The 55,557-nt window shown below is 44.2% G+C and carries 48 protein-coding genes; 22 read left to right on the top strand and 26 right to left on the bottom strand.

Going from position 1 to position 55,557, the window contains the following annotated elements; translation table 11 throughout:
• Positions 1–72: 72 nt before the first annotated feature.
• Positions 73–393 (bottom strand): hypothetical protein, encoded by a 321-nt coding sequence (locus tag J5X94_RS13465; protein ID WP_210541587.1) that lies wholly within the window; start codon positions 391–393, stop codon positions 73–75.
• A 28-nt stretch (positions 394–421) separates the two neighbouring features.
• Positions 422–703: a PAAR domain-containing protein gene (locus J5X94_RS13460; RefSeq protein WP_210541586.1), complete on the bottom strand. Its 282-nt coding sequence runs from the start codon at positions 701–703 to the stop codon at positions 422–424.
• A gap of 551 nt (positions 704–1,254) precedes the next feature.
• Between J5X94_RS13460 and J5X94_RS13455 the strand changes: the two genes are divergently transcribed.
• The gene (locus J5X94_RS13455; RefSeq protein ID WP_210541585.1) at positions 1,255–2,358 is read left to right on the top strand and encodes an alkene reductase; all 1,104 of its coding nucleotides are present in this window, start codon (positions 1,255–1,257) and stop codon (positions 2,356–2,358) included.
• Positions 2,359–2,507: 149 nt separating this feature from the next.
• On the opposite strand, the gene J5X94_RS13450 is transcribed toward J5X94_RS13455, so the two are convergent.
• Both J5X94_RS13450 and J5X94_RS13445 read right to left on the bottom strand, forming a co-directional pair.
• A complete protein-coding gene (locus tag J5X94_RS13450; protein WP_210541584.1) occupies positions 2,508–3,524 on the bottom strand; it encodes a pirin family protein in 1,017 nt (338 codons plus the stop codon).
• A 168-nt stretch (positions 3,525–3,692) separates the two neighbouring features.
• Positions 3,693–5,006, bottom strand: a complete 1,314-nt coding sequence (locus J5X94_RS13445; protein WP_210541583.1) for an NAD(P)/FAD-dependent oxidoreductase — start codon at positions 5,004–5,006, stop codon at positions 3,693–3,695.
• 363 nt (positions 5,007–5,369) lie between these two features.
• On the opposite strand from J5X94_RS13445, the gene J5X94_RS13440 reads away from it, so the two are divergent.
• The 9 genes from J5X94_RS13440 (at position 5,370) to pgsA (ending at position 17,626) form a co-directional block, all read left to right on the top strand.
• Positions 5,370–6,248: a branched-chain amino acid ABC transporter permease gene (locus J5X94_RS13440; RefSeq protein WP_210541582.1), complete on the top strand. Its 879-nt coding sequence runs from the start codon at positions 5,370–5,372 to the stop codon at positions 6,246–6,248.
• Between the two features lie 49 nt (positions 6,249–6,297).
• A complete protein-coding gene (locus J5X94_RS13435; RefSeq protein WP_189583192.1) occupies positions 6,298–7,395 on the top strand; it encodes a branched-chain amino acid ABC transporter permease in 1,098 nt (365 codons plus the stop codon).
• Complete coding sequence (locus J5X94_RS13430; protein ID WP_210541581.1) at positions 7,392–8,159, top strand: ABC transporter ATP-binding protein; 768 nt, start codon at positions 7,392–7,394, stop codon at positions 8,157–8,159. The genes J5X94_RS13435 and J5X94_RS13430 overlap by 4 nt, the downstream gene beginning before the upstream one ends.
• A 47-nt stretch (positions 8,160–8,206) precedes the next feature.
• Positions 8,207–9,001, top strand: coding sequence for an ABC transporter ATP-binding protein (locus J5X94_RS13425; protein WP_210541590.1), 795 nt, complete (start codon positions 8,207–8,209; stop codon positions 8,999–9,001).
• A gap of 5 nt (positions 9,002–9,006) precedes the next feature.
• Positions 9,007–10,986, top strand: a complete 1,980-nt coding sequence (locus J5X94_RS13420) for an AMP-dependent synthetase/ligase (RefSeq protein WP_210541580.1) — start codon at positions 9,007–9,009, stop codon at positions 10,984–10,986.
• Positions 10,987–11,132: 146 nt separating this feature from the next.
• On the top strand, positions 11,133–12,362 hold the full coding sequence (locus J5X94_RS13415; protein WP_210541579.1) for an ABC transporter substrate-binding protein: 1,230 nt from the start codon (positions 11,133–11,135) through the stop codon (positions 12,360–12,362).
• A gap of 391 nt (positions 12,363–12,753) precedes the next feature.
• The gene (acs, locus tag J5X94_RS13410; RefSeq protein ID WP_210541578.1) at positions 12,754–14,724 is read left to right on the top strand and encodes an acetate--CoA ligase; all 1,971 of its coding nucleotides are present in this window, start codon (positions 12,754–12,756) and stop codon (positions 14,722–14,724) included.
• 313 nt (positions 14,725–15,037) lie between these two features.
• Entirely contained in the window at positions 15,038–16,210 is a 1,173-nt protein-coding gene (locus tag J5X94_RS13405) for an NAD(P)/FAD-dependent oxidoreductase (protein WP_210541577.1), read from the top strand.
• Between the two features lie 735 nt (positions 16,211–16,945).
• Positions 16,946–17,626: a CDP-diacylglycerol--glycerol-3-phosphate 3-phosphatidyltransferase gene (gene pgsA / locus J5X94_RS13400; RefSeq protein WP_189583172.1), complete on the top strand. Its 681-nt coding sequence runs from the start codon at positions 16,946–16,948 to the stop codon at positions 17,624–17,626.
• A 107-nt stretch (positions 17,627–17,733) separates the two neighbouring features.
• On the opposite strand, the gene J5X94_RS13395 is transcribed toward pgsA, so the two are convergent.
• Positions 17,734–18,228 carry a pyridoxamine 5'-phosphate oxidase family protein gene (locus J5X94_RS13395; protein WP_189583168.1) on the bottom strand — a complete coding sequence of 165 codons (495 nt, stop codon included), beginning with the start codon at positions 18,226–18,228 and terminating at the stop codon, positions 17,734–17,736.
• 452 nt (positions 18,229–18,680) lie between these two features.
• Between J5X94_RS13395 and purL the strand changes: the two genes are divergently transcribed.
• The gene (gene purL / locus J5X94_RS13390; protein WP_210541576.1) at positions 18,681–22,679 is read left to right on the top strand and encodes a phosphoribosylformylglycinamidine synthase; all 3,999 of its coding nucleotides are present in this window, start codon (positions 18,681–18,683) and stop codon (positions 22,677–22,679) included.
• A 141-nt stretch (positions 22,680–22,820) separates the two neighbouring features.
• Here purL and J5X94_RS13385 read toward each other — a convergent pair whose 3' ends face one another.
• From J5X94_RS13385 to J5X94_RS13325, 13 genes are all read right to left on the bottom strand, one after another.
• Positions 22,821–23,756 carry a hypothetical protein gene (locus J5X94_RS13385; protein WP_210541575.1) on the bottom strand — a complete coding sequence of 312 codons (936 nt, stop codon included), beginning with the start codon at positions 23,754–23,756 and terminating at the stop codon, positions 22,821–22,823.
• An 18-nt stretch (positions 23,757–23,774) separates the two neighbouring features.
• A complete protein-coding gene (locus J5X94_RS13380; RefSeq protein ID WP_210541574.1) occupies positions 23,775–24,863 on the bottom strand; it encodes an XRE family transcriptional regulator in 1,089 nt (362 codons plus the stop codon).
• Positions 24,844–25,551 (bottom strand): hypothetical protein, encoded by a 708-nt coding sequence (locus J5X94_RS13375; RefSeq protein ID WP_210541573.1) that lies wholly within the window; start codon positions 25,549–25,551, stop codon positions 24,844–24,846. Before J5X94_RS13375 ends, J5X94_RS13380 begins: the two co-directional genes overlap by 20 nt.
• A 349-nt stretch (positions 25,552–25,900) precedes the next feature.
• Positions 25,901–26,926: an L-threonine 3-dehydrogenase gene (gene tdh, locus J5X94_RS13370; protein ID WP_210541572.1), complete on the bottom strand. Its 1,026-nt coding sequence runs from the start codon at positions 26,924–26,926 to the stop codon at positions 25,901–25,903.
• 77 nt (positions 26,927–27,003) lie between these two features.
• The gene (kbl, locus tag J5X94_RS13365; RefSeq protein WP_210541571.1) at positions 27,004–28,194 is read right to left on the bottom strand and encodes a glycine C-acetyltransferase; all 1,191 of its coding nucleotides are present in this window, start codon (positions 28,192–28,194) and stop codon (positions 27,004–27,006) included.
• A gap of 234 nt (positions 28,195–28,428) precedes the next feature.
• Positions 28,429–29,157 carry a pyridoxine 5'-phosphate synthase gene (locus tag J5X94_RS13360; protein ID WP_210541570.1) on the bottom strand — a complete coding sequence of 243 codons (729 nt, stop codon included), beginning with the start codon at positions 29,155–29,157 and terminating at the stop codon, positions 28,429–28,431.
• A 44-nt stretch (positions 29,158–29,201) separates the two neighbouring features.
• Positions 29,202–30,077, bottom strand: a complete 876-nt coding sequence (locus tag J5X94_RS13355; protein ID WP_210541569.1) for an N-acetylmuramoyl-L-alanine amidase — start codon at positions 30,075–30,077, stop codon at positions 29,202–29,204.
• 70 nt (positions 30,078–30,147) lie between these two features.
• The gene (locus tag J5X94_RS13350) at positions 30,148–30,639 is read right to left on the bottom strand and encodes a hypothetical protein (protein ID WP_210541568.1); all 492 of its coding nucleotides are present in this window, start codon (positions 30,637–30,639) and stop codon (positions 30,148–30,150) included.
• 25 nt (positions 30,640–30,664) lie between these two features.
• Positions 30,665–31,432 (bottom strand): MOSC domain-containing protein, encoded by a 768-nt coding sequence (locus J5X94_RS13345; protein WP_210541589.1) that lies wholly within the window; start codon positions 31,430–31,432, stop codon positions 30,665–30,667.
• A 226-nt stretch (positions 31,433–31,658) separates the two neighbouring features.
• Positions 31,659–32,072 (bottom strand): ribosome silencing factor, encoded by a 414-nt coding sequence (rsfS, locus tag J5X94_RS13340; protein WP_010195955.1) that lies wholly within the window; start codon positions 32,070–32,072, stop codon positions 31,659–31,661.
• Positions 32,073–32,201: 129 nt separating this feature from the next.
• Positions 32,202–33,131: a nicotinate-nicotinamide nucleotide adenylyltransferase gene (locus J5X94_RS13335; RefSeq protein WP_210541567.1), complete on the bottom strand. Its 930-nt coding sequence runs from the start codon at positions 33,129–33,131 to the stop codon at positions 32,202–32,204.
• Between the two features lie 350 nt (positions 33,132–33,481).
• Positions 33,482–35,629 (bottom strand): phosphate acetyltransferase, encoded by a 2,148-nt coding sequence (pta, locus tag J5X94_RS13330; protein ID WP_210541566.1) that lies wholly within the window; start codon positions 35,627–35,629, stop codon positions 33,482–33,484.
• A gap of 132 nt (positions 35,630–35,761) precedes the next feature.
• A complete protein-coding gene (locus tag J5X94_RS13325; protein ID WP_210541565.1) occupies positions 35,762–36,994 on the bottom strand; it encodes an acetate/propionate family kinase in 1,233 nt (410 codons plus the stop codon).
• Positions 36,995–37,856: 862 nt separating this feature from the next.
• Here J5X94_RS13325 and lptM point away from each other — a divergent pair.
• The 4 genes from lptM to J5X94_RS13305 all read left to right on the top strand — a co-directional run bounded on the left by lptM (position 37,857) and on the right by J5X94_RS13305 (position 41,754).
• Positions 37,857–38,171, top strand: coding sequence for an LPS translocon maturation chaperone LptM (gene lptM / locus J5X94_RS13320; protein WP_210541564.1), 315 nt, complete (start codon positions 37,857–37,859; stop codon positions 38,169–38,171).
• 94 nt (positions 38,172–38,265) lie between these two features.
• Entirely contained in the window at positions 38,266–39,642 is a 1,377-nt protein-coding gene (lysA, locus tag J5X94_RS13315) for a diaminopimelate decarboxylase (RefSeq protein ID WP_228293272.1), read from the top strand.
• Between the two features lie 201 nt (positions 39,643–39,843).
• Positions 39,844–40,731 carry a diaminopimelate epimerase gene (gene dapF, locus J5X94_RS13310; protein ID WP_210541563.1) on the top strand — a complete coding sequence of 296 codons (888 nt, stop codon included), beginning with the start codon at positions 39,844–39,846 and terminating at the stop codon, positions 40,729–40,731.
• 6 nt (positions 40,732–40,737) lie between these two features.
• Positions 40,738–41,754: a tyrosine recombinase XerC gene (locus tag J5X94_RS13305; protein ID WP_210541562.1), complete on the top strand. Its 1,017-nt coding sequence runs from the start codon at positions 40,738–40,740 to the stop codon at positions 41,752–41,754.
• Positions 41,755–41,813: 59 nt separating this feature from the next.
• Here J5X94_RS13305 and J5X94_RS13300 read toward each other — a convergent pair whose 3' ends face one another.
• On the bottom strand, positions 41,814–42,728 hold the full coding sequence (locus J5X94_RS13300) for a nitrilase-related carbon-nitrogen hydrolase (protein WP_210541561.1): 915 nt from the start codon (positions 42,726–42,728) through the stop codon (positions 41,814–41,816).
• Between the two features lie 404 nt (positions 42,729–43,132).
• On the opposite strand from J5X94_RS13300, the gene rpoN reads away from it, so the two are divergent.
• Both rpoN and hpf read left to right on the top strand, forming a co-directional pair.
• Positions 43,133–44,830, top strand: coding sequence for an RNA polymerase factor sigma-54 (rpoN, locus tag J5X94_RS13295; protein WP_210541560.1), 1,698 nt, complete (start codon positions 43,133–43,135; stop codon positions 44,828–44,830).
• A 361-nt stretch (positions 44,831–45,191) separates the two neighbouring features.
• The gene (hpf, locus tag J5X94_RS13290) at positions 45,192–45,572 is read left to right on the top strand and encodes a ribosome hibernation-promoting factor, HPF/YfiA family (RefSeq protein WP_189583122.1); all 381 of its coding nucleotides are present in this window, start codon (positions 45,192–45,194) and stop codon (positions 45,570–45,572) included.
• A 365-nt stretch (positions 45,573–45,937) separates the two neighbouring features.
• Here hpf and thiS read toward each other — a convergent pair whose 3' ends face one another.
• The 4 genes from thiS to J5X94_RS13270 all read right to left on the bottom strand — a co-directional run bounded on the left by thiS (position 45,938) and on the right by J5X94_RS13270 (position 48,386).
• Positions 45,938–46,138, bottom strand: coding sequence for a sulfur carrier protein ThiS (thiS, locus tag J5X94_RS13285; RefSeq protein WP_010195929.1), 201 nt, complete (start codon positions 46,136–46,138; stop codon positions 45,938–45,940).
• Positions 46,139–46,373: 235 nt separating this feature from the next.
• A complete protein-coding gene (locus tag J5X94_RS13280; RefSeq protein ID WP_210541559.1) occupies positions 46,374–46,748 on the bottom strand; it encodes a DUF423 domain-containing protein in 375 nt (124 codons plus the stop codon).
• Between the two features lie 65 nt (positions 46,749–46,813).
• On the bottom strand, positions 46,814–47,677 hold the full coding sequence (gene rpoH / locus J5X94_RS13275) for an RNA polymerase sigma factor RpoH (RefSeq protein WP_201574459.1): 864 nt from the start codon (positions 47,675–47,677) through the stop codon (positions 46,814–46,816).
• A gap of 241 nt (positions 47,678–47,918) precedes the next feature.
• The gene (locus tag J5X94_RS13270) at positions 47,919–48,386 is read right to left on the bottom strand and encodes a sulfurtransferase TusA family protein (protein ID WP_210541558.1); all 468 of its coding nucleotides are present in this window, start codon (positions 48,384–48,386) and stop codon (positions 47,919–47,921) included.
• A 636-nt stretch (positions 48,387–49,022) separates the two neighbouring features.
• Between J5X94_RS13270 and J5X94_RS13265 the strand changes: the two genes are divergently transcribed.
• Positions 49,023–50,582 (top strand): M48 family metalloprotease, encoded by a 1,560-nt coding sequence (locus J5X94_RS13265; RefSeq protein ID WP_228293271.1) that lies wholly within the window; start codon positions 49,023–49,025, stop codon positions 50,580–50,582.
• A gap of 76 nt (positions 50,583–50,658) precedes the next feature.
• Here the strand turns inward: J5X94_RS13265 and J5X94_RS13260 are convergent, their stop codons facing one another.
• Both J5X94_RS13260 and rpsU read right to left on the bottom strand, forming a co-directional pair.
• Entirely contained in the window at positions 50,659–51,108 is a 450-nt protein-coding gene (locus J5X94_RS13260) for a GatB/YqeY domain-containing protein (RefSeq protein ID WP_194620723.1), read from the bottom strand.
• 255 nt (positions 51,109–51,363) lie between these two features.
• Positions 51,364–51,579 carry a 30S ribosomal protein S21 gene (gene rpsU / locus J5X94_RS13255; RefSeq protein ID WP_010195908.1) on the bottom strand — a complete coding sequence of 72 codons (216 nt, stop codon included), beginning with the start codon at positions 51,577–51,579 and terminating at the stop codon, positions 51,364–51,366.
• A 701-nt stretch (positions 51,580–52,280) separates the two neighbouring features.
• Here rpsU and J5X94_RS13250 point away from each other — a divergent pair.
• From J5X94_RS13250 to crcB, 4 genes are all read left to right on the top strand, one after another.
• The gene (locus J5X94_RS13250; RefSeq protein ID WP_210541556.1) at positions 52,281–52,655 is read left to right on the top strand and encodes a hypothetical protein; all 375 of its coding nucleotides are present in this window, start codon (positions 52,281–52,283) and stop codon (positions 52,653–52,655) included.
• Positions 52,656–52,777: 122 nt separating this feature from the next.
• Complete coding sequence (locus tag J5X94_RS13245; protein WP_210541555.1) at positions 52,778–53,293, top strand: c-type cytochrome; 516 nt, start codon at positions 52,778–52,780, stop codon at positions 53,291–53,293.
• A gap of 251 nt (positions 53,294–53,544) precedes the next feature.
• Positions 53,545–54,603 (top strand): tRNA (adenosine(37)-N6)-threonylcarbamoyltransferase complex transferase subunit TsaD, encoded by a 1,059-nt coding sequence (gene tsaD / locus J5X94_RS13240; RefSeq protein ID WP_210541554.1) that lies wholly within the window; start codon positions 53,545–53,547, stop codon positions 54,601–54,603.
• A gap of 55 nt (positions 54,604–54,658) precedes the next feature.
• Positions 54,659–55,030, top strand: a complete 372-nt coding sequence (crcB, locus tag J5X94_RS13235; protein WP_010195891.1) for a fluoride efflux transporter CrcB — start codon at positions 54,659–54,661, stop codon at positions 55,028–55,030.
• A gap of 189 nt (positions 55,031–55,219) precedes the next feature.
• On the opposite strand, the gene J5X94_RS13230 is transcribed toward crcB, so the two are convergent.
• Positions 55,220–55,375 carry a hypothetical protein gene (locus tag J5X94_RS13230; protein WP_210541553.1) on the bottom strand — a complete coding sequence of 52 codons (156 nt, stop codon included), beginning with the start codon at positions 55,373–55,375 and terminating at the stop codon, positions 55,220–55,222.
• Between the last annotated feature and the right edge of the window lie 182 nt (positions 55,376–55,557).

The following is a 55,557-nucleotide window of genomic DNA, read 5'->3' as shown; positions in this document are numbered from 1 at the left end:
CAAGGATGGATGGAGAATAATCTGCCTAAACTGTTTCATGATATGGGTTGTATCTCTTTTATTATGAACTGACTATAACTTCATTTCTCTCGATTTTTCAATATCCTTTACATCGCCAAATGCCTGCTTGAATTCTTGTTGGTCATCTGAATTCCACCTTGTAAGGGTATTTTTAGTGTTATTAAGCATTCTGTTTTGCTCAATCACTGCCTCTTGAATAGCTTTTTTTTCAGTTCCCGTATATTCCGCTGCTGAACTGGTTTCACTAAATATAGCCAATTGTGAACTCACTTCAGTTCCATTGTCAAAATGGCTAGAATAAACCACATTTGAATTATCAGAAGCCGTCAAACTTGCAAACAAACTATCAGGCTCAGATTTTGCAAACACCAAAGGCGCAGCCTGCGCAATACTGCCTACATCAAAGCCAGATTCCGCAAACGCCAGACTCCGCAAACGCCAGCTGAATCGCAATCAGCTTAGCGCCGCAGCTAGTGACATCGCCGCCGCGCGCAATGGGTGCACCATCCACAATAAACGACGGATCACCCGTAAGAATAGTCGTGACCTTTTTGCATTTTTTACAAACAACTTTATCGCCTTTACGCGAGATAGGGATGCCGTTATGAGTGGTGTGCGGTGAACCAGAGATGACCGTCCCACCGTGTGAGGTTTTTGCGCCGACTGTGATATAGGCTGCCATAGTGCTACCTTGCTTAAATACCCAACGTTTAGACGCTTATCGCGAATCTGTTATTTGCCTTACATTATAGAGGCCTAAAGCGTTAAAAATCAAACTTAAGTTCGTCAAAACATGTCGTCTATATGCAAATTTAGGCACTGCTTAGCGTAAAAGCGATTGACCGTACTAAAGATTCAACCATTTCAATTGTTCTCAATATCTAGCAAAAATCTAACCTTCCAACTCACCAATCAAGTATTCCTTGATACTTTTAATAAGGTGGGCTTGGAAGTCTATTGAGTAAGGCGTTGATAGTTAAGATTAGCTTTATCAAACAACAGGATTGATAAATTATCATTGAATATAAAGTCTTATTCCCCATAATGTAGTCGAACTGCTCACAAGATACTTTGTGTATCGATTGCATGATTCAATCGCAAGCATGGATACATTTTATGAACTCAATAACTCATAAACTTTTCATAGCGTTGAGCGGATTGATTTATAGTAACGGGCATCTACAACAACGATCATCATTTGTAATAACAAACCAATTAGATATAAGGCATATCATGGCACACGACAACTTATTTGAACCACTCGATATGGGTACTCAAACCCTAAAAAACCGCATTATCATGGCACCATTGACGCGCTTGCGCTCTGTCGAGCCAGGTGATGTTCCGACAGCATTAGCAAGCGAATACTATTCACAGCGTAGTGGCGCTGGGCTTGTCATCACTGAGGCGACTCAGGTTTCTTTTCAAGCAAAAGGCTATGCTGGCGCGCCGGGTATTCATACCCAAGATCAAATTACAGCATGGAAAACCATCGTTGATAATGTTCATGCCAAAGACGGAAAAATCGTCGCACAGATATGGCATACCGGTCTGGTTTCTCATGAAAGCGTGCAGCCTGATGGCAAAGCGCCAATTTCTGCGTCAGATGTTCATGTTGGTATCCGTACCTCATTGCGCGATAGCAACAATCAAGCCATCCGTGTTGAAGCAACGACACCACGCCCAGCCACACTTGATGAAATTAAACAAGTCATTGCTGATTTTGCACAAGCAACCAAAAATGCTCAAGAAGCAGGTTTTGATGGTGTAGAGATTCATGGGGCTCATGGTTATCTATTGCATCAGTTTTGGGTTGAGCAAACCAACCAGCGTGATGATGAGTATGGTGGTAGTCGCGAAAACCGTGCTCGCTTGACGCTTGACGTTATCGATGCTTGTGTAGACGCTTGGGATGCCGACCATGTGGGCATTCGTATTTCGCCACTTGGTACTTTTAATAATGTCGAAGCTGGCTATAATGAAGATGAAAACATCTGGATGATCGAGCAGATTAATGACCGTGGTTTGATGTATTTACATCTGTCAGAGCCTGATTGGGCAGGTGGCACGCCTTATAATGATGAATTCCGTAAGCACATCCGCCAAGCTTTTAATCAGACTATTATCGCGGCTGGTGGTTATACTGCTGAAAAAGCAGAGAGAAACATCAAAGCAGGTTATATCGATGCGGTCGCCTTTGGTCGTGACTATATCGCCAACCCTGATCTGGCCGAACGTATCCGCGAAGGCGCTGCGCTAAACGAGCAGCATCCAGAAAGCTTCTACGGCGGCGGTACTGAAGGCTACACCGATTATCCATTTCTAAACCAAGCATAATGGACTGTCAGCTCGCGTAAATGCTAAGCCGATAATATCCATTAAAAAGCCACCTTACTATCAATAGTGAGGTGGCTTTTTTATTGTCAATAATTTGAACGTTTACTGTGTTCATTTCTTATGGCTTTTATACTATTCAACAGACCCTATTATTTACCAAAATTACCTGTTTGATAATCGCGAAAAGTTTGTTTTAGTTCGGCCTGAGTATTCATGACAAACGGCCCATAACTGGCGATAGGTTCGCCAATGGGCTCGCCACTTAAGATCAATAGTCGAACTGGCGCTACCGTTTTTTCAGTATCAGATGTTGCTGGATAAGTCAGCTGAATAGTATCAGTAGCATCGGTAATAAATGAGGCAGACTGCTCCGTTTGTGAATCTATAGCTTGAGAGTTTATAGCTTGTGAGTTTATAGTGCTTTTGGTAGGTGCTACAAACTGAATCAGTTGACCCGCTGAGATAGGGGTGTCATTGACGAGTAGCTCGCCTTCTTGTACCAATAATAAAACATTATGGCTGTTTGACACCTGTAGCGCCGTCGATCCTGCTGCATGCAGCTCGATATCCCATAAATTAATGGGTGTAAAGGTATCGGCTGCTCCAGTTATAGCTTGCCACTCACCAGCGATAATAGCCACTTTACCAATGGTTGTTTGAGCAGCTTCACTATCATCTAGCAATTCAACAATCGGTATATCAGTCCGTCTGATGGACTGATATTTTGGCTCAGTCAGCTTGTGGGCGCTTGGTAGGTTTAACCACATTTGCACCATACTAAAGACGCCACCGCGCTGTCCAAAACCTTGCGAATGGAACTCTTCATGCAAGATACCGCGCCCTGCAGTCATCCATTGCACATCACCTTCGAAGATGATGCCGTTACCGCCAGTTGAGTCCCTGTGACTGATTTCACCAGAGTAAGCGATGGTCACGGTCTCGAAGCCTTTGTGTGGATGCTGTCCGACACCGTGAGGCTGCGCTTCATAATTGGGGTTTGGGGCAAAGGTCGTGGGCTTGCCATAATCCAATAATAAAAATGGGTCAGTGTGGCTATAATTAAAACTGGGATCCTCCTCAAGATGATTGACTAAGGTTTTCACATAAAAACCGTCACCGACCCAATGCGGTACTTTGTCACCATGAATATGTTTAATTGCACGCATTGTTCACCTCGCAAGCCCGTGTTTATATTTACTATTATAATGATGGTCATCACAGTCAATCGTATATACAACAGATTGACATGTCCCCAGACGATAACTGTCTATTTGGGGTCTATTTAGGGTTTATTTTTAAACTTATCAATAGACCCTATATAAAATCCACTTCTATTAAACCACTTCGCCGCAGACAAAGCCACTGGCCCACGCCCACTGGAAGTTGTAGCCACCGAGCCAACCTGTGACATCCAATACTTCTCCGATAAAGTATAGGCCGTCCTGAAAGTTGCTTTGCATGGTTTTTGACGAGACTTCATTTGTTTTGACACCGCCGCGCGTCACTTCCGCGGTACGATATCCTTCGGTGCCAGACGGCTTAAGCTGCCAGCCATTGAGCGTCGTACCAAGTTCAGTCAGACGCTCGTCCTTAATATTGGCCAGCTCTGTGTCTTTGATATCATCCCACAAGTGCGTTTGTAGCGCTGCCAATAGCTTCTTGGGTAATGCACTATCGGTATAATCAGCCAAAACGGTACGAATGAGCTGTCTGGGATGCGATTTTTTATGCGCCAAAAGTAGCATTGTCATATCGATATTTGGTAGTAAATTAATGCTAATGGTTTCGCCAATTTGCCAGTAGTTTGAAAGCTGTAGCATAGCAGGACCTGAGAGTCCGCGATGGGTAAACAACACAGGCAGTCTAAAGGAGATGCGCTCATTACTGGCAATCACTGGCAGACTAATACCTGCCAAAGCACGGATAAGCTCGCCCGTTTTATCGGTGAAAGTAAAAGGCACGAGACTGGCATCGGTTGCGACAAGCGTATGCCCGAACTGCTGCGCCAATTCATAACCCAAGCCACTAGCGCCCATCGTTGGGATAGAAAGCCCGCCAGTCGCCACCACTAAAGATTCACAGCGGTAGCCTGTTTGCGGCAGCTTGGTTTGATTGCCCGATTCTTTTCTCTCTTGCTTTTCTTTTTTGCTGAGTTGCTTGGTTGTCAGTAATTCAAATCGGGCATTTTTATCATTTTCGATGGCTTGAACGCTTTCAACCTGCGCATTCAGCTTCACTTGCACACCTACCGCGCTACATTCATCCAGCAGCATGGTCAAAATATCTTGTGCAGAGTCATCACAGAACAGCTGACCATGCTCACGTTCGTGGTAAGCAATTTTGTGCGCCTCCACCATACCAATAAATTCCCAACTCGGATAACGACTCAAGGCTGACTTACAGAAATGTTGATTGGCACCAATGAAGTGCTCAGGCTCTACAAAGTAATTGGTAAAGTTACAGCGTCCACCACCCGACATGAGGATTTTTTTGCCAGCTTTATTGGCATGGTCTAATACCAGCACGCGGCGACCACGGCGACCCGCAGTGAGCGCACAGTATAACCCTGAAGCGCCTGCACCGATGATGATGACATCGTATTGGCTGTTTGACTTAACGGGTGCCGCTTGGTTTTGCATTTGGCTCATGATAATGACTTATAGGGTAGGTTAAGATAATAGGTTTGGATAAACGATATAAAGTATCTCAATTATACCATGGCAATAATGGAAGTGTTTTTAGGTGAGTAATATAGATAGCTTTAGTCTGCTTGCTATAAATCATTGAATAACTTTACTTTTTCTATAGACAACAATTGATGATTGGTATAATGTAAAAATATGAATGTTATTCGCACCTATTGCTGCCACTTTTGTTACCTATTAGAATTTTAGTCGTTTTTATTTGAAGGAAATGAATTTCTTCAAAAGTAGTTGAGTTAAAAAGCCAGCCGATTGAACGGCTTATTTAAACATTGTCACGGATGACAATGCTAAGACAAAAGGGACTTTATGGATATCCTACAACTGCTCATTAGCGGGATTGCTAATGGCTGTATATATGGGCTGTTAGCGCTGGGTTTTGTGCTCATTTACAAAGCCTCAGAGGCAGTGAACTTTGCCCAAGGCGACATGCTTATGCTCGGTGCCTTTTTAGGCATATCTTTCATTAATGCCGATCAGGCAAACTTTCCTTTCTTATTAGGTATCACCTTTGCGGCTATTATCATGGGCGCATTTGGCTACTTACTCGATCGCTTTGTCCTACGTGGTATCTTTGGTCAACCGCAATTTGCGATGGTCATTCTTACCATCTCGCTTGGTTTCTTGATGCGTTTTGTCGCTGGTGTCATCTGGGGACATAGCCCAGTCTCACTACAGACACCATTCTCAGGCAAGATGATGGTATTAGGCTCGCTGAGTATCGCCTATGTTGACATCATTATCATCATATCTACTATCGCACTAACCTCCATTTTATACTTCTTTTTTGCCCACACGCGGCTCGGTATTGCGATGCAAGCCAGTAGTCAGAACCAAATGGCCGCCTATTATATGGGTATTCCCGTTAAGCGCGTCAATGGTATCGTTTGGGCGTTATCAGGGGTGGTTGCTGCACTTGCTGGCATACTATTTGCCGCCAAAGGCGCGATTGAGCCTTCTGTCGGATTACTATTCGGTATCAAGGCCTTTGCCGCTGCGGTCATCGGTGGGTTAGGTTCCTTACCTGGTGCACTGGCAGGTGGATTGTTAGTAGGGGTGATAGAGCCATTTGCTGGTCGCTATCTACCGCTAGGCTTAAGTCAAATTGCGCCTTATGTGGTTATGTTGATCGTACTAATCGTACGTCCAGGCGGTATTTTTTCTCAGGTAAAACAGAAAAAAGTATAGAAGTTTTGAGTCAAGGATGACTAAAATATTTCAAGGATGAGTACTGCCAATGAAAGCCCAGTTTAAACACAGTTACGATCAAGATATCAATATCTTCGATGACAAGCGCCAACTCATAAAGTATGGCGTACTCCTCTTACTACTATTAATGGCACCTTGGCTGCTGAGTAACTATTATATTAGTGAGCTCAGCGCCATATTGATCTGGTCTATCTCTGGACTGGGTCTGATGCTCTTGACGGGTCACACCGGACAAGTCAGCTTAGGTCACGCCGCCTTTATGGCTATCGGTGCGTTTAGCCATATGGCGTTGATGGCACGAGGGTGGAATTTTTTCCCTGCTTTGATTGCCTGCGCGCTCATTACTGGAGTGATCGGCGCTATCATTGCCAGACCGATCTTAAGAACCAGCGGTATCTATTTAGCCATCGCGACCTTGGCGCTTAGCATAATCGTCGAAGACATCGCTATCGTGGCTGAGCCTATTACTGGCGGCATATCTGGTACCTTTGCCTCTCCTATTAATCTCTTTGGCTACACCATCGATCGCTACATCACGCCAAAGGCCTTTTATTACTTGTGCCTCGTGCTAGTAGTGCTGGTGACATTAGGTTATATCAATTTGCTCAGGAGCGGCACAGGGCGCTCGTTCTTAGCCATCAGAGACAGTGAAGTCTCTGCCCGCGCGCTTGGCGTTAATGTCCCGCAAGCCAAAACGCTCGCGTTTAGCATATCTTGTGCGATTACCGCTATTGGCGGCGCTATGTACGGGCATTTTGTGCAAGCGGTCAACTATGAGAGCTTTACCGTTATCATCTCTATAACCATACTATTGCAGATTGTCATCGGCGGTTTAGGCTCGATACATGGTGCGTTTTTTGGTGCTATCGTCGTTGTCCTATTGCCACAAGTGATAGCTATCTTAGGCGATGTCATTGGTCAAAGTACGGGCTCTAATATCACCAGTATTCCTGGTATTGATACGGCGCTATTTGCCTTAGTCATTGTCATCATGATCATCTATGAGCCACGCGGTATATACGGTATTTGGATAAAGATACGGACTTGGTTTCAGATGTTTCCATTGTATCGAAAAGGACTATTTCGCCGTTCTAAAACTTATCTTAAAACGGAGCGTATGCGATGAGCTTATTAAAAGTTGACTCCTTATCTATCGCGTTTGGTGGTGTCAAAGCCGTTGATAACATTAGCTTTGAGGTAAACGAGGGCGAGGTATTCACTATCGTAGGGCCTAATGGCGCTGGTAAATCCACGATTTTTAACTTAATCAGTCGCCTGTACGAGCCGCTTAGTGGTCGTATTACCTTTGATGGTACTGATATCACCACGCTACCCGCTCACGATATCGCAAAATTGGGTATTGCCCGTACGTTTCAAAACATCGAGTTGTTTGATCACTCAAGCGTGTTACAGAATCTGCTTATCGGTCGCCATTCGCAGCGCAATACGTCGTGGATACAGGACTTACTGTTTTTGCCAAAGGTGCGCCGTAGTGAGCGAGAGCATCGTTTGCAAGTTGAGAAAATTATAGATTTTTTAGAGTTAGCCCCTTATCGAGATAAGCTGATCGCAGGTTTGCCTTACGGCATTAGAAAGGTGGTTGAGATTGCGCGCGCACTAGCCGCTAATCCAAAGCTTATTTTGCTCGATGAGCCTGCCTCTGGTCTCAGCGTGGAGGAGACGTCCGAGATGGCATGGTGGATCGAAGACATGCAAAAGGATCTTGGTCTGACTATCTTGATGGTAGAGCATGACATGAGTCTCGTAAATCGGGTGTCAGATCGAGTATTGGCCGTCGCTGAAGGTAAGTTTTTGGCTCAGGGCACGGCAGCTGAGGTGCAAGCCAATCCACAGGTTATTGAAGCCTATCTTGGACAGGAGAGTGTGTAATGTCAGCTATTAAAAAATCACTATCCTCTGCCGCACCGGCTACTGAAATGAATTTGGTCGACTCTGAAGTAAAAAACAACGTGCTTGAGGTGCGAAATCTAGAATCTGCTTATGGTCCGGTTATGGCATTGAGGGGAGTGAGTCTAGAGGTGCCCAAAGGTAAAGTGGTCACTATTTTGGGCGCGAATGGTGCGGGCAAGACGACGTTAATGAAGACCATCTCGGGTGTTATCAATCCTCGCAAGGGTGCAGTGTGGTTCCATGGTGAGCGTATCGATGGCACTGAACCTGATCGCTTGGTCAAAAAAGGACTGTCGCACGTACCCGAAGGGCGCGAGGTATTTCCCTTTTTGAATGTCGCCGAAAACTTAGCGATGGGTGCTTATACTCGGCGTGACAAGTCTGAAATACAGCGCGATGTAGAGATGATATATGAGTATTTTCCCATCCTAAAAGATCGCCGTACACAAGCAGCGGGCACGATGTCTGGTGGTCAGCAGCAGATGCTCGCTATCGGTCGCGGGTTAATGTCACGGCCCTCTCTTATGCTACTTGATGAGCCGTCTCTTGGACTGTCTCCCTTATTGGTACAGGAGATATTTGCGATTATTCGCAGGCTTAATAAAGAGCAAGGCGTCACGATTCTACTGGTTGAACAAAATGCCAGAGTTGCCTTGGCAGCCGCGGATTACGGTTATGTGTTAGAGACAGGGCGTATTGTCATGGCAGGCTCAGCGGACAAACTGATGCACTCTGATGATATTAAAGAGTTCTATTTGGGACAAACCAAAGACAACACTGCGGAAGCCACTCGGTGGAAACGCAAAAAGACTTGGCGATAATAATCATGACGACCTCCATTGATGTTCATACTGAAAACAATACTTCACTTTCTCCTGCGGATGCTACGGATGATACGGTCACGAGGGCTACATCTGCCACGCCCGTATCTTCTCACGACTATGCTAACCACAATAATGATGATACTAGCCAACAGATACGCAATGCGCCTTTCGATCATCCGCCCCAAATCCTAGAAGGGTGCGATACGTTAAGCAAACTCTGGCGACAGGTTTGCTTGAGCCGAGGCGACAAGATTGCTCATCGCGAAAAGAGCTTTGGTATTTGGCAGAGTTACAGTTGGCTAGACTATTATCATCATGGCTGTGATATCGGCATGGCACTCGTCGAGCTTGGTCTGAGTAAAGGCGATACCGTTTCTATCTTGAGCGAAGACAATAAAGAATGGCTCTATTGTGATATGGGTATTTGCGCCGTCGGTGGGATACCCAACGGTGTCTATACGACCGACAGTCCCGAGCAGCTTGCTTATATATTAAGTGACAGCCATTCTAAGTTTTTGATCGTAGAAAACGATGAGCAATTGCATAAGTTTTTAGAGATTCGTGAACAGACGCCTAACGTTAAAAAAGTCATTGTCTTTGAGCGTAAAGGTTTGCGTAGCCTAGAGGATGATCAGGTTATGTTCTTAGATGATCTATATACGATCGGTCGAACTATTGAAAACGTAAGAGAGCGTTTTGGCGATTATATCGATCAAGGTACAGCGAACGATATACGCACCTTAATCTATACTTCTGGCACGACAGGCAACCCAAAAGGCGCGATTTTAACGCATGCCAATGTCCTCTTTGAGCTGAAAACAAGCATTGATATCCTTCCTATATTGCCCACTGATGAGCAGCTGTGTTTTCTGCCCTTGTGCCATGTGCTTGAGCGTCTGACGTCAGTGGATCTACCTATCCATAGAGGCTGCATCGTCAACTTTGCTGAGAGCACAGAGACGGTATTTGAGAATATGAAGGAAGTCTCGCCTGATACCTTTACCGCTGTGCCTAGATTGTGGGAAAAAATGTACGCTTCCATCAGTAATATGCGTAGTGATGCCAGTGCGCTTAATGGCTGGGCATTTGATCAGGCCATAAAAGCAGGTCATGACCACGCTGATATCGTGATGGCAGGCAATACGCCCACGACAGGTCAACGACTGCGTTACGAGTTTTGGAACAAGCTGGTGTTATATAAAATTCGTGACCTGATAGGCATGAGTAATATTCGCCGTGCCACCACTGGGGCCGCGCCCATATCACTAGATATTATCCGCTGGTTTCATGCGATAGGCGTGCCTATCTATGAAGGCTATGGCATGACTGAAAGTGCGGGTGTGATATCGGTTAATACGCCTGAAGCACAGATGGCTGGTAGCGTAGGTAAGGCATTACCCGATTCTGAAGTCCGTATCGCCGACAACGGGGAAATACTCGTAAAAGGGGCAAACGTATTCGCAGGTTACTGGAACAAGCCCGAAAAAACCGCTGAGGACTTACGTGATGGCTGGTTACATACTGGTGATGTTGGCGAGATAAAAGAGGGCTATATATTCATTACTGGTCGTATCAAGGACATTATTATCACCGCAGGTGGCAAAAACGTCACACCAGCTGCGATTGAGAGCAAGCTTAAATTCTCGCCTTATATCTCAGATGCCGTCATCATCGGTGATAGACGCAAATATCTGACCTGCCTGATTATGATAGATCAGGAAAATGTCGAAAAGTTTGCGCAAGACAATCAGGTAATGTTCTCAGATTTTCGCTCGCTGTGTCATGCGCCAGAAGTCATCGCCTTAATAGATGAGGTTATCCAGTCTACCAATGGGACGTTAGCTCAGGTGGAAACCATCAAGCACTTTAGGCTCATTGACGTGCTGCTCAGTCCTGAAGATGACGAATTGACCGCGACCATGAAATTGAAAAGAAGTTTGGTTGAGAAAAAGCATCACGCTCTTATCGACTCTATGTACTGATCTGGGGCTTGTCATCAATTAGCACTGTTCAGATTTTTTGACGTTATCTCAACCTTGATAGTATTAATCTCAAAAGTATCAGCCTCAAAAGTATTAATCTCAAAAGCATCAAACTAACAGCGACTGAAGTCGCAAGGAGAAAGGCAATGAAATGGACATTCAAGACGACGCTACTGGCACTATCTGTCGGTACGATAGGTTTAGTAGGGTGTAGCAATTCAGAAACGCCCGCCGCAGCTGGTACAGATACTGAAACCGCTTCAACGAGTGATATGCCGGTACAAGGTGTTACGGATACGGAGATTCTATTGGGCGGTGCCAATGATCTATCAGGCCCGTTTGCAGGATTCGGTAATCCTGCGGTAGCGGGTGCCAATTTGTATTTCGATGAGGTAAATGCGGCAGGCGGCGTTAACGGTCGCATGATTCGTTACGTCGTCGAGGACCATTCTTATCAAGTACCAAAGGCGGTACAGGCTGCTAATAAGCTCGTTAGTCGCGATAAAGTATTTGGTATGCTGATGTCGCTTGGTACGCCGCATAACTTAGCGAGTTTCCCTATTATGGATCGCGCCAATGTCCCTAATATTATGCCGATCACTTTTGCAAAGCCAATGCAAGAAGAAGGGGCTTTCAATCGCCGTTATACGATGGGTAGTACGTATTACGACTCCATGAAAATGGGTATGGAATACCTAATTGCCGAAAATGATATTAAAAACTTATGCGTCATGTATATCCCCTCAGACTATGGTGAAGAGACCAATGAGGCGGCTAAGGATATCAGCGATAATAATCCTAATGTCACGCTAGTTCAGGCCAGCTCACATCGTCCTGATGAAACAGACTTTGCTGGTGCAATCGCCAAATTAAAAGAAGCCAATTGCGAGCTAATCGGTCTATCTCTTACGATACGTGGCGCTATTACTGCGGTAGGGACAGCGAACGCTATGGGCTGGACTGACGTGAAATTCATCGCTCCTGCAACGGGTTTCCATCCCGCAGTTGCTGAGGCACCGGGCGGCGCAAGTGAAGGTCTATATGCGGTTTCTTACTATAACGATTTAGCTTTGAGAGCGAATGAGCCTGAGACCAAAGCCTTTATTGAAAAGTATAAAAAAGTCACAGGGGAAGATGTATCAGCAGGTGCTATCCTTGGCTATACTTCAGCCAGAATCACGGTTGAAGGACTCAAAGCTGCAGGCAAAGATTTAAATGCCGATACTTTTAATACTGGTATGGAAACCGTTAGTTTTGTAGATGGCATCACAGGATCCACTATCGCTATTACTCCTGAGAGCCATGTTGCCTTTAACGATGTTTACTTATCGCAAGTACAAAGCGGCGCATGGAAAACCGTTAAACAGCTCAAATAAGTACGTATTATTCATTTAGTGAAATTTTGATAGCAACAAGCCATACATAAGTATGGCTTGTATCGTTTATAAACGTTGTGTTTTATATTTTAACTGTTTTATAAGTTTAAAATCCGTACTTAATACAAAATAAGCCACTAGCTACCGATAATAAAAATTAACTAGGATGACAAATTAGTCGCTTTATAAAGACTAGACTATCTGTACCTAAGTATACAGATGTACAGCGAAATTGTTATGATTGACTGTTGATGCCTTGCAACCGTTGCGCTTATTTGTCAAACTATCATTAAGTGTCACACATTATGGAAGATGACTCTTATTGCCCGTATAGATGGTCGTTATAGACGATTATTTATATAGGTCATAATAATTAAAAAGGATGAACACTATGACCCAGAAATCATTTCCTATCGCCGCCGACTTCATGGCTGCTGCCAATACCACGCCTGAGCAGTACCTCAAAGACTACGAACACTCTATCGAATCAACTGAGACAAGTGATGCTTTTTGGGCGAAGCGTGCTGAGCTAATCGATTGGATCAAAAAACCCACCAAAATCAGCAACGTCAATTATGATCTAGATGATTTCCGTATTAAGTGGTTCGAAGATGGTGAACTGAATATCTCCGTCAATTGCCTTGATCGACATATGAAAAAAAGCCCTTATAAGCCTGCCATCATATGGGAGGGTGATCATCCCTCATTGCATAAAATCATCTCTTTTAAAGAGCTATATGAATCAGTCTGTCGTCTAGGCAATGCACTGCGTAAGCTTGGGGTCGAAAAAGGCGATCGCGTCACGCTATATATGCCGATGATACCAGAAGCCATGATAGCGATGCTGGCATGCGCGCGTATTGGCGCGGTGCATTCAGTGGTCTTTGGTGGGTTTTCTGCGGAGAGCTTGGGCAATCGCTTAATCGATAGCCGCTCAAAAGTCGTCATTACTGCTGATGAAGGCCTACGTGGTGGCAAACATACACCGCTCAAAGCCAATGTCGATCAAGCGTTAGATATAGATGGCACGGACAGTGTAGAAAAAGTCATCGTCGTCCATCGCACGGGTAGCGCCATACCGATGAGCGGTCACCGTGATGTCTGGTATCACAACCTAATAGACGGTGAATCAGAGCACTGTGAGCCTGAAGTCATGAATGCCGAAGATCCGCTGTTTTTATTATACACATCTGGTTCAACGGGTAAGCCCAAAGGCGTACTGCATACCACCGGCGGCTATATCACCTATGCACTCTCTACCTTTCGTGATGTTTTTGATATCAAAGAAGACGATGTGTATTGGTGTACGGCAGATGTGGGCTGGATTACTGGTCACACATACTCAACTTATGCACCGCTTGCCAATGGCACAACGACAGTCATGTTCGAGGGTGTGCCAGAATATCCAACGTGGGCGCGCATCGGTCATATCGTCGACAAGCACGACATTACGATTTTATACACCGCACCGACAGCGATTCGCGCGATGATGAAAGAGGGTGATGCTTTTGTACGAGAATCAGATCGTTCAAGCCTACGCTTACTCGGTTCGGTTGGAGAGCCTATCAATCCAGAAGCATGGGACTGGTACTACAATGTCGTTGGTGATGGCAAATGTCCAATCGTCGATACGTGGTGGCAAACCGAAACTGGCGGTATTTTGATGGCACCTATTCCAGGCACCGTTGATCTCAAGCCAGGTGCAGCGATGACGCCACTATACGGTATCAAACCAGAGATTATCGATGGTGATGGTGCGGTACTAGAAGGCGCTGCAGAAGGAAATCTGGCGATTAACAGTAGCTGGCCGGGGCAAATGCGTACCATTTATAATGACCACGCACGCTTTTTGAAGACCTACTTTAGTGATTACCCAGGTTTTTACTTCACCGGTGATGGTGCCCAGCGTGATGAAGATGGCCATTATTGGATCACAGGCCGCGTCGATGATGTACTCAACGTTGCCGGACATCGTTTGGGCACTGCGGAGATTGAGAGCGCGGTGGTCGCTCATCCTGCTACTGCTGAGGCCGCTATCGTCGGTATGCCGCATGAGATTCGCGGTACAGGTATCTGCGCTTTTATTATCCTAAAATCCGGTGAAGAAAAAACAGACGCACTCAAAGCTGAGCTAAAACGTCATGTGCGCACTGAAATTGGCCCAATTGCCACTTTAGATGCCATCTATATGGTTGATGCGCTACCAAAGACGCGATCAGGGAAAATCATGCGCCGTATATTGCGTAACCTTGCGGCGGGACAGTATGTTGGATTGGGTGATTTGTCTACGCTTGCAGACAGCTCTGTGATCAATCAGCTGGTCGATGTGGTCAAAGCTGGTCGCGCAGAGAAGGCTGGTTAATAGGGCTATATTGTTAAAAGGGTTGTCGAGAGCCAGTTGTTCTCGTTCGTCTATCACAGCTGAGTAAAAGCCATGTTATCGAGAATAGCATGGCTTTTTTACGGAGATAATATTGATATTGAAGCCTTTCAAAGGTTAAATATGATTGATAGACATATTATTCAAAATATCCCTGCCATTGTTATATAGTCAGTGCAAAGTAATATCGATACATCATCAGTATCGTAGCGTTCTTGGGGTATTTCGACTAGTTTTGGGATATTTTGAATATAAGTCTCTTTTTATCCAATAATTTATAAGGTCTACTGTCATTATGACTGATCACACTTTACTCTCAACTGATGAATCTTTCCCAAAAATAGCCATCATCGGTGGTGGTTTGACAGGATTGTTGACCGCCACATTACTAGAGCGTGCCTTTATTCAAAGCATAGCCATTAAAAGCACAGACCAATCCTCTATACCGCAAATAACCATTTTTGAAAAGTCACGCAGTGTAGGGCGCTTAGCCACCCGTTATCGTACCGATAGTCAAACTGGTAAAAATTGGCAATGGGCATTTGGGGCGCAGTTTTTTACCGCAAAAACGCCTAGCTTTCAGCAGTTTATTGCACCTTGGCTTGAGACTGATTTGTTACAACCGTGGTGTGCCGAAGTGGTTGCGTTAACGCCCGCTAATGATAATACTGAGTCATCTGATATACAGCACAAAGATGAATGGGGTACTGCCCAAGCTCGCTACATCAGTACGCCAAAAATGACCAGTTGGGGGCGCGCATTAGCCGATAATTTGCAACATACCAGCATCATATTCAAAACTCGCGTTGCACCCCTTGCGCAATATCCCCAAAACCAAACTGATGACAAGACTGAGCTTTTCGATGAATCTGGCAACAGTCTAGGCTGCTTTGATTGGGTAATTTGTACCACGCCAAATAGTCAAGCACTAGAGCTGATGGCAGAGAGCGGCTTTACGGAGTCAGCCAACATCGCCAAGCCAAAGATGCAGGCATGTTATACCTTGATGTTAGGCTGGGATGAGGTGCAATCATTACCTGCAACATTGACCAGTCAAACACTATCAAGATGGGACGTGGCTTACGTAAATAATTCACCATTAGACAGAATATTCATCGAGCATCAAAAGCCTGCTCATAATGATCTGCTGCCCAGTGTCACGATCCATGCACGTAACGACTGGTCAGAGACACACGTTGATGACGACATCGACACAATAACAGAGCAGTTATTGCAAGCCGCGCAGCACGCGCTGCATTGGGAAAAAGATAGTGCTCCAAGCCAAGTAGACTGCCATCGCTGGCGTTATGCAGCAACGATTGTCGATAATAACGAGGCACTGGGTATCTTGGTCGATCCACAACATCAATGGATTGTCAGTGGTGACTGGTGCGGACAGGGCAATATAGAAAGTTGCTATCAAGTGGCAGTAGAAACGGTTCAGGCAATCAAACAATTCACACCATAAATAAGCAGGATATCATCAATTCTATATCAATTAAATACGGTGTCAGGCTCATTTAGCCTACTATTTGCCGTGCTTTCAATCGTCTTGCTTGCTTCTCCATTTTACAATTCTCAGCACCTTTTGAAGTTAAAAAGTAAAAGTTGAAAAGCCAACGTAACGACGTTATTCATAGCCTTTTTGGCTATATCAAGAATTTACAGACAAAAAAAGAGCCCACAGAGGAGGTGCTGTGGGCTGAGGAAAACTGATCGTGTAGATTGACTACAGGGCAGTGATGATGACTTATTATTATTGGTTTTCTTTGCTATTGTTTAACTAAGGTTAGGGTAATAATGGAGAATTCAATGGGTATATATATTTGCTTACAAATTTAAGTGTACAACTGTTTTATTACCTTCGCTATCATAGCGCAAATAATTCTCATTTGGTTATTTTAGTTACATGACATTACGTTTCTCGATATTCTCATCCCTTGCTATGCGTTGAGCAATTATTGCTGAATGAGGGATTTGGTTTAGCAAATTGCATGTGTTTACGACGTGTGATTGTGTTATAAAATAGATAGCGCTATCACTATTTCAGCAGTGGATAGTCAAGATTGATGTATTGAGATAAAAGTAATGGCTGTCTTTGAGTACGAGCAGTAAAACAATACATCAAGAGATGGCATGACGACGTGCTGGAAAAATGCTAAGCTATCCGCCATTATTATGTCTCTATTAAACTGGGTTTGCCATGACTGAGAATACGCAAGTGCATACGCAGGAGCCGTCAAGTACGCAAAATACCAAAAGTATTTTTAACTTGCCCAATAACCTTACTATCGCGCGTATCCTAATGATTCCGCTGTTTGTGGCGATTGCCTATTGGCCACCAGCCATGGGTATCGGGATGCCAGCCATTTCAGATAACGTGATTGCCCGAGTTGGCATGAGTGAATTCAGCGACAGCTTATTGCGGCACTTGTTACTGACTGGCGTGTTTATTATCGCGGCGATTACCGACTGGTTGGATGGCTACTTTGCGCGGAAGCTCAATGTTATGTCGGCGTTTGGGCGTTTTTTAGATCCCGTTGCGGACAAGCTCATGGTCGCCGCTGCGTTGATTATATTGGTTCAGTGGCATCCCAACATCATTATGGCGATAGCAGCGATTGTGATTATCTCGCGTGAAATCGCGGTGTCAGCGCTGCGTGAGTGGATGGCGGAATTGGGTAAAAGTACCAGTGTCGCCGTGTCCTATGTCGGCAAGCTAAAAACGACCTTTCAGATGGTAGCTATCACGGTGTTACTGCTCAACTGGGAATCGCTCGAAATGATTGGCTATGTATTGATGGTCGCTGCTGTGATACTGACGTTGTGGTCTATGATGATTTATTTAAAAGCCGCTTGGCCATACCTAAAGCAAAGCGGTTAAGTTCATAACCTTAGTATCAAAAACATAAATGTTAGACAACAAAAAACGCCAGTCGCATTAGCCACTGGCGTTTTTGTTTTTGCTATTTTCTTTTAGATAACTATTTCTTATAGCGTCACTGAGTTGTTCTCACCCAAGTTAGTCGCTTTTTTACCGTCCATTACTGCAGCAGTTGTCATCTTAAACATATTGACGACTGAACTACCGCTGAGCCAGTATTCGGCACCATGTGGTACGACTTTGATTAGCTGTACGTTTGGATCTTCTTTACCTTGCTCGTAGAACGCATTATAAATTGGTGACCATAGCTCATCGAGTTTCTCTTGGTCTTCAACTAGCTCGGCTTTGCCGTTGATTGAGACATAGTCTTTTGCATCTTGGCTGACATAGGCCAAGTTCACTTGTGGGTCTTTCTGGATGTCGCTGACGGTTTCAGTGCTCTTATCACCGATGAACCAAATCTCTTTTGCGCCAATGCTTGTCTCGCTCGTTGTCATTGGGCAGGCATGTAAATGGCCTTCGTGAGTGCGAGTCGTCATCATGGCAAATTTCACTTCTTTTACCAAAGCTTGTACTTTATCGATATGGTCTTGTCTACTCATAGGAAATATCCTTTTCTTTATAGTGATTAAATAATAATAGTGATTAAATAATTGGTTGTTTATATATTAGTAATTTTTATTCTGGCTAGATGCTTTCGACATAGTGAAAACGATCATCGTCCCAACAACTGGAACTAGAATACCGAGTTGTACCCATACATTTATATAGGCGACCAGTAATGCGATGTGAGTGTTTGTAAGGAGTATGAGGGTTAGGTAAAAATTGTGACGCTGTGTATTTTTGCTGTCTGATTATCTAGTTCAAAGTTAACAGGGTAGCGACTAGAGGTCAGCGTAAGCTCGCTATTCTGCAAATATCTGATAGCAGCAGAGCGCAACCTATCAGCAATTTATCTTGGTTTAGACCTGCTTATTACAGGGCTTCTTGTTATAATACGCAGACCATTTACTTAGCATGGCAGAGATGCCTTGATCTTACGGATTATGCCTTTATGATGACCATCGCCGGACAACCGTTTCTTACCGATTTTCAGACGCAGCAACTCATCAGTCAGTTCCAGCAAAAAACCGAGCTCAATGTCAGTCAAATAAGTACCCAGCAAGTGTATGTGCTATCACGCAAGCTCGAAGGTGATGAACATAAAAAGGCGTTAGACCTACTCGCTGTTGACAGTGCGACAGTGCTGACTGACCCACAAGCTAATCAAATACAAGTCATCGTTGGTCCACGTTTTGGCACGATTTCGCCATGGGCAAGTAAAGCGACTGATATTTTTAATAACTGTGAAATTGAAATCAATCGTGTTGAGCGTGTCGTTGTTTATACGTTAACAATTGATGGTGACGCAGGCAAAAAACTACCAGTAGACGCTGAGCAATTATTGTTTGACCGTATGACGCAGAGCTTGGTCTATGATTTGAATGATTTGAAAAAATTGTTTGATGATGAGCAGCCAGCATCATTGAATCATATCGATGTCATCGGACAAGGTCAGTCAGCATTAGAGTCTGCCAATACCCAGTTTGGTTTTGCATTATCAAGTGAAGACATTGACTATTTAATGAATGCGTATGTCAATGAGCTAAAGCGCAATCCAACTGACGTTGAGCTGATGATGTTTGCACAGGCAAACTCAGAGCATTGCCGTCATAAGATTTTCAATGCTGAGTGGACAGTGGATGGCGAAGTACAGCCAAAGTCACTGTTCCAAATGATTAAAAATACTTACCAGTCGAATCCACAAGGTATCTTATCTGCCTATAAAGACAACGCTGCGGTGATGGCAGGGTCTGAAGGTATGCGTTTCTACCCGATTCCGACTGACGCGATGGACGCAAACTCTGCCCATCCTTATGACTTCCATCAAGAAGCAATCGACATTCTGATGAAAGTTGAAACGCATAACCATCCAACGGCTATCGCCCCGTATGCAGGTGCAGCGACAGGTGCTGGTGGTGAGATCCGTGATGAAGGCGCAACAGGTCGTGGCGGTAAGCCAAAAGCAGGTCTGACAGGCTTCCACGTATCACATCTACATATCCCAGAACTTGCTGAGAAGTGGGAACAGTCAGGTCAATTGAGTACTCAGGCTTATGGCACCCCAGATCGTATGGCAACCAGTCTTGAGATTATGACTGAAGCACCACTCGGTTCAGCCAACTTCTCAAACGAGTTTGGTCGTCCTAATCTATGCGGTTATTTCCGTAGTTTTCAGCTTGATACCTCAGCGGCAAAAGACGGCAGCGAGATGCGCGGCTATCATAAGCCAATTATGCTGGCAGGTGGTTATGGCAATATTAAACGCAACCTCATTGAAAAAAATGCCATTCAACAAGGTGATTTATTAATCGTCCTTGGTGGCCCTGCGATGCAGATTGGTCTAGGCGGTGGTGCAGCGTCTTCTGTTGATAGTGGTTCACTTGATGAAGGTTTGGATTTTGCCTCAGTTCAGCGTGACAATGCTGAAATGGAGCGTCGTTGCCAAGAAGTGATGGATCGCTGCTGGGCACTAGCGGGTAATGATGTCGATGCGAGCAATAATGGCAAAGACGGCAACCCTATCGTGTCATTGCATGATGTGGGCGCGGGCGGTATCTCTAACGCGATGCCAGAGCTGGTCAATGACCATGAGATGGGCGCGGTACTAAACCTGCGTAAAATTCCATCGTTAGAAGCTGGAATGTCACCAATGGCCATCTGGTCAAACGAAGCGCAAGAGCGTTATGTCCTCGCGATTCGTCCAGAAAGCGAAGCCCAATTCAATGCCATCTGCGCGCGTGAGCGTTGCCCGTATGCTATCTTGGGAACAGCCACTGATGTGCGTCAGCTGGTCGTTGACGATACATTGCTCGCTGAGCAGCCTGTTGATATGCCGATGCAAGTATTGCTCGGTGGCACGCCAAAGATGAAGCGCAGCTTTGAGCGTCATGACACGAGCTTACCTGCATTAGATTTAGGCAACGTCAATTTAGCCGAGTCTATTACTGATGTATTACGTCACCCAACCGTGGCTAGCAAATCATTCTTGATTAGCATTGGTGACCGTTCTATCACGGGTATGGTCGTGCGTGACCAGTATGTTGGTCGCTATCAAGTGCCAGTATCGGATTGTGCTGTGACGGCATCAGGCTTAATCGCGCTAGATGGTCAGGTGATGAGCGGCGAAGCCATGAGTATCGGTGAGCGTACACCAGTTGCCCTAATCAGCCCACAAGCCTCAGCACGCCTTGCCATTGGTGAAGCGATTACTAACATCGCTGGTGCGCGCATTGCTCAGTTGTCTGATATTACGATGTCAGCTAACTGGATGGCGGCTTGCGGTGATGATGCCGAAGATGCAGCATTGTTTGACGCTGTATATACAGTCGGCGAAGAGCTATGCCCAGCATTGGGTATCGCGATTCCAGTTGGTAAAGACTCGCTATCGATGCGTGCCAACTGGACTGACAGCGGTGAAGCAGGTGAGACGGATAAATCAGTCGTGTCGCCAATGAGCTTGGTGATTACCGCCTTTGCCCCTGTGGTTGACGTCGCAAAAACGTTAACGCCTGAGCTAATCAATGGTGACAGCGCGTTCTACCGTATTGACTTGTCTAAAGGCAAGCTACGTCTAGGCGGTTCAATCCTTGCGCAAACGCTGAGCCAATTGGGTAACGATTGCCCAGATTTGGCGCAGCCAAGCGACTTGGTCGACTTCTTTAACTTTGTCCAAGCGGGCAACGCGCAAGGTGTCATCAGTGCCTATCACGATATCGGTGATGGCGGTCTACTAGCGACCATCGCTGAGATGCAGTTCACCAGCCGTCAAGGCATCAAGCTGTCATTGACCGATGATAACTTACTCGGTCAGCTGTTCAGTGAAGAGCTGGGTGCAGTCATCCAAGTATTACCAGAAAACGTCGCTGCTCTCATGCAATTGGCAGAAGAGTTTAACATTGCTGATATGCTAAGCCTCGTTGGTCAAAGCTCGGAAGAAGACAGCTTACTTATCCAAACGCCAACGCTTATGGGTGATGACACTCTTAGCTTTAGCCGTACTGAATTGCAGCAAGCGTGGACTAAGGTCAGCTATCAAATCGCGCGTCGCCGTGACAATCCAGCGTGCGTACAGCAAGAGTATGACTTGATTGCTGATGCGAGCCATAAAGGTCTAATCGCTGCACCAAACTTTGATCTCAATCAAAAAGTTGAAGAGCCTTACCTCAACAGTCGTGAGAATAAACCAAGAGTTGCTATCTTGCGTGAGCAAGGCGTCAACGGTCAGACGGAAATGGCAGCAGGCTTTACGCAAGCTGGCTTTGAAGCGGTCGATGTACACATGAGCGATCTACTGAGTGGTCGTATCAATCTACGTGACTTCGACGGTCTGGTCGCTTGTGGTGGCTTTAGTTATGGTGATGTACTGGGCGCTGGCTCTGGCTGGGCGAACTCTATCTTGTTCCATGACGAGCTTCGCATGCAGTTTGTCCGCTTCTTTGCCCGTCCTGATACCTTTTCACTAGGTGTCTGTAACGGTTGTCAGATGATGGCTCAGTTAAAAGACCTCATCCCAGGTGCGGATAACTTCCCACGCTTCATCGCCAACCAGTCAGCTCGTTTTGAAGCACGTACGGTCAATGTGAAAATCGAGCGTACCAAGTCTATCTTGTTCAAAGGTATGCAAGACAGCATCTTGCCAATCGCTGTGGCGCATGGTGAAGGCTATGCCACACTAGATAATAACGAAATCGACGGTATGGCAAAACACGGTCAGCTTGCGATGCGTTACGTCGATAGCCAAGGTCATCCAACTGAGACCTATCCGCTCAATCCAAACGGTTCTGTCGGCGGTGTCACGGGTCTGTGTAGCACTGATGGTCGCGTCACTATCATGATGCCGCATCCTGAGCGTAACCTAAAAGCCTATAACCACAGCTGGAAACCAGAAGAGTGGGATGAAGACGGTGCGTGGATGCGTATGTTCCGTAATGCTCGTGCTTGGTTGCGTTAAGATATAAGATAATTTGTTCTAAGCTATAGTTTTAGACATAAAAAAGGTGAGCTTCGGCTCACCTTTTTTTAGTTATTAATCCTAAATTTTTTACACAAGTAACTGTCATAGTTTCATATCAAATAAGTGTTAATTATACTCTTAAGTCCATTTAGCTTTAATTAACCTGTAATCATTTAAATTAAGCTCTTCAATACCTTTTCCTATTTTTGAACAGTGTTTGAATGCTTTTACTAGTTCAGTTGAAATATTTTCAATATCCTGATTTTTATACTCTATATAAAATTTAATTAAAATTTTCATGAAAGATGCGTTTATTTCATCTTCGTTTCTACCAATGAAAGGTAATTGATTTCTGATACCTTGATTGTCTGAAACTTCACCAGAAACAAACATGATACTTGTAAATACTCTATAGGGAATTGGAGGATGAGATTCACTAATCTTATTAGATTTAGACTCCCAGTAATCAAATAAAGATAAAGTAGAATAAACAAATATTTCCCATGTTCTTTCTAAACTATGACTGGTTTTAGTTCCATAGATATCACTACTAATATTATTATAATTTTCCGCAAGTCTAGCTAAAACTAATGTAACTGCTTTTGAATCTGCTTCTAACTCCAAAATTTTATTTATTCCGAATTCATCATCGGATAAGATTTTGACTCCTTTCAGAAAACAATCTTCTATAAAATCTAGATGTCCACAAAATATATGTGACCATTCATGACATATAATTAAATCTACATAAAAATAAAAAAGGTAGTTCCTAATAGCTTTTTGACTATTCTCTGAGGTTTTCACTAAGGATAAGAAATTTGTATCTTTCGATAATTTATTAGCTAGAAACCATAGTTCTTTCAACATACCTGCTGAAATTTTAACCAAATAATTACCCTCGCTTTTTCTATTAGATAGAGCTATAGATTGATGTTCTAAATCATCAATACTAAATTCTATATTAACCGGAAATTTATAATGTGATTGAATGTCAGAGTGATAATTAAAATATTGATATGCCATATTTTTAACTTCATCAAAAACAACTATATAGTCTTCATATTCAAGTTCCATAATATCTTCCAAGTGATTTTATAGTAGACGCAATCTAGGCTTAGTATTTTCACCAATCAAATTGAACGTTATATCATCTAGAATTTGATAGCCAAAATCAATATTCTCATAAAAACTCCTACCTTCTTTTTCTAAAAGAACCTTAATGATTTTATTCAATAGAATAGGTTTTTCACGTTCGATAGGTTCAGGTTCTGACTTATTATAGCCTCGCTTACTAAATTCAACGCAATTAGAACGATAAGGCCAATCAGTCAATAACTTATGTTCATGAAGGTTATAATTAATTGCTGCAAGTGATACCTTCCAATATTTTTTATAGCTTATTAGATTCGCTAAACTTAAATTATTGGGAGCCATAGCGATAAATGCTTCTTTTGGCATTAAAAAGCTAGATGCAAACTTATCAGCTTCATGCTCCTTGTCCTTCATATTTTCAAGTACATTTTTATCATCACTATGAAGTACCAAGTGCCCAAGCTCATGGGCAGCATCGAAACGCATTCTCTCTGCTGATTTCGCAGTATTCAAAAAAACTATAGGTCGTCCATCGTGATAAAAAGAAAAGGCATCAACTTCTTTTACTTCCATTGGTAAACGGAATACTGCTATACCATGTGATTCGAGTAAAGCAATAATATTTTTAATTGGTAATACGCCCAATTGCCACTCACCACGGAGTGTCAAAGCAGTTTTCTCAGGCTCATTAACTAATGTATCAATATCAAACCCTTGGAAAACGGGAAGGTTAGAGATTGTCTTATCAAAATACTCTAAGGTTTGAATTGCAAACTCACTGTAAGCAATCGCAGAATTCCTGTACTGAGCTTTTATGCGACTATATGAGCGAAAGAAAATTTGCTCATCTACTACTTGTGCTTTGAAAGTGGAGTTAAAGAAGTCAAAAGGTAGGTTTAACGACTCACTTAATTTAACTACTTTTTCGAAATCAGGTACTGAAGGTTTATTTTCGTTCAAATAGTTTGAGATTGTAACTTCAGTACATGACAAAATCTTCGCTAAATCTTTGTTAGTTTTACCCTTTAAATTCTTTGCTATTTTCAAACGGTGCTTGTTGAATTCAAAATTACTCTTCATTACTCGCATTTTTATACCCAATTTCAAACGAGTCCTCATTCACTGAGTCATCAGCAAACTCACTCATATATGACTGAACTTCACCTTCCGAATCTGAAGAAAACATTAATCTACAATCATGGTCAGTTGGAAATATTTTTCCATCTTCCATCTCTATATAAGACATGGGTCTTGCAAGCTCATAGATAAGATTTGGGACATCATCTTGATAGATATCATGCTTTCTTGACGGATAATATAGAACCCAAGTTTCTAACTTCTTATTAGTCATATTTCTATATTTATTTACATCAATTTTATGCTTTGTTTCAATGCCTTTTGAACAGTTAGATGAGATCGGTAAATTCATATTACCCAGAGCATCATTACTAGACATAATAATAATTTGAATATTGTTATTAAGGATAGTTAAGGTAGGTTGTCCTTGATCTCGGTTAAATTCAATTTCATTGGAAATTAATTGTAAGGCTATATTTTCCCCAATATCGCCCCAGCGTGCTATACCGCTTGCGCAGTTCACCTTAGTTTTCATATTGAAATTTTGATCAGCTTTTTGAATAGCGTCGAAAATAACTTGAGGAGTGAAACCGAATTTATTCTTCAAGATTTCTACAGCTTCGCTATTGTTTATAAGCTCGCCATCTGTGTTGCGACTGTCTAGGTCACTGAATATTTCATACTGTGGTACCTGATACATATTAGCTTCATCCATGTAATTTTTATAAATTATAACATCATTAGATGTAGTAAAAAATAAAAATACTGTAATAAACTAAATTTTTTCTGATCTACTTAATTATCCAAATCATGCTATTTACTATCTCTCCTAGCCTCAGCAATCAATTCATGAATCTTAGCACTTTCCTTTAGCACACAAGCATCATAAGCAGAAAGCGGCTCAGACGCTTGTTCTTTTTCCTGATCTTGCTTGGCTCTCTCTTATTACTTTTTAATATCCAAAAAAACGGCACTGAAATCAGTGCCGTTCTATCAGTCGTGATAATGTAAAAGCTAACCACGATTCCTCAAATGCTGAATCACCAAAATCAATCCCAGCTTAAAATCACCTTACCGCATTGCCCACTTTCCATGATATCAAAGCCTTCTTGGAAGTCATCAATGTGCATGCGATGGGTAATGATTGGCGATAGATCAATACCGCTAATCAGCATTTGCTCCATCTGATACCACGTCTCCCACATCTCACGGCCATAAATACCTTTTAGGGTTAACGCCTTGAAGATAATCTTGCTCCAATCCACCGTGGTGGTGTTAGGCAAAATACCCAAGAGCGCAATTTTAGAGCCGTTATACATATTACTAATCATCGAATCAAAGGCCTGAGGCGAGCCTGACATCTCAAGTCCAATATCAAAGCCATGCATTTTTAATTCAGCAATGGCACCTTCGATGGTTTCACCCTTGGCTGGGTTGATGGTCATCGTCGCGCCCATTTTTTTGGCAAGCTCTAGGCGATAATCGCTGATATCACTGACCACGATATTACGTGCCCCTGCGAAGCGGCAAATCGCCGTTGCCATAGAACCAATCAGTCCCGCACCCGTAATCAGTACATCCTCACCAAGGACAGGAAATGAAAGGGCAGTATGCGTGGCATTGCCAAAGGGATCCATAATGGCTGCCATCTCATCGCTGATACGCTCATCGAGCTTGATGACATTATCGGCAGGTATCACCAAATATTCGGCAAACGCGCCATCGCGGTCGACGCCCACGCCGATGGTGTTTTCACACACATGCAGCTTGCCACGGCGGCAGTTACGGCAATGCCCACAAGCGATATGTCCTTCGCCAGTGACTCGATCACCCACTTCAAAGTGCTTCACGCCATCACCCATTTCGCTAATGATACCGACGTATTCATGTCCGATGATCATCGGCGTCTTGATGGTTCTTTCTGACCACTCATCCCATTTATAAATGTGCAAATCTGTCCCACAAATGGCAGTTTTTTTAATTTTAATTTTAACGTCATTGATGCCAACCGTAGGTTCTGGCATGTCTTGCATCCAGATGCCTTTTTTGGCATGGGCTTTGACCAGTGCTTTCATACTTTTCTCTTATTTAACGGTGTTGTACTTAATGGTTGAATCTAGCGAGTGAATACCGAACAAATACCGAACGACGCTTAATCAATCACTTTCATTTGCTTGGCGACTTTAATAAAGGCAGTGATACACTTGTCTAGCTGCTCGCGAGTATGGGCAGCAGAGAGTTGGACACGGATGCGAGCTTCATTTTTGGGTACGACAGGATAGAAGAAGCCAATCACATAAATGCCTTCTTCAAGCAGTGCGTTTGCCATTTGCTGGGAGACGTTGGCGTCATAAAGCATAACCGCACAAATTGCCGATGCAGTGGGCTTGATATCGAAGCCTGCATCTTGCATTTTCTTCACAAAATAGGCGGTATTTTCATGCAATTGGTCTTGTAGGGTATTGTCTTGCGAGAGCATCTCAAACGCTTTTACCCCAGCGGCAGCCACCATGGGAGGAATGGAGTTGGAAAACAGATACGGGCGTGAGCGTTGACGCAACATCTCAATAATTTCTTTTTTACCCGTGGTAAAGCCGCCAATCGCACCGCCAAAGGCTTTGCCTAAAGTACCAGTGATCAGCTCAATATCACCACGCAGATTAAACAATTCAGTCACGCCGCCACCAGTGTGACCGACCACGCCTGCTGAATGCGACTCATCAATCATCACCATGGCATCATATTTTTGTGCCAACGCATAAATCTCATCCATTGGCGCGACATTACCATCCATCGAAAACACACCATCGGTGACAATTAAGCGAAAACGCTGTGTTTGCGCCGCTTGTAATTGCGTCTCTAAATCTTGCATATCCGCATTGGCATAACGATAGCGCGCCGCTTTACACAGGCGTACACCGTCGATGATTGAGGCATGATTTAACGAATCAGAAATAATGGCATCTTCACTGGTCAGCAGTGGCTCAAAAGCACCACCATTGGCATCGAAACAGGCCGCATAAAGAATCGTATCTTCGGTATTAAAAAACTTAGAAATCGCTGCTTCTAATTGCTTATGCAAATCCTGCGTCCCACAGATAAACCGCACCGATGACATGCCATAACCTGAGTTTTCAATGGCTTCGATAGCCGCCTTTTTAATCTCAGGGTGATCAGACAATCCAAGATAATTATTGGCACAGAAGTTAAGCATTTCACGACCATCCGCGATCTTGATTAGCGCATCTTGCGGAGAGGTGATCACGCGCTCGTTTTTATACAGTCCTGCCGCGCGTATGTCACTGATTTCTTGTTGTAGGTGTTTCTGAAAGTCTTGATACATAAAGATTCCTTTTTTAATATTATTAGCGTTTGTATTGATAATGCAGATATTAGGACTGCTGATAGAACCAAACTGTAGTCATTTTAAAATAAAATTGATACGCCAATATTGCCGTGCTACTGGTATAAATTTTACTTGCTTGCTGTGTCTACGCTGACAGAGGCTGCATAAAATATATCCCAGCATCACCGCATCGAGTGTAAAGTGAATAGACTATTTGCTTATTAGTATGGACTAGCCACAAATTGCTAAATACTGACGCACGACATTATCCATGCCTTGTTCCAATGATTCAATCGTAAAGGCATGACCAATCGACACTTCAGCGATATCACTAAGCGCGAGCAGATCAGCCAAATTATCCAAATTCAAATCATGACCCGCATTGACTCGGATACCGTTTTGATTGGCTAGGGTGATACAGTCGCTAAAACGTTGCTTGACCTCATCGAACTGGTCGCCTTTATAAGCGCGCGCCCATTCTTCGGTATACATCTCGATTGTCTGTACATCGCTCTCGATGACCGCTTTGATTTGTTCGATATCAGGGTCGATGAACACCGCACAGCGCGTACCGAATGCTTGCAGCTCTTTGCTTAACGTGGATAAAAACTCATGATGTGTGATGATATCAAAGCCATGATCAGAGGTCAGCTGATCGTCACTGTCTGGCACGAGCGTACATTGATGCGGCTTTACCTCACGGATAATCTTTAAGAACTGCTCATTCGGATTGCCTTCGATATTGAACTCAATCTCCGGATAGTCCTTTAAGAATGCACTGATATCATAGACATCTTGGTATCTGATATGACGCTCATCGGGTCTCGGGTGTACGGTAAAGCCTTTGACACCTAGGTCAATCAGCTTTTTCACAAAGGTCAACAGGTTAGGGTAGTCAGTACCGCGAGAGTTACGGATTAAAGCCAATTTATTCAAATTTACGCTAAACAATGTGCTCATAAAATTCCTTGTACAGCTCGTTTATTATTGATGACATAAAAGGGTTAATAAAAATCGTTGGTATCAGCATACTTCTTATTCAATGCCTTTAAAATAGCATAAGTCTCTAAGTCTACCGTTCCTGTTGGGTTACGGGGTCGAAAGTGCAGCTGAAAGGCATAGATGACATCGCGGCTGGGTTTGTCCCATTCATCATTCTTATTGATTTGGTAGCCATAGTCTCGAAATTGCTGCTTAAGCTCAGGTATCGTTGCCGCTGAAAACGCTTCTGCATCCATAAAAGCAAATTTATCAGCATCATCATACCAAGCGCCGATACCATATTGCTTATACAGCTGCTGCCAAGGGAACTTGGCACCGGGGTCTATCTTTCGCGAGGGTGCCATATCAGAATGACCGATGATATTCTTTGGTGAGATGCCATATCTGGTGGTGATATCTTGTACTAGCTCTGCGACCTTTTTAATCTGCAACTCGTCAAAAGTGACATAATGGTCATAAGGATGATATGCCAGCTTGCCGTCTTTTAGCGCATTTTGATACTCAGGCGCAATTCCTGCATTGACGATTTCTATGCCGATAGAGGTATCGTTTAATATCGTCCGTCCTGCAAAGCCACCATCACCCGCATGCCACGCGCGCTCGTTTTCTGGTACTAGATTATAGATTTTATCATCGTCATTATCCAAGACCAAATAGTGTGCGCTGACCTTGCCTGCGGTCAGTGTTTTGATAGATCGGTCATTGTCTGAAACCGTATAGTGCAGCACGATGGTTTTGATGCGTTCGCTTTTGCCAGTGGCTTGGTAGGTTTTACTGTCCACGATGTAGCTTTCGGTGGTCGCTACTGGAGAGGTCGTGGTGACGCAGCCAATTAGGGGTAGTGTTAGGCCAAATGCTAAAAATATGTTTTTTACCATGAAATGCTCTGTTTGGGAGATGCTAAGATATTAATTGAACATGCACTAATCTATTAATATATAGGTTTACTTAAAAAAATTCATGAACGTTAATTATAGCGATGTTTTGGTTTGGGTCTTCTTGTAGAGAAACATCTAAACCGTTTGCGACTTCGAGACCATATTTATTGTCACTATTGATTAATAGAAACTCTTCACCTGTAGCTGTTCTTTCTAATGAACCAAATTCAGAGATGTTGATTAGCCTGTCACCAAGACCGTATTTTCCATATATCTTGCCTTGGTATTGACTTGGCTTTCTTGTGATATACACCATGATAGAGTTCAATGTCATTTGTTCATTGAAAGATAGTCTCATCAACAAATCCGTATCAATAGCATCGACGCTATCACTACTATAGATGTCGAAGCTGTCACTATTATCTCTGATGTGAAAATTATTCTTATCTGATTTCTTTAAAAGCGCTTTTATATCTTGATGGCTATATTTTGAAATTTCTAAACCAGCAATACTTTTACCTGGGATGATATCTGCATACCAGTCTATTTCATTTTTATCCATCTTCTCACTCACTTAAAGTATCTTTCTAACCTTTAATTTTCTTCCTAAGCACTACTTTCCAACTCTCTTCCAAACACTCAATCGCGAGCCACGGCTCAATCACTTCAGTATTGTATTTCTCTTTAGAATTGGCCAGTTGCCACAGTGTCTCAAGTGTTGCAAACGGATAAGGGCGCTCAACCAAATACACAGGTAAATCAGCATCTATGATGCCATCACGCACGACTTGGAAGTACCAGCCAGAGATACCTTGTTTGCTGACCCATGCCGCGATATTCGGCACTTTGGTAAACTGTCCGATTTGGTCATTGATTTTGTAGCAGGGGCGTCGCGGTTGGACGATGCTTAGCTGGACACTATCATTATTACTATTATCTTGTCCGTTTTCAAAATGTCCACCATATTGAAAAACGTCACCAATGCAAACCGTAGACTCAGTCATTTCCGGTAGACCGTTGACGGCTTCGGTCGTGAGGTTTTCACCCAGCGTACCGACGCGCACTTTTAGGCCAAACTCTGTATTGATCCTCTCATAAGTCGCAGGTGCCAGTTGATGGACAGCTTTTAGCGGGCCACCATGATGTTTGCGATCAGCTTGCTCATCAGTGGCGAGGCCCATAAAGTTGACCGCAACAGGTGCTTTAATTGGCGCTTTATCGATGGCGCTCATTTCTTCACGGGTGAATGGCATGGCTTTGCCAGCGCGGACACAGATTAAGTTGGCGATATGTAGTGGCAAGTCTTGGTTAAAGTCTGGCTTGCTTTGTGCCGTTGCTGGTAACGTAGATATCATCGGTTCTGTGCTCATAAGCCGCTCTGATGGTTGGTTGTTTTTTGAGGCAGTAATGCTGACTGGTTGCTGATATCTTAGCCTAATCGTGAACCATTTTCAGAATATTTATCAGTGCGTGTACTAGAAACAGAACCGCTTATTTTTACATAAAAAAAGACCAGAATAATCATCTGGTCTTTTTAGTGGTACATTTTTCAATTTTACACGAGTATCGTAATCAACAGGTTTATTTGTTTTTGTTACGACGACCCGCAGTTTTCTTTTCACGTGGTACAGCGACCAGCTCAGCCAACTGCTCAGGTGATGACCATAGGCCTTCTAAGTCATAGAACTCACGAGCTTGTGGTGTCATCATATGGACGACAACAGCGCCCAAATCGATCAACGTCCAGTCAGAATCGATACCGCCTTCACGGCCAAGTGGCATAAAGCCCGCTTGCTTAGCTTCAGCACCAACGCTGTCAGCCATTGCGCGTACATGGCGCTTAGAGGTACCGTCAGCGATCACGATGCGCTCCATCACGTCTGTCAAATCTTCTACGTTCATTACAGTGATGTTCTTCGCTTTCATATCGTCTAGCGCAGTTTCTACAACGGTTAAGCATTCTTTTAAGCGTTCTTCGGTCATGGTGTTGGTCATAAAATTTAATCTCTTGAATCGTAAATATTAAAATAAATAGGTTAATTGTCAATTTGCCATCTCGCACTGACCAGATAGAGGCAGTGACGTATAGAGATATAATAGGCAAAAAACAAAGATAAGACAATTTTAACGGAATTGAGCAGCAGAATATAGCTGATGGGCAATAATATATTGATAAATAGCAGGATTTAGCCATTTAGCGAATGGATTGGATTCAGTATTGCCAATGATATCATTTATTGACGGGATAGATGTGATTTGCGCTTCGGCTGAAGGCATTATATTTGGTTGATTGCCCAGTTGTTGTAGCTGCTGGCGTATTTGTGTGCTCGATATGGCCGATATAGGACGCGGGTCTATATAAATGTGACCTTGATGAGGATTTTTCAAGACGCCACTGTCTGCTTGAGTTTGCGTGGGCGTGGGTGTAAATAGCGCGACCAGTTCAGCAGGAGAGTCGGTGGTTTTGTTTTGCATTTCAATAGGTAACTGGGCGTGCAGCTGGTTTTTTAGATTGGCTAACGTCTGCATCGTTGATTTTTTATCAGCAAGATGTGTATTGATGTCAAAAAGATGGTCATCACTGTCAGAAAAGCCACCACGGTTAAAAACCCAGAGGTCGACATAATCCTTCAGCTTGAGTCCGTCTTTCCATTTATCTAAGCTCCGTGCACTGTCCATCCCCATAATAAATATTAAGCTGTCATGCGGATAGCGCTGCCGTAACGTGCGGACGCTATCGATGGTATAGACGGGCGGTGCTTGCCATAACTCCAGCTCATCAATCTGTAATGGGGTATTAAGTGTTGCGAGCTTTAACATTGCCAGACGGTGCTTAGGATTGGTGCTTTCATTTTTAAAAGGCGAGCGGGCATTGGGTAATAAGGACACATGCAGTGCGCGCTGTTGCTGCTTCGCTATTGGCAATAAATGCTGGTAGACGTATATCGCCATTTGCAGATGACCCTTATGTACAGGGTCAAATGAGCCACCCAAATAGGCACGAATGGCAGGGGCAGTATTTTCTGCAAGGCAGTCATTGGTAAGGTTTGGCATAAATAAATGGGTCAAGTGGTCAGTAAGAAAACGTTATGATGGATTAAAAATAGACGATACTAAATAAAATAGATACACGACATTATAATGCGTGACTGGTACAAATTTTTCTTGCTTGCTGTGCCTACGCAGACAGAGGCTACAAAAAATTTATATCAGTCACACTGTCTCTTTTTTATATTGACCTGACTATAGCGCTATTGTAGTGGGCAACGGAGCGTCTGTCATTAAAATGGCAATAAAAAGCCGACCATCATAGTGATAGTCGGCGGTGTTATATACTGCTAATCATTAAACTTTTAATCAGAAAACCGTATGACGCTTAAATCAAGTCACTTAAGTTAAGTCGCTTAAATTAAGTCGCTATGGGCTTGGATAGCAGTTAGCGCGATGGTATAGATAATATCATCGACCAAGGCACCGCGTGATAGATCGTTTACTGGTTTATTCAAGCCTTGTAGCATCGGCCCAACACTGATGACGTTGGCGCTACGTTGCACCGCTTTATAAGTCGTGTTGCCCGTATTAAGATCTGGGAAAATAAAGACATTGGCTTGTCCAGCGACAGGTGAGTCCGGTGCTTTTTGCTTGCCGACACTCATGACAGAGGCCGCGTCGTACTGTAGTGGGCCGTCGACTTTTAGGTTTGGCGCACGCTCGCGGACGATTTGAGTTGCACGGGCGACTTTTTCGACATCCGCCCCTGTGCCTGATGAGCCAGTCGAGTAGCTGATCATCGCGACTTTTGGATCGATACCAAAAGCAGCGGCAGATTGTGCCGACTGGATAGCAATCTCTGCCAGCTCTTCAGCATTGGGATCAGGATTGATCGCACAGTCACCGTAGACCACCACTTGCTCAGGCAATAGCATAAAAAAGACTGACGATACTAAGGAATACTGCGGTGCGGTTTTGATTAACTGAAATGCTGGGCGTACCGTATTGGCAGTCGTATGAATCGCGCCTGAAACCAGACCGTCGACTTCATCTAACTGAAGCATAATGGTACCCAAGTACACGGTGTCCTTTAGGTATTCGGCAGCGACATCTTCGGATGTTTTACCCTTGCGGCGCTCAACGATGGCGGCGATATATTTGCTCATGTCGAGGCTGTCAGGGTCGATGATTTCTAGACCCTCAGGCAGCGTCAAATCACGGTTTTTGGCGACTTGCTCGACATCGCTACGTTTGGCAAGCAGTACACAGTTAGCGATGCCACGGCTTTGGCAGATGCAGGCAGCTTCTACGGTACGTGGCTCAGAACCTTCTGGTAGCACGATGCGTTTTTTGGCTTGCTGGGATTTTTTGACCAGCTGATGGCGAAATGCAGAAGGTGACAAGCGCGGCTCATGATTGCGGCTAAAGTATTCTTTAATCCAGCTTAGATCCAAGTGCGCAGCCACATAACGAGCCACTTCTTCAGCGCGATCAATATCATCGCTTGGAATCTCAGAGCTCATGTGTACAAGGCTCTGTACTGTCTCATAGCTGTCGCTTTCGACACTCATGACAGGGATGCCAGTTTTGAGCGCTGAATGCCAAAGCTCTGTAACCGTCGGGCTGGGTGTGATACCGCCAGTCAATACCAAGCCTGCCAGTGGAATCCCATTGATACAGGCCAATCCAGCGGCCAATAGCAAGTCATCACGATCACCCGGCACCACGATTAAGGTGCCTCGCTTAAAGACTTCATTGACGCGCGACACTGAGCGCGCCGTTAGGCTAATACGGTTGATACGACGTGTTTTGGCTTCCCCAATGTTTAGCCATGTGGCATCAAGCTCTGTAGCAATATCCCATGTACGCGGCACAGATAATGAGTCACTAAAGGGCACAACACCGATGAGGCGAAACGCTTCGGTATTGAAAGAAGGTGATAAGCGCTGAACCTCTTGCATAAAGTTATGGTCTAAGCTGACGACCGCTTCCCCAGGGGCGACAGGTTGATTGTCAAAAGTGTTGGGCACATCTTGCACACGCATCAAAATCACGCCTAACGTACGCGAATCGATGACACCGCCGAACTCACGGGCGTGCACATCCAGTTTGTCTGCTAAATAGGCAGGTTTGCTGATGTCAGCGGTACTGACAAATATAATCTTGGCATCCAAAGCATGAGCGATTGCTCGGTTGATTTGTGAGGCATAAGAGGTCTCGGTGGTCGGTACCAAACCTTCGCAGATGACCACATCGTAATCATCGCCGAGCGTATGATAATTGCCGACGACTTCTTCCATTAAATCATCGAGGTTGTCATCGCCGATCATGCGCTCGACGTGCTGACGACTGATAGATTTGGGTGGCTTTAGACCAAAGGCATGCATGGCCAACGCACTTGAGCTGTCCAAGCTGTGTTGTTTATCAAGGGTGTCATCTTGCAAAAACGGCTTCATAAAGCCCGCTTTTATACCGTTATAGTCAAACGCCCGAATCAATCCAAGCGCAGCCGATGTCACACCGATACCGCGGCTGATGGGAACAAGTAAAATGGTTTGCATAAGGTTTCCTACGATTTATTTTGTTTTAGACTTCGATTTATTATTGGCAGCATAAAAAATACTGAGCGTTTTATTCTATTTTTTTTATAACCATCAAGAATGATAAACGCTGAGTATAATATCTAAATAGGCTTATACCAAATTCAAGGCCTGACGCGTCTCTTGCGCGATACGGTATTCTTCATCCGTTGGTACGACCCACAGCTCAATACTACTGTCATCTGCATGGAAGCTGCCTTCTTTACCACGGGATAAATCCGCGTTTTTGTCCGCATCTATTTTGATACCAAAATGACGCATCACTGCTAAGATGCTGGCACGCGTGGTCACTGAGTTTTCACCGATACCACCGGTAAAGACGATACCAGTAAACTCCGGCAGCGCACAGCTCAAGCTGGCAAGGTATTTACCAGCGCGGTAGCAGAACATCTCGATCGCAAGTTGCGCGTCTTTATGGCCTTCACTAGCGGCTTGCTCGATAGTACGTAGATCGTTAGATAAGCCTGATATGCCCAGCAGACCACTGTCACTATTGAGCATTTTATCAGTCTCTTCTAAGCTTATACCGAGTTGACGTTTTAGATGCATGTGCAAGCTAGGATCGACATCACCGCTACGCGTACCCATCATCAGACCTTCGAGTGGGGTCAGACCCATACTGGTATCGAGACTCTTGCCATCGTATACGGCAGCCACCGAGCAGCCATTACCGAGATGTGCTGTTAGCCAACCATGTGGCCCTTTAGACTCCGTGATTTGGCTGGTACGCTCTGAGACATAGGCATGAGAGGTGCCATGAAAACCATAACGACGGATTTTGTGTTCTTCGTACAGGTACTTTGGCAGGGCATAACGAAACGCAACGGGCGGCATCGTTTGGTGAAAGGCGGTATCAAACACCACAACTTGCGGCATATCAGGATAAATGGCTTGTACCGCTTCGATACCCAACGCATTGGCAGGGTTGTGTAGTGGTGCCAGTATCTTGAGGCGTTTGACTTCTGCGAGTGCATGCTCGTCGACTCGCACAGCTGCAGAGTATTCACGGCCACCATGTACCACGCGATGACCGACCGCGATGAAATGGTACTGCTCTAATAGCTCAAGGATTTTTTGTAGCGCCAATTTATGACGACCACCAGGGATAGAGATTTCGAGTTTTTCGCCATTTAGAGTGGTGTGTTTGATACGGGCAGTATCCAGACCTAAGTTTTCGGCAAGACCAGTAATACGAGTAGAGTTGTCATCACTAATCAATGCGTATTTGATAGAAGAAGAGCCACAATTAAGGACTAAAGTAGGACTGGTCAGGGTTGATGTGTCAGAGTTTTTATCATCAAAAGTGGTGGTCAGGCTGGCGCTCATACTCTATCCTTAGATTATATTTTATAAGTGTTGAATCATTATAGATTAACACGGGTTAAATAAACAAAAACCAGCCATATTCATGCTGACATCCGTCAAACAAAAATAGGGCTGATTTTGGTCATTCTTGCACGGCCATACTTGTCGAGTGTCGATGAGGCGCTTGCTAGCGCGCTCGTCACAGCTGCAAGGTCGGGCTATAATGTAACATATTTTTGTGCTTATACCACGACCACGATAAGGTTTAAATTCAGTACTGAGCGTGTAATTAATACAACTGTGCACCGAGTATCATTGGGGTTTAATAGCTGCTAAAGCACTAAAACCATGAGCAATATAAATTGTAAGAAAGTTTGTCAAAAAGCTGCCAAATCGCTATTTGCTAACTAAAATGGTGCTCTCGTAATAGTTCTAAAAGTAATGTAGTACATCCAAAATAATACCAACGCTTAATAAATTTTTGAGTGATTCACAATTAATATGAATAGCAACCATGAATAGCCATTATGAATAGCCATTATGAATGGTCATTATTAATAGCCACTATGCGCACAGCTTTATAGAATAATGCTATGATTAAAACCTTGTCGTATCTTCCTGTTTTGGTGCTCGATTTTTAATTTGGTTTTTACTAGGGCGTGTCTTCATTTCAAAAATGGTGATAAAAATGAGATAAATTGCCGTCAAACAAGAAAAATAGCGCAGATAATATCGGGATATTAACCAGCTATTTGACGATGTTTGGCAAGATTTAGGCATTTTTAGCCCATTTAGATGACTATCGATTGAATTGAAGACAGGCCCTAATACTGCTTGCTCTTAGCGCCTCCACACCATTGCAATGTTAAAGGTCATCTATTCTATGTTTATTAAACCCCATTTCTCCAAGCCTGAGTCTGCTAACGTATTGGTTAGCAGTAGCCGTCGTGTCTTCTATACTTTCATTATTGGCAGTACCATGATGTTGGGCTTATCAGGCTGCGGGCAAAAAGGCGATTTGTATTTAGTAGACTCCAGTAGCCAGACCGTGCAAGAGAGTACCGATAAAATCGACAGTACCAGCAATCCACAAGACGCTGCCTTCGCTAGTGTCGATGATGATGACTATCAAAAAACGCGCTACCTAGAACAGCAGCAAGTATTGCCTGAGCCGAGTACCGATATTAACGATTATTAATTTTATAGAAAAATTGTTTGTCAAAGAGCCGTTCTTGCTCGCCGCAACCGACAATCTTTACCCTTGATAACCTGATGAAATTAGAGATGTTTATATGAGTCATTCTGAGCAACACGCAGGCGTAACCGATTTTACTATTGGTGAGTCAGTCACCACCCAGACTGAGCAAGGGTTATATATCGACCCTAACGCTTTAACTGCCCACTTACCAGCACTGCACTATCGCGACGACGCTTTATATATGGAGCAAGTTAGTGTTGCAGCGTTGGCCAAGCATTATGGTACGCCTTGTTATGTCTACTCAAAACAGGCGATATTAGATGTCTATCAAGCCTATACGGATAGCTTTTCTAGTCTAAAGCATCAGGTTTGTTATGCGGTTAAGGCCAACTCTAATCTGGCCGTGCTCGGTATCCTAGCGCAAGCGGGTGCAGGGTTTGATATTGTCTCGCGTGGTGAGCTGATGCGAGTGTTGGCAGCAGGTGGTAAAGCTGCACGCGTGGTATTCTCCGGCGTGGGTAAAACTCGCGGTGATATCGAATATGCACTGACCCAAGGTATTGGCTGCTTTAATGTCGAGTCTATTAGCGAGCTGACCTTAATCAATGACGTCGCACAGCAGTTGGATAAACCTGCGCCAATATCACTACGGGTCAATCCAGATGTCGATGCCAACACCCATCCGTATATCTCAACTGGATTAAAAGACAACAAATTCGGCATCGCCCATGAAGATGCGGCTGCTGTCTACCAACAAGCGGCAGAATTATCGCATATCGATATCGTCGGAATTGATTGTCATATTGGCTCGCAGTTGACTGAGGTTGAGCCATTTGTTGCCGCGCTCGATAAAATTATTGAACTGGTGCATAGCCTGCGCGACAAAGGTATCGAGCTACGCCATATCGATTTGGGCGGCGGCTTAGGGGTGCGTTATATTGATGAAACGCCCGTGTCTATCGATGAGTTTGCCGAGGCGTTATTACCTAAATTAAGCGCGCTTGGCCTGACGGTATTCTTTGAGCCGGGTCGTAGTATTGTGGCCAATGCCGGTATCTTATTGACTACAGTTGACGTATTAAAGCCAACCGAGCATAAGAATTTTGCCATTGTTGATGCCGCGATGAACGATTTGATTCGTCCAGCTTTATACCAAGCTGAAATGGCAGTGATTCCTGAAATGTTACCACAGAATGGTCTAGACACTGACGGTACACAGCCATGGGATATCGTTGGTGCTATCTGCGAGACAGGGGATTTCTTAGCGAAAGACCGTTTGTTGTCGCTCGCTACAGGTGACGTTTTAGCGATAACGGGCGCTGGTGCTTATGGCTTTACCATGAGTAGCAATTATAATTCGCGTCCGCGTGCTAGTGAGGTCATGGTGGCTAATGATCGCCATCAGCTGATTCGCAAACGCGAAACCACTGAAGCGTTATATGCAGACGAAACGCTGTGGCAAGCCGAGTAACATTATTAGGTCTACCATGACATTTGAATATAAAAAACCCACTATCGTACTGATAGTGGGTTTTTTTATGGCAGAGCTTTACCAAGATATTGGTTTTAAAGGATAAATATAACTTAGTATTTGATAGCGGTGATAATTATGATTGTATCTGACAGCGTGCTAATATAACACATACATAAAAATAGGATAGGACTCAAGGATATGCTCATAGAATTTACAAAAATGCATGGTCTGGGCAATGATTTTATGGTCATCGATTTGGTGACCCAGCGCTTAGAATTAACCAAGGATTTGGTGCAGTTGTTGGGTGATCGTCATTTGGGCATTGGCTTCGATCAATTGCTCGTGGTTGAACCGCCCATGCGCCCTGATGTCGATTTTGGTTATCGTATTTTTAATACTGATGGCACCGAGGTCGAGCAGTGTGGCAATGGCGCACGTTGTTTTGCGCGTTTTGTACAAGCACGTAAACTGTCATTTAAGCAGCGTCTGCGTGTTGAGACAGCGAGCGGTATTATTTCTTTGACCACTGATCGTTATGGTTGGGTAGAAGTCGATATGGGCAAGCCGAAATTTGAGCCAAACGAGATTCCATTTACCCCAAGAGCCACCACCAAGATCCAAAACGCTTACCACCTAGACGTTAATGGGACGCCTGTGCAGCTCTATGTTGCCAATATGGGCAACCCGCATGCCGTTATAAAAGTCGACAACGTACTCGATGCCGATGTTGAAACTTTGGGCAAAGCCATTGAGTCACATCCGGCATTTCCCGACCGTGTCAATGTCGGCTTCATGCAAGTGATGAACCAGCGTCATATTCGTCTACGTGTCTATGAGCGCGGTGTCGGCGAGACCCAAGCTTGTGGTACTGGCGCATGTGCGGCAGTGGCGGTCGGTATCCGTGAAGGCTGGCTCGATGAAGGCGAAGATGTGCGCGCACAGCTCTATGGCGGTAGCATGATTATCAAATGGCAGCCGGGCTATTCGGTCATGATGACGGGGCCAACGGCATTTGTCTACGAGGGCGTATTTAGCCCAGATGGTCTGATGGCGCAAGCGGGCATCAAGCCCAATCCAGAAGTCTAATAGACAATGACGACCGCGCCTACAGTAGATTCTAAGTCAAAATCATGGCTATCCGCTGAGCTGGCCGCCACTATCGAGTCAGACGCCGCATTACGAGAATTACTAGCGCCAGTACATCGTTGGCTAAACACTTTGTCAGTGCGCAATCATTCACCTCATACATTGACCGCTTATTTTGCGGGACTGAACCAACTGGCGCTGTTTTTACGCGGCAAGCGTTTGACGTGGACGCGCTGTGATAAGCGTCAACTTGCCCAGCATATCAGCCAACGACTCGATGAAGATAAGCTAGCACTTGCTAGTGTCCAGCAAGAGCTGTCCGCCATCCGCCACTTTTATGGGTGGCTGATCGAAGAGGATTTGGCACGTATCAATCCAACGACTGGCTATCAGCTTAAGCGCAGTCCTCGACCACTACCATCGATCGCTGACGTGGATTTACTGACGCAACTACTGGATCAAGAAATCCCTGATACGCCGGAGCAAGCGCGCTTATGGTTGCGTGATAAAGCGATGTTTGAACTGCTTTATAGCAGTGGTCTGCGTGTCGGCGAGTTGGTTGCCCTAGATATGGCAGATGTGGATTTGTCTGATTTGCGGGTACGAGTGACAGGTAAAGGCAATAAGACGCGCCTAGTACCATTGGGCGTCAAAGCAGCAGAAGCGATTACGCGCTATCTACCGCATCGTAACCTGTGGGTAGAGCAGATGGACACCGCATTATTTATCAGTGAAAAATTGGGCACACGCTTGTCAACGCGAGCAGTGCAACAACGCTTAAAGGTCGCGGCAACGCGGGCAGGCATTGCGCAAAATATGTATCCGCATCTATTGAGGCATTGCTTTGCGTCACATATGCTGTCGGGCAGTGGCGACTTGCGTGCGGTACAAGAGATGCTTGGGCATAGCGACATTAGCACCACACAAATTTATACCCATGTGGATTTTGCTAAGCTTACGCAAGTCTATGATCGCGCCCATCCGCGCGCGACTCATGCGCAGAATAATAAAGACTCAACGTAAAGTTTAAAGACTGACATTCAAACCCTAAAGCAGCTTATGTAAACAAACCAGCGCTATCCTTAAGCCAAACGATGGCAGTCAAAGATAGGCATCTTTTGCCGACCTTGCGCTTGGGCAGACTTATCAAAAGTTGCCAAGACGATTTCATAATTTTGCTGTTCTTTAGCCGCAACCTCTTCAATCACAGCCTGCTTACTCAGTGCACTATCATCATAACTATTTATAATAGTGCCGTCATAATTGGTGATGGCGGTATGTCCCCACGTCTGCCGCGTACTCCCATTTTTATAGAGATGGTCACCGCCTTGTGCCGCGCCAATCACCATACATTGACTGTCTAGCGCACGCGCACGCAGCAATAGCGACCAATGTGCTTGCCCCGTCAAATAAGTAAAGGCTGACGGCGCGCTCAATATGTCAGCGCCCGCTTGCCGCAAACGCTGCGCCAAGGCGGGGAAACGCAAATCAAAGCAAACCATCATCCCCAATTGATACACGGCATCATTTACCTCAATCGGTGCGATGACAGTCTGTGTGCCCGGCTCAAACGTGGCGGCTTCATTATAGTTGCCTTGCTTATCCGCCACCGTCGCTGTAAATAAATGAATTTTGTCGTAGCGTGCTACCCTTTTGCCATCAGGGGCGAACAGCTGGCTGACTTGACGCAATCTACCATCAGGTACGACCATGCCATCTGGGCGATAAACACAGGGCAGAGAGCCGACCAGCACATAAATACCGTAGGTACGAGCGTAATCCGCCAACGTCGCTGATAGCGCATCAAATTGCTCAGCAGTGGCAAGCTGCTCACCCATGCTGCAGCAGTTTTCTGGTAACACAACCAGCTGAGCATCTTGGGCACGGGCATCAATGATGGCAGCTTTTATATCCGCTAAGTTGTTATCCGTGTTTTGCTGACTGTTCATTTGGATCGCAGCAATGGTGAATTGCGTATTATTTATAGGATTATTCATAGTTTGCTCCTCAGTTATTCTTGAGCTGACAAGGCGCTTACCTCATCTTTCTTATCATAATAAGCTTGTCATTATTAACAGGTTATATGTGCTGAAATCTTGATTCATTCAGGCAGTAAAACCTGTATCTCGGTATTTTTATAAGAAAGGTATTAAAAGCTCGTGCGCATGGGGTATAAATTATCATAGCAAAATTGTGGCAAAAAATGCTATCGTCATGACCTGATAATATGAACTCACGACCTTAATCAGCATAACATATAGTCGGTTCAATATAATTTAGATACAAAGCAGGCGATTGGAAGTACTACAAACAGTGGACTAAGCAAGCCTAACGCCGTATCTGATTTAGAGTAAATTAACTATAGACTATATCACCACGATTGGAGTGTAATAAGCTACCTATGAGTATGTCGTTCGGATTGGCGACCACGCTAAGTACATCACAAAAGCTCACCCCGCAAATGCAGCAAGCCATTAAATTGTTGCAGCTCTCTAGTCTTGAGCTCGCACAAGAGGTTCAGGCCAAGCTGGATAGTAATCCGCTGCTTGAACGTATCGAGGATGAGGAAGACGAATACGAGAGCAATAACGATACGATGGTAGATGACTTTAGCGAGCCATTAACCCTCGATACTTGGAACCAAGCTGCTAGCGCTGATTCATTTACCGCGTCATCTACTTCCAGCTATGACGATGATAGTACGGGCGATTACAGTGATGGTTCAGCGGATAGCTTCGATAAACTACAGCAGTCAGGTATCGATGAGGGTGCGACAGATTATCAAGTGTTAGACAGTGATGACGATAGTCACTTTGATACTGACCGCTTTGATGCCAGTCATTTTAGTGCTGGCAGTGCTTCTAGTGCTTTAGCAAAATCAGATTATGATGAGTTTGATCGTTATCAAGGTGCTACCTGCGCCACGATACAGGATCATGTGCGTTGGCAGCTTAACTTTAAGCGTCTCTCGGAGACGGACATGCTGATTGCAGAATATCTGATGGACTCGATGGATGATATGGGCTTTGTGCGCCTTGATATTGATGAGCTGTTACAAAGCTTTGAGACCATGGCAAGCTTTTATCAATGGGAGGAGCGCGTTGAGCATGATGAGGTCATGGCGGTACTGCGCGTTATCCAATCGTGCGATCCATTGGGCGTCGGTGCGCGCAATCTGAGTGAGTGTCTAGCGATTCAGCTGGTCAAGCTCGATGCTGATACTGACTATCTCAAAGAGGCGCAAGCGCTATTGTCCGCCAGTGAACATTTAGTCAGTAATAATATCAAAGCGCTGACTGAACGGACAGGGTTGGCACCTGAGCACATTACCCCTGCGCTTAATTTACTGCGCGGCTTAAACCCTTCGCCAGGTTTGCTGTTTCAAAGCAATCAGCCAGATTACGCTCAACCGCCTGCCAGTTATGACATTCCTGATGTGCTGGTTACGCCTATCCGTCGCCACAATACTCAGAGCACCAATAATAGCAACAGAGCCAATGCTACTGCACAGATAGATGGCTGGCAGGTACGACTGAACCCTGAGACATTACCAAAACTACGGGTCAATCAAGAATATGCCAATTTGGTCAAACGTGGCGATGACAGCCCTGACAATCAATATTTGCGTGAAAATCTTACCGATGCGCGGCTGTTTATTCGTAGTATTGAAGAGCGCAATCAAAACCTGTTAAAGGTAGCGACCAGTATCGTGCGCTATCAGCAAGAGTTTTTGCAGCACGGTGCGACGGCCATGCAACCGCTTATCCTAAAAGTCATCGCTGAAGAGGTTGATTTACACGAATCGACCGTCTCGCGTTTGACCACTAGCAAAAGCATTTTGACACCGCAAGGCTTGTTTTCACTCAAGCATTTCTTTTCATCGCATGTCAGTAGTAGCGATGGCGACATTTCCTCGACGGCTATCAGCGCGATGATTAAGAAGCTGATAGCGGATGAAGACCCCAAAAAACCGCTGTCTGACAATCGCATAAAAGATCAGCTGCTTTCTGAAGGTATCGATATTGCCCGCCGAACGGTGGCCAAATATCGTGAAGCTATGAATATTGGCTCATCTGCCCAGCGCAAACAAAAATATTAATTGTCATAATTCAATGACTTATCCTCAAAGTCAGGAAAATTTCAATATACCTTATTATAAATATAAAAAATAAAATTTTTTGATTATATAGAAACCTGCAAGAAACAACAGTTTTTATTACATTTAATTACAATTTACTATCTTGCTACTATCAGGTTTTCATGACAAATTAGAGTCATACCAAGGACAAAAACGACGCAAATTTTTTTTTGGTAAAAAAATGGCGATACTAAATTGGCAATATAAGGATACGTCAACTTTATACCGAGAATTTTGTAGCGGTCGTTGGTAAGGCAAGATGAAAAGGGTAGGAATGCCACCTCATCTGTTGATTGTAAGTCATAAATAAAAGGACAATAATATGAATGTTTCTATCAGTGGTCACCATATCAGTGTTACCGATGCAATGGACAAAGCGGTTCGCGAAAAACTTGAAAAAGTAGAGCGTCACTTCGATCAGATACAAAGTATTAAAGTGATCTTATCGCTAGACAATAGCGGCGCAAGTGATGGTGGTAAAAAGAGCCATAAAGCCGAAGCGATTATGCGAGTCTCAGGTCAAGAAATGTTTGTCCAAGCGCTTGAGGATGATATGTATAAAGCCATTAATGAGATGGCAGACAAGCTTGATAGACAAGTACGTAAATATAAAACCCGTCAGGAGCGTAAAAAGACTCAGGGTGCAGGGCGTGATGGACGCTATGAAGACCTCAGCAGCGCTGATGTAGTGCCAGCCGTTTAGTTTTATTATGATTGATGCTCAATATATAGTGGCTAATAAACCCATAAATAGTATAGTCATTCCACTATAAAAGTATTACAGCGTTAACCTCGCTTGAAGTATCACATATACATCTACACTCGGTTGCCTTGTACTACTTTTAAATTGAATCGACTATATGAATAAATAATATAAATAGCCCATTGATTGAGTAACGACGTAATAAGCAATAAAAAAGACCTCAAACGTATCTAACGTTGAGGTCTTTTTTATTGCTTATTACGTCGTCATTTAACGAAAGATAGGATGTTATTACTAAGTTTTTGCTTGTCGTAGCTACTGATGTTGCTCAATTAGTATTTTGGAGGTCGCTATCCAATGAATAGCTAGCCACCACCAACTGCTTGTACCACCTCAATATTCATCCCCTCAGTGATACGTAGCTGACCAAGTTCGCTCTTTGGGATCAGATCTCCATCGACTTCAACCGCATAGCGACCTTCGCTAAGTCCTAGCTCATTGATAACCAATTGCACGGTCTGATGGGTGGTCTGTAGATGTTTACCATTAACGCTAATGGTACTCATAAAATGTACTCCTTAATTGTTAAAATTCCTTTTTTTACCATATCGTTCAGTCACATCATTATTATCTATCTTTTTCGCAGCTGTTAATCACTTTACTGTAGTCAGTGAAAGGTAATATCGATACATCACTCATTGCTGATATCAATTTTTCTTGCTTGCTGTGCCTGCGCAGACAGAGGCTACAAAAAATTGATATCAGCAGTACCGTCGCGTTTTTAGAATATTTTGATTATATTTAGCTGGCTACCTTGCTCAAGCGAAACGCTGAGACAGCAAGCCACAGCCAACCTGCAATCATCAAAGCACCACCAATAGGTGTGATTGCGCCAAACCAACGCGGTGCGCCCAATGTCATCGCATATAGGCTACCAGCAAATATAATGACGCCAACTTGTAACAACCATGCACTCGTCTGAGTCGTATAATTTAGACGGACAAGTATGCCAACCAGTAATAAACCGAGGGCATGGACAAACCAATAGAGTGTTGCCGTATGCCACCACTCAAGCTGCTGAGTGCTGACCATACCTTTGAGGCCATGTGCCCCAAACGCGCCTAAGCCAACAGCAATGGCCATATTGATCGCTGCAATACCTATCCAATTTACCATGCGAAAACTCGTATTATCATTCAAGCCTGTCAATAGCGCAGCGGTAATAGCGCATAGGGGACGATTTACTGAATGTCATTGGGTAAAATGACACTATCGATAGTCATCGCCTCACGGATTTTATCCATAGCATTTTTTTCGATTTGGCGTACGCGCTCAGCCGAGATAGAGTAAACCGCTGCCAATTCGTGCAAGGTTGATTTTTGCTCAGACAGCCAGCGCTGCTCAACGATATCGCGTGAACGATCATCGAGGGTATCCATCGCCGCAATCAATGCCGATGAGTTGTTTTCTTCCCAATCTGATTCTTCCACCATCTCAGCAGGATCGATGCCATCTTCTAAAAACAGCTGCGGCGCATAACGACCATCGTCATCATCGCTAGATTGCGCTTCAAATGACGCATCATAAGAAGTGAGACGCGATTCCATCTCAAGCACCTGCTTACGGGTGACATTTAAGTCATTGGCGATGGCATCTGCTTCTTCAAGGGTGAGCTGGTTATTGGTCTTTTTAAGACTGCGTAAGTTAAAGAACAGCTTACGATGCGCCTTGGTGGTCGCGACTTTCACAATGCGCCAGTTACGAATCACAAATTCGTGAATCTCAGCTTTGATCCAATGCACTGCAAAAGAAACCAAACGCACACCTTTATTCGGATCAAAACGCTTGACGGCTTTCATTAACCCCAAGTTGCCTTCTTGGATTAAGTCCGCTTGTGGTAAACCATAGCCTGAATAACTGCGCGCGATGTGAATCACAAAGCGCAAATGCGACATAACGAGCAAGCGTGCGGCTTCCACGTCGCCTTCATCATAATAGCGATGGGCAAGCTCTTGCTCTTGCGTCGGGGTTAAAATAGGGATTTGATGCACAGTATTGATATACGCGCCCAAATTGACCCCAGGCGCTGACAAATGCGTTGGCATCGCTGGGACTAAGTCACGAGTGCTCGTATCTTCAAATGCACTCGCATCATAAGGTGGACGTGCAGCAGCAGCTTTTAGGGCTGCATCGCGCGCTTCGTTTTTTTCAGGCGCTGCGCCATCTTTTTTACGTGTTTTCGCAGCATCATTAGCGGTAGTAGCCATATTCTTGACCTTGGTTAAATAGATAAACAAACAGTCAGATAAAAATCTTTATTGTTGTAATTGTAAAGGATAGCGACGCTTAGTTGCTATCAGTTTTGGTAATGATGAAGTGATATATTGTATCGAAACGCTGTGATGAATCACCATCAACCGGTACTTTGTCGGTCATTTCGCTCATCGTTAATCCCAAACTAGGCGTCATTTTAGCTTGCTTGCTTTGCTGACAAAAAGCGGTGATATCCGCTTTCGAGTTAGGGTCGGTTGCCACCACATATAACGACTCGCCAGCTGCTACATCGCGTAGTGCCACTTTGGTTTTTAACAGTGGCATCGGACAGGCAAGTCCACGCCCGTCTACCCAACTTTTTATGTTAAGAATCGGTTGAGCGGAGCCTGTCGTGCCATCCAACTCCATATTACCCGTATGACCAGTAGGCAATAAGTCTAATAACTCTTCAATAACATGCTGCTGCGTATCAGGCAAACTTGCTGACAAACAAACAGAGTAAGACTCTTGTGCGGTAATTAACTGACTGTCAGCAGACATAAAAAACCTTGAGATATTAAAACTTGAGTTGGTAGCCGTAGAGAATTTAATCGACCATATTTATTAATATTAACTTATCAATATGTCGGGTCTATTAAGTAAACGACACTAATGTGGATATTTTGCCACCATTCGTTATTATAGCAAATTGCCGCGATGCAGTTGCAGTTGAATATAGTCATCGTAATGTTTGGCTCACTAGAATGACTACTCAAGGCTGACGGCTAAAAATGCTATCAACAATCAAACCAAAAATTGACCATCAATAATTACATTGTCATGTTGCACAATAGTGACGCACAGCCGAGTTATTGGTAGCTAAATACAGACTAGAATTGACCTTGTATAAACAAGCTCGTATAGTCAAAATTACGTTATTATCAAGCGGGTAAGATGCGCATCTGTATCATTCTAATAGACAGTCACTGCTTGGTATAGTCAATCCTCTATAAATTGGATACGGTGTCAAGCTTGCTTAGTCTACTACTTGTAGTACTTTCACTCGCCTTCCTTGTATCCAAATTATACTGAACCGACTATAGACAAGGCAGCAATATATTGAATGAGTGCGCCATCGTTAAGGATATACAGAAAATGATATTGTTTATATCCAAACAAAAAACAGGTCGTTTGCTTATGCCTCATGCAATCAAACTAGGGCTATCGGCTGTATTATTGGCTCTGACAACTGGCGCCAATAGTAGCGAAAATTCTGCTGCGCCATTTGCCTATAACTCATGGCAAACACCAGCGGCAGAAGCGCTCGATTTACCTAATTTACGCGGGCAAGGACTGAGCTTCGCGGAACAGTATCAAAATAAGCTGCTTGGCGAGTGGTCATTACAACGTATCAATGGTCGCGCAAAAATGGAGCATGATCCTTGGGTGCAAGAAACGGTTAAAGAAATGACGTGGCGGCTCAATGCACAAGCGCGTGAGCAAGCGCCCTTGGGCTTGGTGATCATCGAAAATCCCAGTATTAATGCTTTTGCAGTGCCAGGCGGCGTCATTGGCATCAATACAGGGACGATACTGGCTGCGAGTAGTATGGATGAATTGGCTAGTGTCGTCGCTCATGAAGTGGCGCACATTAGCCAACGCCATTATGAGAGTGGCGTTGATGAACGTAAGAAAGCCTTGCTGATGCAAATAGGCGGTATGCTGGCCGCGATTGCCGCATCAGCGGTCGATGGTGATGCCACAGCAGCAGTACTGATGGGCAGCCAAACAGCACTAATGAATAGCAGCATGGCTTTTAGTCGCAATAACGAACGCGAGGCCGATCGGGTAGGGATGCAAATCATGACCCAAGCTGGGTATGACCCACGCGCGATGCCTAGATTCTTTGCCACGATGAATCAAAAAAGCCAACTTAATCAGACAGCCAATCTGTTTTTGCCCAGTTTTGTACGTTCGCATCCCTTAAGCAATGAACGTTTGAGCGAATCACAGAGCCGCGCCCAGCAGTATCCCGCCATGTCATTAAGCCAGCAACAGCGTCATCAAGTGCAGTTTGATTTGCTTTATTGGCGTGTCCAAAGTACAGGTAAGCATGCATCTGAGACCACACTGACAGCGGCTGCCAAAAACAGCTTAGGGGCCAAATTGGCGTTGATGACTTGGTATAGCGAGCAACAACGCTTTACTGATGCCAATGACATATTGGCGGAACTTGTCGTGTTACCAGCGGCGCAGCGCCAAGCGTTAGAGCCATTGTTGTCAATTACGCATAGCCAAATGCTGAGCGAACAAGGCGAATGGCAGCAAGCCGCCGAAGTATTAGAGCGTCAGCAGCGTGTGTACCCTGAGCGCCGTGATTTGCGCTTGTATTTAGCCGAAGCGTTGACGAACAGCAATCAGCCGACCAAAGCACAAGCCTTGTTAAAACCTTTGACCCAGCAGCAACCAAGCGATCGTTATGCATGGCAAAGCTTACAACTTGCCAATGAGAAAATTGCCAAAACGACTGACTCCCCGCAGCTAGCCAACATCGCGACAATCAACGCATTGCGCTATCGCAGCCATGATCAGCTATGGAATGGGCGCTATGAAAGTGCGCTTACTTCCTTAACGCAGGCCAAACGATTGGCTGAAAGCATGCAAACGACCGCGCAAGCAAATAGTGCGCGTCCGCTCTTGGCAAGTATTAATGCAGAAATCAAAGACGTAAAAACCGCCAAAGACTTTAAGCCTTAGGCGGTTGTGTTTATATGTTCATCATTTATAGCTACGGCACATCAGTCTCAAGCAACGATGTTGACCATAAAAAGTATTAACCTTGCAAAGCTTCTTTTACCAGCTTAGAGATGAGCGCAGGGTCAGCACGACCAGCGGTTTTGTTCTTTAGCACGCCCATCACACTACCCATATCACGCATAGAAGTAGCACCTTGCGTGGCAATCTCGGCATTTACCAATGCCATGATCTCGTCTTGATTCATTTGCTGTGGCATGAACTCATTGATGATATCGATCTCGAACTGCTCTTTGGTTGCCAAGTCATCACGGTCGTTTTCGGTGAAAATACCGAGCGATTCTTGGCGTTGTTTAAGCTGCTTTTGTAAAACTTCTAGTACGCCTGCATCATCGAGCTCTATTTGACGATCAAGTTCAATTTGCTTGATGACTGATTGTACGTTACGTAATACCTTAACGCGCTCAAGCTCACGAGCTTTCATGGAAACTTTGATATTGTCTGATAAAGTCTGTTTAAGTTGGCTCACTGCTATCATCCTTATTTATCTGTTAAATGCTATTTGTCATATGTTGTTTGTTAGGTTTGTAGAGCAAAACCTGCTGATCGGGGCTTTAATAAAAAAGTGGCTTTAATAAAAAAGTGGCTTTGATAAAAAAAGTGGCTTTGATAAAAAATGTATCAGCAGTAATAACAAAAATTGTAGCATAAAAAACGCCACTGATATCAATGGATAACAGTGGCGTTAGTGTAGCGCTTGTACGTAACTAAATCAGATTACTGATTAATACATACGAGTGGTACGAATAGTTTCGCGTTGTAATTTCTTTTTATAACGCTTTACGGCAGCTGCTTTTTTGCGCTTGCGTACTTGCGTTGGTTTTTCATAAAACTCACGCTTACGTACGTCTGATAATACGCCAGCTTTTTCACAAGCACGTTTGAAACGACGGATAGCGATATCTACTGGTTCGTTTTCTTTAACCTTAACTGCAGGCATGAAGACTCCTCGATTAGGATGAGATATAAGGGCATTAGCTTGGCTGTGTATTAGTATTTAGCCGTAATATCTCAAGATCACAGGCATCAGCTCAAACTAGGACAATTCTTGCGCATTAGCACAAGGGCAGGTATTTTAATAAAAAATACCAACAAAGTCAACGATTTTAATGGTTTATTGTCTATATGTTATTTGCTTAGATGAGTATTTAGGTGCAACTGTCTTGCTTTAGATTGAGTCAGGGCACAAAATTTACCGTGAATAAAAAGTCCCTACAGTCTATAACGGTTTGGTTGGAGTTTATGCTATGATAATTTCCATATTATAGGGTCTATTGAACATTCAAATATCAGGGCTGCTGATGGCTAAAGTTACGCCAAACTAGGCGAAAACCGACGATAATGTCGAGACCTTAGCTAGGTTTTCAACAACGGTTGGGGTAATTTTAGCATCAGCCTTGAGAACGGATCGAGCACAGCTCTTGCTTTGCCCGTTCGCAAGGCAAGAGCTGTGCTCGAGTGGAGGGCAGTACTCTTTTTTGCCAATATATGGCGAAATGGTTTAACCTAGAATGACTAGGCTTCAACAATTTCACTACATATTGTCTAAAAAATAGTGACTGCCAGCACCACGTTTGAATATCAAATAGACTCTAGTAAGCATATGAACCGTTTTATGTGTATTTTATTGAGGATGTCGGCATGAAAAAAACAGTATTAAGTACGGTGTTGAGCACAGCATTTATCGTTGCTTTGGGTGCGAGCGTGAGCGCTTGTGGTGGCGACAAAGAGCATGAAGTATATGCAAAAGATCGCGTTGATGAAGCAGCGGCACTTGCGATAAAAAATGGCCCACCTGCTGAAGAAATGGAGTTTCCAGAAACCGCCCCGATGCCAGCTGCGGATATGACTGCAGATGGTACGGCAGTCGATGGTGCTACTACTCCTGAAGCCGGTATGGCTGACACTGATATGGCAGAAGCAACGGCTACCGATAGTGCTGATACAGCCGCTGCTCCGACTACTGACAGCACTGATATGGCTACTGAAGATGCAGCGGCAACCACTGCTGAATAAGTTAGTGCTGAACGAACTCTTAGACAGTCATTAGTAGTATAGGCAAGTATTTTGAGCTTATATATTGCATTATTAAATTGCATTATTAACCGATTACAGACTTACTAAGTAAGGGTAAAACCATGATTGATATACAATCGTATAGGAAGAAACTGAGATTGTCTGTAATCAGTATGAGCGTGATACTCGCAGTGAGTGCTTGTAGTGGCGATAACACGGCCACTGAAGAGACTACAGCAGCCAATGAACCTGCTAATGCTGCCGTTGAAGAAATAGTCGTAGCAGAACCTGAAATCACGACGCCTGAGCCTGTGATTGAAGCAGAAACAGAGTCTACCGACATGATGGTTGAAGAAGCGGTAGCACCTGAAACTGCTGCTGAGCCTGAAGTGCTGGCTGCTGATGCTGGTGCTAAACTGTATGAGTCAAACTGTCAGGTTTGTCATGCTGCTGGCTTGCTCAATGCGCCAAAATATGGCGATACGGCAGCTTGGGCGGCTCGTCTGACCAAGGATAAAGAAACGCTGTATAGTCACTCCGCTAAAGGCTTTAATAAGATGCCAGCGCAAGCGGTAAATGGCGTCACTGAAGCACAAGTGCATGCAGCGGTTGATTATATGCTAGCATCTGTGAGCTAATGAGGCTTAATGGCATATATTAGCCATTGAAATTTGTTAAACTGACCGTCATTGTGACTGACAATGGCGGTTTTTTTATGCCCGTTTTTTATTGATATCACCCTTAATGAATATGACTGACTGTGCGAAAATTATTTGTTGAACTAGAAATAGTATTTGGCTTATTTTATTCGTTATTCAAATTCCTAAAGTGATGTAAGATAAAAAAACGGCAAAAAGCAGCTCGAAAACAAAGGTATAAAGGCAAAAGTATGAAGGTATTGGGTTTAGAGACCTCTTGTGATGAGACGGGACTGGCGATTTTTGATAGTGAGCAAATGAACAGTGACAATCAAGGTCTGGTTGGACAGGTATTGTATTCACAGATAGAGCTGCATGCACTCTACGGCGGCGTTGTACCTGAGCTTGCCAGCCGTGATCATATTCGCAAGCTGGTGCCTTTGCTTAATGAGTTGCTCGAGCAGTGCGACGTCAAGAAAAGCGAGATTGATGCGATTGCTTATACCAAAGGCCCCGGGCTTATTGGCGCTTTAATGACGGGTGCATTGTTTGGACGCAGCTTGGCGTATGGCTTAGACATTCCTGCGATTGGTATCCATCATATGGAAGGTCATCTGTTGGCACCGCTCATGGGTGCAAACCCTCCAGCCTTTCCTTTTGTCTCGCTGTTAGTGTCTGGTGGGCATACTTTGCTTATCGCCGCACGTGGTGTGGGTCAGTATGAGATATTGGGTGAGTCAATCGATGATGCAGCAGGTGAGTGCTTTGATAAAGCCGCCAAAATGTTGGGCTTACCTTATCCTGGTGGTCCCAATATCGCCAAACTGGCAGAGACTGGCAACCCAAATGCTTACAGTTTGCCAAGACCGATGTTACATCGTGGTTTGGATTTTTCCTTTAGCGGTATGAAAACGGCCGTGCATAACCTAATCAAAGACACGCCATGCTCAGGTGGTTCGGGTAATGTCTCGGATAGCGACCCACAAGTTCGCGCGGATATCGCTGCCAGTTTCCAACACGCGATGGTCGATACACTGGTAAAAAAATCCATCAAAGCGCTCAAGCAAGCAGAGATGAACCGTTTGGTAATTGCGGGTGGTGTCAGTGCCAATACCCATTTGCGCGAGACGTTAGAAGCTGAGCTAGCCAAAATAAACGCGACGGTTCATTATGCACCGCCAGCATTATGTACGGACAATGGTGCGATGATTGCTTATGCCGGTTACGAGCGCCTGCAAGCCGGTCAATCAGATGATTTGGCGGTGAGCTGCGTGCCGCGTTGGCCGATGACAGAGCTACCAGCGGTTTAAAGGTGACTTTCTCAATACGCTATTCGTTAACCTTTATTAAGCCTAAGGATGATCTATGCAGTGGATTGCGATTGGTTTAGGCGCCGCACTGGGCGCGTGTTTGCGAGGCTGGCTTGCGCGCTTTAATCCGCTGCATCATTGGATACCACTAGGTACGTTGGGCGCTAATGTGTTGGGCGGCTTGTTAATAGGGCTCGCTCTAGTGTGGTTCGGGCGGATGGGTAGCGGCTTGTCTGACAATGTGAGACTGTTCGTAATCACTGGGTTTTTGGGTGGGCTCACGACATTTAGCACTTTTAGCGCGGAGGTCTTTACCTTTATTAATGATGGCCGTTTGCTGGCAGGATTGGCGCTCATCGGTCTACATGTGGGACTGACATTATTGGCAACGGCGCTTGGCTTTTATTTGTTTAAGCTGATTTTGTAACCTTCGATAGATATTACTCACTTAATGGTCTGATTTGAGTAGTTCTTTTATTGCAGTCTGTTTTAGGTGGTCTATTAATTGGTTTTTGGGGCTTTTTAGATGGTTCCCTTAGGGTATAACCCAAAGGAACTAGTAAAAAAGAATCTCTCTATCCAAAGTTATTTGTCATAACGCCCGTTTTTTACATGGTTACTCTGTATGACCGTCAGATACCCAGATACCATCCTGACCAACAAAATAACTATGAGTTTCCTCTACTTCTAGTTGGTAGACATGTGCCATAAATGGATTGGGACAAGGATCATCAAAACGTGCCATACTTTCATGAATGCTAGAGTCTAACAACCCCTCGGCGTTTCCATATTTTTCTAGATTAATTAATCCATTCTCATAGATCTTTTTGTTTTTACTAGAACCCAGTTTATTCTTTTCTATTATGTTGCCATTATATAGTCAGTTCTTTATAAATAAGATACAATCGTTTTAAAACAAGCGAAATGGCAGAAGAACACATGACCTATTCAGCA

This window comes from Psychrobacter sp. K31L, assembly GCF_017942195.1.
Classification (GTDB): Bacteria; Pseudomonadota; Gammaproteobacteria; order Pseudomonadales; family Moraxellaceae; genus Psychrobacter; species Psychrobacter glaciei.
This window is presented reverse-complemented; position numbering and strand designations above follow the sequence as displayed.

What these genes read in the sequence shown, in the direction of transcription:
- J5X94_RS13420 (WP_210541580.1), top strand. Translation starts at nt 9,007, where the DNA reads ATGACGACCTCCATTGATGTTCATACTGAAAACAATACTTCACTTTCT.
- J5X94_RS13450 (WP_210541584.1), bottom strand. Translation starts at nt 3,524, where the DNA reads ATGCGTGCAATTAAACATATTCATGGTGACAAAGTACCGCATTGGGTC.
- purL (WP_210541576.1), top strand. Translation starts at nt 18,681, where the DNA reads ATGATGACCATCGCCGGACAACCGTTTCTTACCGATTTTCAGACGCAG.
- J5X94_RS13335 (WP_210541567.1), bottom strand. Translation starts at nt 33,131, where the DNA reads ATGCCAAACCTTACCAATGACTGCCTTGCAGAAAATACTGCCCCTGCC.
- J5X94_RS13270 (WP_210541558.1), bottom strand. Translation starts at nt 48,386, where the DNA reads ATGTCTGCTGACAGTCAGTTAATTACCGCACAAGAGTCTTACTCTGTT.
- J5X94_RS13430 (WP_210541581.1), top strand. Translation starts at nt 7,392, where the DNA reads ATGAGCTTATTAAAAGTTGACTCCTTATCTATCGCGTTTGGTGGTGTC.
- J5X94_RS13300 (WP_210541561.1), bottom strand. Translation starts at nt 42,728, where the DNA reads ATGAATAATCCTATAAATAATACGCAATTCACCATTGCTGCGATCCAA.
- rpoH (WP_201574459.1), bottom strand. Translation starts at nt 47,677, where the DNA reads ATGCCAACGCATTTGTCAGCGCCTGGGGTCAATTTGGGCGCGTATATC.
- J5X94_RS13305 (WP_210541562.1), top strand. Translation starts at nt 40,738, where the DNA reads ATGACGACCGCGCCTACAGTAGATTCTAAGTCAAAATCATGGCTATCC.
- J5X94_RS13380 (WP_210541574.1), bottom strand. Translation starts at nt 24,863, where the DNA reads ATGCGAGTAATGAAGAGTAATTTTGAATTCAACAAGCACCGTTTGAAA.
- lysA (WP_228293272.1), top strand. Translation starts at nt 38,266, where the DNA reads ATGAGTCATTCTGAGCAACACGCAGGCGTAACCGATTTTACTATTGGT.
- J5X94_RS13385 (WP_210541575.1), bottom strand. Translation starts at nt 23,756, where the DNA reads ATGGAACTTGAATATGAAGACTATATAGTTGTTTTTGATGAAGTTAAA.
- J5X94_RS13360 (WP_210541570.1), bottom strand. Translation starts at nt 29,157, where the DNA reads ATGAGCACATTGTTTAGCGTAAATTTGAATAAATTGGCTTTAATCCGT.
- J5X94_RS13325 (WP_210541565.1), bottom strand. Translation starts at nt 36,994, where the DNA reads ATGAGCGCCAGCCTGACCACCACTTTTGATGATAAAAACTCTGACACA.
- pgsA (WP_189583172.1), top strand. Translation starts at nt 16,946, where the DNA reads ATGACTGAGAATACGCAAGTGCATACGCAGGAGCCGTCAAGTACGCAA.
- J5X94_RS13375 (WP_210541573.1), bottom strand. Translation starts at nt 25,551, where the DNA reads ATGTATCAGGTACCACAGTATGAAATATTCAGTGACCTAGACAGTCGC.
- J5X94_RS13250 (WP_210541556.1), top strand. Translation starts at nt 52,281, where the DNA reads ATGAAAAAAACAGTATTAAGTACGGTGTTGAGCACAGCATTTATCGTT.
- J5X94_RS13245 (WP_210541555.1), top strand. Translation starts at nt 52,778, where the DNA reads ATGATTGATATACAATCGTATAGGAAGAAACTGAGATTGTCTGTAATC.
- J5X94_RS13455 (WP_210541585.1), top strand. Translation starts at nt 1,255, where the DNA reads ATGGCACACGACAACTTATTTGAACCACTCGATATGGGTACTCAAACC.
- tsaD (WP_210541554.1), top strand. Translation starts at nt 53,545, where the DNA reads ATGAAGGTATTGGGTTTAGAGACCTCTTGTGATGAGACGGGACTGGCG.
- J5X94_RS13415 (WP_210541579.1), top strand. Translation starts at nt 11,133, where the DNA reads ATGAAATGGACATTCAAGACGACGCTACTGGCACTATCTGTCGGTACG.
- rpsU (WP_010195908.1), bottom strand. Translation starts at nt 51,579, where the DNA reads ATGCCTGCAGTTAAGGTTAAAGAAAACGAACCAGTAGATATCGCTATC.
- J5X94_RS13265 (WP_228293271.1), top strand. Translation starts at nt 49,023, where the DNA reads ATGCCTCATGCAATCAAACTAGGGCTATCGGCTGTATTATTGGCTCTG.
- J5X94_RS13445 (WP_210541583.1), bottom strand. Translation starts at nt 5,006, where the DNA reads ATGAGCCAAATGCAAAACCAAGCGGCACCCGTTAAGTCAAACAGCCAA.
- J5X94_RS13280 (WP_210541559.1), bottom strand. Translation starts at nt 46,748, where the DNA reads ATGGTAAATTGGATAGGTATTGCAGCGATCAATATGGCCATTGCTGTT.
- rpoN (WP_210541560.1), top strand. Translation starts at nt 43,133, where the DNA reads ATGAGTATGTCGTTCGGATTGGCGACCACGCTAAGTACATCACAAAAG.
- J5X94_RS13355 (WP_210541569.1), bottom strand. Translation starts at nt 30,077, where the DNA reads ATGGTAAAAAACATATTTTTAGCATTTGGCCTAACACTACCCCTAATT.
- J5X94_RS13405 (WP_210541577.1), top strand. Translation starts at nt 15,038, where the DNA reads ATGACTGATCACACTTTACTCTCAACTGATGAATCTTTCCCAAAAATA.
- J5X94_RS13435 (WP_189583192.1), top strand. Translation starts at nt 6,298, where the DNA reads ATGAAAGCCCAGTTTAAACACAGTTACGATCAAGATATCAATATCTTC.
- lptM (WP_210541564.1), top strand. Translation starts at nt 37,857, where the DNA reads ATGTTTATTAAACCCCATTTCTCCAAGCCTGAGTCTGCTAACGTATTG.
- kbl (WP_210541571.1), bottom strand. Translation starts at nt 28,194, where the DNA reads ATGTATCAAGACTTTCAGAAACACCTACAACAAGAAATCAGTGACATA.
- J5X94_RS13395 (WP_189583168.1), bottom strand. Translation starts at nt 18,228, where the DNA reads ATGAGTAGACAAGACCATATCGATAAAGTACAAGCTTTGGTAAAAGAA.
- J5X94_RS13345 (WP_210541589.1), bottom strand. Translation starts at nt 31,432, where the DNA reads ATGATATCTACGTTACCAGCAACGGCACAAAGCAAGCCAGACTTTAAC.
- tdh (WP_210541572.1), bottom strand. Translation starts at nt 26,926, where the DNA reads ATGAAAGCACTGGTCAAAGCCCATGCCAAAAAAGGCATCTGGATGCAA.
- J5X94_RS13460 (WP_210541586.1), bottom strand. Translation starts at nt 703, where the DNA reads ATGGCAGCCTATATCACAGTCGGCGCAAAAACCTCACACGGTGGGACG.
- dapF (WP_210541563.1), top strand. Translation starts at nt 39,844, where the DNA reads ATGCTCATAGAATTTACAAAAATGCATGGTCTGGGCAATGATTTTATG.
- crcB (WP_010195891.1), top strand. Translation starts at nt 54,659, where the DNA reads ATGCAGTGGATTGCGATTGGTTTAGGCGCCGCACTGGGCGCGTGTTTG.
- pta (WP_210541566.1), bottom strand. Translation starts at nt 35,629, where the DNA reads ATGCAAACCATTTTACTTGTTCCCATCAGCCGCGGTATCGGTGTGACA.
- J5X94_RS13350 (WP_210541568.1), bottom strand. Translation starts at nt 30,639, where the DNA reads ATGGATAAAAATGAAATAGACTGGTATGCAGATATCATCCCAGGTAAA.
- rsfS (WP_010195955.1), bottom strand. Translation starts at nt 32,072, where the DNA reads ATGACCAACACCATGACCGAAGAACGCTTAAAAGAATGCTTAACCGTT.
- acs (WP_210541578.1), top strand. Translation starts at nt 12,754, where the DNA reads ATGACCCAGAAATCATTTCCTATCGCCGCCGACTTCATGGCTGCTGCC.
- J5X94_RS13425 (WP_210541590.1), top strand. Translation starts at nt 8,207, where the DNA reads ATGAATTTGGTCGACTCTGAAGTAAAAAACAACGTGCTTGAGGTGCGA.
- hpf (WP_189583122.1), top strand. Translation starts at nt 45,192, where the DNA reads ATGAATGTTTCTATCAGTGGTCACCATATCAGTGTTACCGATGCAATG.
- thiS (WP_010195929.1), bottom strand. Translation starts at nt 46,138, where the DNA reads ATGAGTACCATTAGCGTTAATGGTAAACATCTACAGACCACCCATCAG.
- J5X94_RS13440 (WP_210541582.1), top strand. Translation starts at nt 5,370, where the DNA reads ATGGATATCCTACAACTGCTCATTAGCGGGATTGCTAATGGCTGTATA.